The following is a 57,671-nucleotide window of genomic DNA, read 5'->3' on the forward strand; positions in this document are numbered from 1 at the left end:
ACCTGATATTAAAAAATTGTTCCCAAACAAAATATTTAGAGAAAGATTTGTAGAAACCTGAACCATACAACCTATATCTAGACTGTAAACAAGTAATGAGTGATCGAAACTTTTTGGCTGTTTTAGAGATTCGATTTTGTTCCAAGTAGCAATGGCATAATTATAACCTATTCCACTCTGAATTCCGATTTCTGAAATGATATCTAATATGTTAATTGTACGCCCATAATTTACTTCAAGATTATATTTTTTGATAATATATCTGCTATCCAAATCCGGAACGGCCTTTGAGTGCAATTTTAAATTATCTTTATCCAACCCAAAGGCCACTACAAGTTTTTCTTTCGATTTCTTAATTAACTCCGCCCCAATCTGTAAATTGACAAACATACTTCTATCGCTCTGAAATTTGGATTCTATTTCAGCGCCAGAGCTAAATTTATCGACATCTGTACCACCCCCAGAAATCGTCCCTAAAATCTCTAATTCCGAAAAAAAAATCCTATTTAAAATTACTCTCTCATAGCCAAAAGACAAACCAGCTTTTAAATTATTATGCCAAGTCAACCTAGAAGAGAAATCTTTATCGCGAACCATCCATGCTAAATTATATAGTTCCATTTTAGGCATGATATAAAAAGAAGATTTACTCATCATCTCCGTTTCATTATCTTGTCCCATCAATAAATTGATGTTTCCAAAAAAAACAATTAATAGAAATAGCCTGAACATTTACAAATTTAATTGGCGATTAATATACATCAATAAACATACATAAATACTATTAAAAAAGGAATTAAATAAATAAAAATAACAATTAATTTTCATTAAGTTTACAAACAAGGCATCAAAAAGCTTATTTCTAACATTACATAACTATTCAATAAGACACATTCAACCTACTACAGAAAAAGGGGCAAAAATAAAAAGCAAGGTTGTTTCAAACACTTCAATGACATGATAATAAACCACTACCAGATTTTACGATAAAGAACCTAGGGACCTAATTAATGAGCAACGTTATTTTCAAACAATAATTACCTTTCGTTACTGGTTAAAAAAAATCCTAGCTATAATCGCTAGGATCTCTATAATCGACGTCTCTTTGAGTCAATATATATAATCTTATACCAACATGCATTTTCCATGTGATAGATAAAGTACTTAAATTTCGAAATGCAGTTTTTAATTAATATGCCCAGTTTCTTTTGTGGAAAATTAATTCGCGAACTCTTTGGACAGATCATTTTTACCTGATAATCAAGCAAAAACTCAATATCAACAAGTATAAGAAATAGGGTAAAATATCGTTTAGACTTCTTTAAATTTTGCTTTCATATCTTGTTTTTTTGATAATATTCAATTTATGCTATACAATTCTTAGTTTAAATCACTTCATCATTTCTTTTTCGAAAGTAATCATTCATATTAATCGACATCAGTATTTAACCAGTATTTAACATAGCAATTACTATACAGACGCTTTCCTTAAAAGATCTTCTACGATTACGTCAAGTCTCACCTACTATTCCCCTATATTTTTCACAATGTTGGTATACCACTGTAAGGAAGCAGGAGGAAAATTGTCTGCCAAATGCCGGGCAAGACCCGAGTAAGCTCAGAAAAAATAGTAAAGAAAGTAGGAAAATACTTGATTGGAGAGAACAAAATATAGATTAATTTATTTAGGCTAACATTTCCTTTTTGGTTTTTGATTTTCAGAAACACAAAAAAGCCTCAAGAACAAATTCCTGAGGCTTTCTATTTACTGACGTACTATCTAAAATGAATATCTCAAACCAATCATAGCTGACCATGTTGTTGCCGTTGTACTCGCCGGAACAAAAGGAGACGTAACTAATTTTCCATCATATTGTAACATTTGGAAAGTTGGATCAGCTACAGCATTTTTTTCTACCTTACCTAATATTGCTCTTCCGTTAGTCAATATTACATCTTGTACTCCCCACTTAGAGTTGAATAAATTACCAACATTTATAATATCCACTGTGAATTGTAATTTATCTTTCTCTGTTGCGATATTGTTAAACAAATTCTGTGTCCAACGAATATCAAATCTATTCAGCCAAGGCATTAAGAATTGATTACGCGGTAAAATTTGCCCTCTGTATTTCTCTAATCCGTTATCGCTAACAAACTTATCAAAAGCTTCAATTTGTTGCTCTTTAGAGAACAAAACGTCAGATCCCTTCATGATATTGGCAAATTTCATGTCACTAGTATTCTTCGGGAGGAAGATTAGGTCATTTGTAATTCCATCACCATTTAAGTCAAAACTATGATAGTAGGAGAAACGCCCTTGATTAGCACCATTATAATAAATACCTAATGTTGTGTTTTTAATAGTATAACTCACATTAGCAACAATTCGATGAGGAATTGCATAGTCAGAAATACTTAAAAAATCTTGATTAGGACTGTTTATTACAGGAGAGCCTAACCATGCAGAACTTGCATTAGATCCATTATTAGCAGAAACCTCTTTAGCTTCTGAATACGTATAAAAAATAGATCCAGATAAGCCGTTCCATTGTGATAATGAACCTCCAAATGTAGCAGAGAAAGCATGCCCTTTAGTTTTTGTGTTGGTTAAAACGACCGCACTGTTTCCACCGATAGATTGATTATATTGGTAAGATCCGTTATTTGGATAAAAGTCACGATCTACACCTGCATAAGTCATTTTCTCAGTTGTTGCTTTTCTATTCGCCCCGAATTGATATGCCGCATTTACATCTCTAGTATACAAAATATCAGTGGTTAAAGTTATTGGTGTATTAGGGATTCTATAATCTGCACCGATACTTGACCTCCAAATTGTTGGCATTTTAAAATTATCATCGACCAAAGCAAACGAATCAGGAGCTCCGTCCTTTGGATTTGTAATAAATGGCGTTACGTCTTTACCTTCTTTATCTTTATAATAGATTGGATTTTTTACATAATAATAAGGATCCTCCGGATGGAATTGAACTTTTCCAATCCAACCTGCTACATCGTCATAACTTTTGGGTTCTAATACATTTTGTAGAACACCTGCATTTGTTGGCATATTCGTTAACCATACGAATGGTACACGACCTGAGAAAATACCGGTTCCACCTCGTACCACGAAGGACTTATCTCCAAATACATCATAATTAAAACCTACCCTCGGAGACAAAATAACACGTGATTTAGGCCATTTACCCGATGCATAGTTACGTTCATTCCCATCGACTCCTAATAGTTTTAATGCATCAATCGAGCTATTAGGAGTGAGTTTATTCATATAAATCGGCAATTCTGCTCTCAATCCCACCGTCACATTAAATTGATCATTTACAGTAATTTTATCTTGAGCATAAAGAGAAGCTAAACCGTAACTGATTCTCGAATATGTATCCTGACCTTCGTAAGGATAAGTAAGCGAATACATTATTGGAGCGACCTCCTCTGGAGTGCCTGTTTTTAAGAAATCTGCTACGGAAGCATAACGGTAATAACCTGTTCCTGAACGAGTATAAGAGTTACCAAATTTCTGTATATCAAATGCGGCACCACCAGTAAATGTATGTTTTCCAATTGAATAAGTTAAGTTGTTGGTAAATGAAAAATTATCATTTACAACGTCATTCAAATAAGAAAACAACTCTGTTCCGAAACTCATATAGTTGCTTCCTGAACTGCTACCATCCCAAATATCAACAAACGGAAACAATCCTTTACTAGGTGATTTTCGCTTATCCTGTACCCGTGTATAAGTAAATAAAAACTTATTTGAAAGTTGTGAATTGAAGTTAGAATTTAACTCTGCAGCTAACGAACTCACTGTATTTTCAAAAGAATAATTAGCGTTTTCAAATACCATTGAATTTTCACTTACCCTACCTGAAGCGGATCTTGGAGATGGTCCAGAGTTAAAATTCGCTTGTTGCATCGAGGTTCCTTTTAGTAAATTATATCTAAAGGAAGCCTTATGTTTTTCACTAATATTCCAATCAATTCTAGTTAAAAATTTGTTACCATGTTGTTTTGCCTCATCAGCATAGCCTTGATATCTTCCAGGATCATAGCCCCATACGTTTTTTAAATGTTCACTTACAGCAATTAAATCTGATTCTTTCACTCTGGTTATATTCTGAGCAACATTTGCTACACCGTCTTGAGATGCTTTCCATAAGTTCGCACCAGAAGCATTAACACCAGTAGCAGCTTCACGTTCACCACTTACGAAGAAAAATAATTTATTTTTGATGATTGGTCCACCTAAAGTAAAACCATAATTTTGTTTTGTGCCTTCACCGTAATCTATTTTCTTTTTATTGATTCTAAACCCATTGAGGTTCTGATTATTATAATACCCATAAACAGATCCGTGAAATTGGTTAGTACCGGATTTTGTAACCGCGTTTATTCCTGCACCTGTAAATCCCGATTGTGTAATATCGAATGGCGCGATATTAACAGATATTTCTTCGATTGCATCTAATGAAATAGGTTGTGAATTCCCCCCAGGTAAAGGATTCTTTGTATCTGTTCCAAAGCCATTATTAAAATTTGCACCGTCAATCTGTAGATTGTTGTAACGAGAGTCTCTACCCGCAAACGAAGTTCCATTAGCCTGAGGAGTCATACGAGTAAATTCTGTAATACTTCTGCTGATTTGCGGCAACTCTTGAATTTGCTTTAATCCAACATTTGTTGCAACCCCACTTTTTGTAGCATTTAATTTACCACCTTTTGCTGTTACTAAAACTTCATTTAAAGTTGTACCTGAATTTGTAAAAACAGGATTAAGTGAAAAAGCTTCCCCTAACTTTAAATAAATATCTTCATACACAATAGGCTGTTGTCCTACATAGGTTACCTCTACTTTGTAAGGACCGCCAATACGCATCGCTGGCAGATTAAACCGACCTGCAGCATTCGAAGACCCCGAATAAACCGTTCCCGATGGCACGTGCGTTGCCTTGATTGTAGCTCCTGAAGTTAGACTGCCGTTTGCTTCTTTTACAATACCTGTAACGCTACTTGTCGTGACCTGAGCTTGTACAGCACCATAACTGGCCATTACAAGAGCGAAAAAGAGTAAAGATCTTTTCATATAATGTGATTTGTTAAAAAATGTTAAGCAAAATTACTAAGAGATTTCAAATAACAAAGGACTTAATATAAACTTAACATACTATAGCACATCTACTTCCTTCCATCTATTCGAAAATCCTTACTTTCGCACATAATTTTTTAATAAAAAAAACGTTATAACACCTTTTAAACCACCATTTCCAAAGAACCAATTCTATATAAAATAGTTTTCCACACTCTTGCGGGCTTTTCTGATTGTAACAACAAAATAAACTTTTGAATACAACATTTCACAAATGATTATATAGCATAAGTTTTTATAGCTTTCTCAGACTAATAAGCCTGTGAAAGCTATAACTACATCTTTGTTATTTAATAAATTTTGGTTTCTGCTGTGAACGTTTTTATTATTTTCGTTCGTGGGGATCCGTTATTTGGTACTACATCAAATACAAACCTTACTCCTAACTCATTAAGTCCAGGAACAGCTCCAGTATATCTATTTCCTCTCGCCATAATAAATGGTTCATTCGAATTTGGCTTAGATAAAGCTAAAATTTGCTTACCATTATTTTCTGTTACTATATTGCCCCCCGCATAGCAATCTTGATGACCTTGGATCGGCCCCATCCAATTCCCTATACTTATTAAATCAAAAGGATTTTTCCTATATATACCATTATTAAAATCACTCACTGCATATTCATTCATTATCTGCATTTGCAAATTTTCTATTCGGGCACCATCGGCACTATTATTTATGATATCTGGGTTCCATTGGATATTAAAGCTACTTTGATCTATTTTCAAGTAATTTACAGTAACTTCATGATATTCATCTTCATTATATTGGTCATCTTTTATTATAAATGTATGCACTTCTGGGTTATTTCTAATTACAGGAGTTGCTGATAAACTAAAAACACCTAGATTTTTATGATAATTTACTCCAAAAATGCTTGTACTATTTGACTGACCTGGAATAGCAAATTTCATATCGAAAAGAGAACCGCTGGAAGTAATACTACCATTCAATTTTATATCGGTATTAAGATTTAGCTTCACTTTTTGATAAGACGCCCCTGTTGTTCCAATACCTAGGATGCCATTTATTATACCTTTTACAACCCCTTTTCCCCCATCACTTAAGGTTTTTGTTAACTCGCCTGTATTATCAGTTGAAGTTTTGGGAACTAATGCACCTAAAATTGTTGAACTAATCATCCCTCCGACTACAGTAGTAGTAGCTTTTTGCAAAAGCCCAGTCAAATTGAAGCTGGGAGCAGGATTCCCTATTGTTCCTTCAATGTTACCAGTAGACGTTCCATTTATATTGATTTGTGATAAATTTACCCAAGAAGGAACTGAAGCAAGTCCAAATGACGGAAATGAAGTATTTTTTATATTTGGATCATAAGCCATCTCATACTCAAAAATATACCAAGTACCTCCGGAATAAGTCAGCTTTTGGTTCTCAATCATAGAAAACGATTTTTGATTTATCGGATTGATTCTCTCAACAGCATTATAATTTAAAATATTCGAATTATAACTTCCGTACAGCTTTAGTCCATGCTCTACATATGTACTAGCAACTGAACTAGAAGGTAGCCAATGATAAAATCTCAAAACGCCTCGGTATTTATTATACAAGGCAAAATAATAGTTATAATTAACATCATTCAGAAAAACATTAGGATTAAATGTATTATAGGCCAATTCCCATCCATGAATTTTCTTATAATCATCTGCATATTCTGGATTAATAGTTGTCGTACCTGACTTCCAGGGCAATAGTAGTTGATTTGTATTATTTTTTGATGGCAAATAAGTTACATTCTCCCAGTCAAAAGTGTAAGTACTTAATGAAGTTGAAACATCTGCTTTTTTCTGTAAGGAATTTTCATTTGAGTTGAATTCATTAGTTTTTTCCTTCTGACAAGAAATGGTAAGCGCTATTAAACCAAGCGCCAAAAATCGAATACTTTTCATAAAATTAAATTTATATTAATAAAATCAAATATAACACTATATAATTGTTTATTATATATCAAAACAACCCTATAGAGAAAGTTAATAAAAAAATAACATAAAAAGAACAAACATTAACCATTAAATATCCATCCTTTTGTTTTTGTAACAACATTCTTCCTTTGTGTACTTGAACTTTTCGAAAAAAATTCATTAACTTTCTATCAAGCGAGAATTTTATTGATCAACTCGTTTTTTGTAGCAATTGCGCTACTACGCCTTGTATTTATTTAAAAATTAGAAACTATTGTCCGAGCGAACTGGTTTTCTATAAAAATCTGTTTTAAAAAACGGAGAACTTTTTAGAAATTCGCACACCTTTATAATTCAACTTTTTTCATGGAAGTCGGTATTCAAAATTCTTCTTTTCAGGAACCCGCAGACATTAAATTGTCTCCAGCAGGACTTTCCTTCTTAGCTTCAGCAGCTAAATGGGCCAATTTTTTGGCCATTCTCTGTTTTATCCTTATTGGGTTATCGGCCATAACCATGATTAGTTTGATGTTCGGAGCAAGTGCGCTATCATTAGATCAAGGTGAATATATCTCAGCCGGTACGATATCAACGTTCGGCATACTTTACCTGCTGATGATGGCTTTCTCCTGTCTCCCGATCTATTTCCTCTATAATTTTGGATCCAAAGCAAAAAAAGCAGTCGAAAATCGCGATAGCATCCAGCTCGAACTCTGCCTCGAGGCTCTAAAAAAACATTATAAGTTTATCGGGATCATAGCCATCATCACGATCGGATTTAATTTCTTGGGGCTTGTAGTAGGCATTATATTAGGTATCCATGACGCAATCGCTGGCGTATAGATTGGAATTAACAGAACAATATCTTCATAAGCATTTCCAAGGCTAGCAACGGAATAGCTTCGCTATTCCGTTGTCTATCGATCCCCTCCTCTTTCTTCTCCTACTTATACCAATCCTAACAATACGATCAGAGAAACAAATTGTTTCGAAGTTTTTTTTGGTAATATTTTTCATTTAATTTAATTTTTTCCAAACAATATCTTGCTTAAATCGTTATAGCAATAATGAAAGGAAAAATAAGATCAACAGTTCTTATACTTTCAGTTTGAAAACAACCAATTTGTATAATCTAAAACCTAACCTTTATGCAAAAAAATAGCGCATTCATTTACTATTACACCCTGTTTTAGCTAATTAGGGAACTAGCTAAAACAGACAGTCAAGGCTGTACAGAAAACCTGAATAAGAAGAAATAACCAAATTATTTAAACAAACTTAAACCATTTTTATTTTTTTAGGGCAACTCCTGTCTTGGGGGCTCCTTGTCTTTAAAAAGGAAGAATTGCTGAGCGCATTATGCGTAATCTTCCCAGAAGTAAATAAACCAATTAATTCACCTAATTACCTAACATTATGCAAAAACGAAAAGAAAAACTGTTTCTTTTCCTATTGCTCTTTACCCTACCCATGCTGTCTTTTGCTCAAAAGCAGCTTACCGGTATTGTGAAAGATGCATCAAATGGAGAAAAAATCGAAGGCGTTACCATTCTCAAGAACAGGGTTCCGCTAACGAAGACCAACGCGAATGGAGAGTTTCAACTCTCCGGTATTGTGGGCGACAGCCTAATCTTTAAGTTTGTGGGAAAGAAAGATGAAACCCGTGTCATCGGTCCACAGAACATTATTGAAGTATTATTATACGATGATGGAAAGAGTCTTGATGAAGTTACCGTCGTCGCCTTCGGAACGCAGAAAAAAGCAACAGTAGTTGGTGCCATTACCACTGTAAAAGCTTCGGAGTTGAGAATTCCGGCAACCAACCTCACTAGCGCCTTCGCGGGGCGCATACCCGGTGTGATTTCCTTTCAGAACTCAGGCGAACCGGGTGCAGATAATGCCCAGTTCTTCGTCCGAGGGGTAACAACATTCGGCTATCAGGCTTCCCCATTGATCCTAATTGACGGTTTTGAATCGACCGCTGACAATCTCGCCCGGATGCAGCCAGATGATATTGAAAGCTTCTCCATATTAAAAGATGCCTCAGCAACCGTACTCTATGGAGCCCGTGGTGCGAATGGTATTATCATGGTCACGACCAAAGCGGGAAGAGAGGGTCCTGTAGGATTGAATGCCCGTGTAGATGTCAATACCGCATCACCGACTCGAATGATTAAAATGGTTGATGGTATTGACTACATGAAACTCTATAATGAGGCGCGCATGACCAGAGATCCTATTCTTGGTCCTTATTATTCCCAGCAGAAAATACAGTCGACTATAGATAACGAAAATCCCATGATCTTCCCTAATATTGACTGGTACAATACCCTGCTCAAGAACTATACAGTCAATACCAAAGCCAATGTCAATCTCAGCGGTGGTGGACAGGTCGCGACATACTATGTATCAGGTGGTTTTGATAAAGAGTCTGGCTTGCTTAAAGTCGATGATCGAAATAATTTCAATAATAATATCAATATCAATCGTTTTTTTATTCGGTCAAATGTGATCTTTAAACTGACAAAAACGACCACCTTAGACACCCGGATCCAAGGTCGGTTTGAGCGTTATAACGGGCCTTTCCGATCGGCAAGCGATATCTTCCGGATGGTCATGAACAGCAATCCTGTTGATTTTCCGGCAGTGTTTTCCCCTGATGCCAAAAACGAATTTGCGCAACACACTTTATTTGGAAACACCTTTGTAACAGGATCACTCAAAAACAATCCCTATGCCGAGATGGTGCGGGGTTATGAAGACCGTAATGAAAATACTATCACAGCGCAAGCTACCTTGATGCAGGATCTGGCATTTCTGACACCGGGTCTGAAACTCCAAGGCCGGGCTTCGGTGACAACTTGGAGCAAATATGCTGGTACCAGGAGCTATGATCCCTTTTATTACGATCTGGAAAATTACAACCAGATTACAGGCGAATACAGTCTCTATAGTCTCAACCCGACAACAGGTCGAGCAACGCTGGGCGATGTAGAGCCCAAAAGAGATGCCAGCTCCAATTATTATTTCGAGGCTCGTTTTAACTGGAACCGTAGTTTTGGTAATCACAACTTAGGCGCCATGACCGTAGGTATGATCGAGGAAAAATTACTGACATCCGGAAATAGCAACTCCATTTACGAAACCTTACCCGAACGCAATATGGGTAACTCGGGACGTCTAACCTATGATTTCGACAATAAATACTTTGCGGAATTTGCCTATGGTTTAAATGGCTCGGAAAAATTTATGGGACAAAAACGCTTCGGTTTTTTCCCTTCCTTGGGTGGAGGCTGGATGGTCTCGAGCGAACGCTTTTTTGAACCACTCAAATCTGTCGTCAGTACATTAAAACTGCGCGGTACCTGGGGGCGTGTCGGAAACGACGCCATTGCCGAACGGAAAGATCGTTTCTTTTACCTATCGGATATTTCAAGGGGTAATAATGCTATGTATCGTTGGGGAACCGATTTTATGAATGCTTATAATGGATTTAATGTAAACCGCTACGCTAATCCAGATATCACCTGGGAAGAGTCCGAAAAATGGAATGTTGGTGTGGAAGTCAATTTCTTTAATGAGTCGCTCAAATTGCAGGGGGACTTTTTTAAAGATGTGCGGAACAAAATCTACATGCGACGGGAAAACTTCCCTGCATCTGCAGGACTTGAAGCGGCCATCAGTGGTAATGTGGGCAAAGTCAGTTCACAGGGATTTGATGGCTCGCTGACCTATCAAAAATTCTTCGGTACAGATCTCTGGCTCTCGGCCCGGGCCAATTTCACCTATGCTACCAATAAATACCTTGCACTGGACGAGAAAAACTATGCAGATACCTACCTCAAAAAACTCGGCCACAATTTGAGGCAAGAATGGGGATTACTTGCTGAGCGGCTATTTGTCGATCAGTATGAAATTGATAATTCTCCAAGGCAGGATTTTGGCGAATACATGGCCGGCGATATCAAATACAAGGATATCAATGGTGACGGCATTATCAATGATAACGACAGGATCCCAATGGGATACCCTACTGTTCCGGAGATCCAATACGGTTTCGGTATGTCTGCAGGTTATAAAGCTTTTGATTTTTCCTTCTTCTTTCAGGGAAATAAAAATGTCTCTTTCTTTATTAACTCCACCGCTGAATCTAATCCAAACACTGGATCTTATGGAATAGCTCCCTTTGCTTTCCGCAGAAATGCATTGGCTATTATTGCCGAAGACTACTGGAGCGAAACTAATCCCAATACCCATGCCTTCTGGCCGCGTCTGTCTACAGACCCCATCAATAATAATACACAGCAATCTTCCTGGTGGTTGCGCGATGGCTCTTTTATCCGTCTCAAATCACTCGAAATCGGTTACAGTCCGCGAAATTTAGAACGTTTTGGCTTCGGCAAAGGCAGCCGGATCTATATCAGTGGCGAAAATCTGGCTGTATTCAGCCCATTCAAACTCTGGGATCCGGAATCGGGACGAAATGGACTCGGCTATCCGCCAAACCGACGGTTTAATGTTGGTATTCAATTATCATTTTAACGCATAACGGACTTACACATGAAAACAATAAAATACATCGCAATCGCAATAGCTTTCGTTTTGGGTTCCTGCTCCAAGTACCTTGATGTGGTGCCTGACAATACCCTAAAACTGGAAGATATATTCAACATCAAAGTTGAAGCTTACAATGCACTAGCCAAAGTATACAGCTACCTGCCCAATGATGATCAGACGCATGTCACTTCCTGGTCGCTGGGAGACGAATGGCTCGGCCGGCTAGATCTTAACACCAATACAGGCAATCTGCGGGCAATCCGTATTATGCGGGGTTTACAATCGCAGACCTCACCTCAACTCGGACTTTGGTCCGGTACCGAAGGTGGCAAACCGCTCTATCAGGGTATACGTCAATGTGAGGTATTCCTGGCCAATATTGATAAAGTACGTGATATGACCGAAGGGGAAAAAGCAGAGTGGAAGGCGCAAGTCAAATTTCTAAAAGGCTATTTTGCTTTTTTGCTGATTCAGCGTTATGGTCCTATCGTTCTACCTACGGGCCTCGCTTCCCCAACATCCACGCCAGAGGAATTATTTTTGAGCCGATCCAAAGTAGAGGATTGCTTTAATTACGTATTAAACCTGATGAATGAGGCTATTCCGAATCTGACCGAACGGGTAACATCCAACAACCTCGGACAGATTGACCAGGTGGCAGCCAAAGCAATCAAAGCTAGGGTGCTTGTGTTTAGAGCAAGTCCATTTTTCAATGGCAACCGCGAATATTTTGGCGATTTTATGGACAGTGATGGCCAACCTTTCTTTCCGCAGGCCGAGGATAAAGAGAAATGGAAAGCAGCCATTGATGCCCTTAACGAATCGATTACATTGTGCGAAGCAAACGGACTGGGACTCTATCATTTTGCCAAAGAACCTTTTATTTACGACCGTCCTGCATTTACCACCAATCCCGAAAGAATGCAAACATTGTATAACCTGCGTATGCTTATCGTGGATCCTTGGAATAAAGAACTGGTATGGGGAAATTCAAACCTCAATTATTACAACGAAGGCGAACTAGCCCATTCCTCCAATATCCGTTTGCCCGAAGGCTATGGTGACGGGGTTGTCAATACCCCCTCCTATTCCTGGCAATGGATGGGCGCCACTTACCAGATGGCCGAACGCTACTACACCGAAAATGGATTGCCTATTGATGAGGATCTGACCTATGATTTCACCAACAAATATGAAATCATCAAAACACCGGCATCCAGTGAAAGCAGCTATACGCACTGGAACGGTTATATGCAGCCCAATACCGAAACCATCAGATTATACATGAACAGAGAGCCCCGATTCTATGCCAACCTGGGTATTACAGCGGGCTATTGGCGGGCACATACCGTTCGCATCAATACCATGTTTTATGGAAATTCACATGGCGGCTATAACTCCTCGCAGCATACCACAGACTTTTTTGCTACGGGTATAGGTACACAAAAAATGGTGCACCCAGAGTCACAGTCCGGCGCTTGGCAACGTACGATAAAATTCCCTTATCCCATTATCCGAATGGCTGATCTATATCTGATGAAAGCGGAAGCTTTAAACGAATATTCGGGCCCATCACCGGAAGTATATGCCCTCCTGGATCGTATCCGAGAGCGTGCCGGAATCCCCTCCGTGGAAAAAGCCTGGTCTGACGCTTCGCTCGCCAAGACGGTCAACAAGCATCGCTCAAAAGAGGGGCTGCGGGATATTATTCTGCAGGAACGTGGTATTGAGTTTGCATTTGAAGGCATCCATTTCTGGGATATGATGCGTCACAAACGGGCGACATCAGCGTTTTCAATGCCGATATGGGGCTGGAACCATATGGGTACCTCTGGCACTTCATTCTTTGTCCTTGATGTCAAACAGGAAAGACGCTTCACCATCCGGGACTGCCTATGGCCAATTGATCTCAATGAGATGAATACAAATGGCAAACTTATTCAAAACCCAGGCTGGTAACGTCAAATTCTTATTGTAACAATTAATAACGATAAACATGATCAGATTAAATCTCCAATATATCGCATTTAGTTTACTATTGCTTTTCTTTTCCTGTAAAGAGGTTGAGCGATTTTCTCCGGCGGCGGACGATAGTACGCCACCCGGAAAGATAGAACTGCGCAGGTATACACCTTTATACGGTGGAGCCCGCTTTTTTTACAATATACCAAAGGATGAAGACCTTATCAGCATCGATGCCGTCTATACCAATCCCAATGGCAAATCATTCACCTTTTCAGCATCTTATTTTGTGGATTCTTTAGATGTATATGGATTGCCAAGCACCGATGAATACACTATACAACTGTATGCGGTAGACCGCACCGGCAACAGATCAGAGCCACTGGATGTAAAAGTGAAGTCACTGGAACCTGCTTTTACGAGGGTGGCCAGTTCTATACAAGTGAAACCGGGCTTCAGTTCCTTCTTCCTGGACTGGGAAAATGAGCTCAAACAGGACGTCAATGTTTATGTAGACTTTACATTTAACCAAAATGGCACACCTCGCAGCCTGACATCAGTCTTTTCGTCCAATCTGCCAACCGACCGTAGGTTTATAAACGACCTGGTGCTACCACCGACAGAGAAAGTAAGCGTGAAAGTTCGTGTCGAAGACAGCTATGGGAATACCACCGCTATCATAGACAAAGGGAATATTTCCCTACTCGAAGATACGAAAATACCGAAAAAAGATTGGGTATTACCCAAAACGGCTGATCTCATTGGTGGTGTCCCGATGGCTTTTGGCGACGGACTAGAAGGGCGCTCGCGCTATGTCATAGACGATATCATAGACCGTGGTGACAACCTCAACTTTATGCACACCCACGGAAGGGGACGAACCGGAAAAACGGCTGATGGCAATATGCCATGGAACTTTATCATCGACCTGGGTGCTTATTATGAGCTGAGCCGCATTATTACCGTACAACGGCACTCCGGGGGATTGGCCAATATCTCCAGAGGGCAGTACTACCGCAGCGAAAATGTCGGAAGGTTCAAAATGTATATCTGGGATGATGCCAAACAAGACTGGGAACCTGTATCAGAGCACTTTATTCCGGTACCTTTTGGAATCAGTGAACTTGAATTTGTGAAGAAAGGCGAAGCTGGCGATATGGCTTATATGTATCCCGATAATCCGAAGTACACGAAGAAGACAAGATGGTTCAGGTATGAAGCTGTAAAGGGTTTTACATCTGACTATACCTTAGATGATGCGAACTGTCTTTCCGAAATCACCCTTTACGGACGCAAAAGTAACTAAATAGAGACCTCAAAGACATAAAGTATGAAAACAAAAAATAAGTTCAGAAAAATAGCTGGGTTTTTAGTTGTCTTGACGTTAATGGCTTTTAGCTTTTCCTGCAAGAAAATGTACGATAATATAAAACCCTATGCGGAGGAAACTGTGTATCCGCAACGCTATGATACCATTGCTGCCAAGATAGGCTATGAACGGGTCGAAATTGATCTGATAAAGGCAGGACGGATTCCCTCGAGTCAGATCCGGATGGGAAAATCCAAAAAAACGATTGTTGAATATGACAATCAGAAAATCATCATTGATTCATTGGTTTCCTGGTTAAATATCAAAGGACTCAAGCAGTCTAAACTATACCGCTTTAAAGTCTATACAATAGACGAATTTGACAATAAGTCGGTACCACAGCAAATCGCTGTCATTCCATTTACCGAAAGCGATGTAAAAAACCTGGTCATCGCTTCTCCGCGGATTATGACCTCGCCGAATGCAATGGTCATCGACTGGACGAGCTCGCTATCATCGATCCTATTGACTTATAAAAGTCTTTCTTATGAATATAAAGATAAGACCGGAAAAGTAATTACAGGAACCCGAGGGGCCTCACCGCGTATATTTGCGGCAAACCTCAATCCCGGATCAACGGTGGCAATGAAGCTGTCTTATAATGTCATCCCGAAAGTAGGTGGACAGGAAATAGTAGACTCGATCACCTATACGCAGACGCTCGATATCACTTTACCGACCGGAGAGACAACCTTCAATCCAACTGAGCGGGATATCCTCATCGCGAACGGGGTCACAACCTTCAATGCGAATGTCGCTGCGGGAATTAAGAAATTGACCTTTCCGATTCACACGAATAGTTTACAGGATTTATTCTATTTTTCCAATGTAACTGAATTGGATCTGACCGGCGGTGAGCTGTTTAACGTTAAAACCCTTGATTACAATAGAAATGGCGTGGTCAAAACGATAGGTGGTGGCAAGTTTCAGCCTTTTATACGCCATGTATCGGCCATATCAAATGCGAATGCACAAGCGATGTTAGATCTGCTGGATCTGGGGATAATCAAAAAAATTAAATATATCCCCAATTCGCTAGGAATAGACGAGTTACTGAAACGCTATGATGGCAAAAACATTGTCGAATGGGTGACACCTCCGGATGAAAGTTTGATTCCGATGAACTTCTTCCTAGACGGGAAGATTCAGGACAATAACTGGGCAACGGATATTGTCAATCCAGCGACGGACGCCCCGGCGGGAACAGATATTGTGAATCCGATGAAAATAACGTTAAAGGCAGCGAGTGCTTCCTTTGTATTTACACTTCCAAAGGAATATCGATTTAATATCGCAACCTACAAATATCTTAAATTTAAGGTCTATGCACCCGACAAATCTAAATTCACTGGCAGTTACAGCGCATTTCAAAAATTGTGGCCTAGATTTATGAACTATATGTGGGCATTTTCCAGTGAAAGTGCTTTTGGTCAGGAGTACTGGGAGCTGGACAGAAATGCCACCCCGATTCCAGACAGCGATCTGACAAAATGGAAGGATGTGACCATTGATTTGTCTTCGGCAAAAGACAAACACAACAGGGTAATTGTCATTAACATTGGTGGTGAACCTGGCGGAACATTCAGTCCACCAGCAGATATTATTTATTACTTTGCTAATTTCAGGTTTTCAAAATAACGCAAAGAAATGATCCCCTCAAAAAACCGCTAGCGTTGAATAGTCGAAAATAGACCATAAGGGGGATTCGAAAAAATGAAATAAAAAACGGGAGTGTCCAAAAAGATTGGACACTCCCGTTTTTTATTATTCAACATGAAGCATATAAACTATGCCTATATTTTTTTCTACTTTTTGTAATACCGCATTGCATTTGGAATCTGCTTCTCAATATCGGCAATACGTCGCGCATCACTTGGGTGAGTGCTCAAGAACTCTGGTTGTCCTTTTTGGCTACCCGCTGCCATGCGCTTCCAAAATCCAATGGCTTCGTTTGGATCGTAGCCCGCCAATGCCATAATAATTAACCCAGCCTGATCTGCAGAAGATTCATCGCTACGTGAGAATTTTAACTGGGCCAAGCTGCCCCCCAAACCATACAGGTTATTAAAAATCCCAAGGGAGCTACTACCAGTCATTCCTGCTGCTGAGCCCAGAATCTGACCACCCATTTGTAAAGCCATCTGGTTGGATGCCTGCGCTACGGAGTGCTCTTCAATGGCGTGGGCAATTTCGTGCCCCATCACTGTCGCCATACCAGCCTCGGTACGCGTTACCTGAAGTATTCCTGTATACACAGCAACTTTCCCGCCTGGCATACACCAAGCGTTCACATCATCACTCTTCACCAGATTAAATTCCCAATTGAAATTATATTTATTGGCTATACCTTTGCTCTGCAAATATTGATTCACAGCTGTTGCCAATCGGTTACCTACACGTTTTACCATCGCCGCGTCAGCCGTACCGGTAATAACCTTTGTATTATTTTTTGACAAGAAATCTTTGTACGCCAGCGCAGCCTGTTGGTTGACCTGGTCAGCACTGACTAATTTCAAATATTTTTTTCCAGTAACAGCTGAAGTAGCACAACCTGACAACCCCGATGCCAGCGCTACACAGGCCAATACGATAGCCGAATACTTAAACATGCTTTTCATATGTATCTTATTATTCATCTGTGTTTGTTTCAATTGCATTCATGAGCTCGCAGGCCCAGTCTCGTTTTCAATGGTTATATGAAATGTCTAGACTAGATTCGGCAGGGTCTCTGCTTCTCCAGCGCAGCTATCTCATAATATTCTATTAAATACTTTTTTAGGATGCAATTATTGTGCCTATTCTTTTGCCTTTGTTTTTTTCTTGAATAGATAAATCTTGGACTCATGTCCTTTTAGCAGGCGCTCAATATTCTTTTGATGGGTAATTAATAGCAGCGTACAGATGGCAATACCATAAAGCAATACCGAAGGAATGGTAGTTTTAAAAATAAATGCCAAGCTAAATGGAAAAGCAAAACCGGCCGAAATTGAACTTAGGGATACATAATGTGTCGTCAATAGGATAATGACAAATACCGATACACAAACTAAGGCTGCCGGTGTATGTATCGCCAGGATCATCCCACACAATGTCGCCACCCCTTTTCCTCCCCGGAAGCCCGCAAATACAGGAAATAGGTGCCCTATCACGGCAATCACACCCAAAGCCAACTGAAAATTAACGAACTGAACATCACTGGTATTTTGGCCCAACTCAATTAGATAGGCGAGATTTGTTGCTGTCCAACCCTTGAATATATCCACAAACATCACGATAGAGCCGGCACGCGGTCCTAATACACGAAAGGTGTTAGTCGCTCCAGCATTACCACTCCCATACTCACGAACATCTACGCCATAAAATGCCTGACCTAACCAAACTGCTGTAGGTATAGAACCAAACAAATAAGCTAGTAATACTGCAATTACTAAATAAATCGATATCATTAAATTAAATCAGTTCTTATAATAATTTGGCTTTCAGACTAAGATCTAAGCTCTTGACACTGTGTGTCAAAGCGCCCACCGAGATATAGTCTACTCCGGCCTCTGCATAGGCCCGAATGGTTTCAAATGTTATTCCCCCAGAAGCTTCTGTCTTAAATCGATGATCGATAATTTTAACAGCTTTAGCCACATCCGCAGGTGAAAAATTATCCAACATGATTCGGTCCACTTCGCCAAAGTTAAGAACTTCGTCAAGTTCCGCAAAATTTCGGACCTCTATTTCTATTTCAATTGGTTTATTTAATTTCTTTCGATAGTCATTTGCGCGTGTCAACGCCGGTATAATCCCCCCACTATAATCCACATGATTGTCTTTGATCAGAATCATATCGAATAATCCAAACCGATGATTGGTGCCCCCTCCTATTTTGACCGCTTCCTTTTCCAATACGCGAAGTAAAGGTGTTGTCTTACGGGTATCCAATACCTCTGTATCCGTACCTTTCAACAGCTCCACATATTTTCGGGTTGTCGTCGCTATACCACTCATACGTTGCATCACATTCAATACCAAACGCTCTGCCAACAGAATACTCTGGATATTTCCGCGAATGTAAAACGCGATATCACCAACTTTTACCTGGCTTCCATCGGGAATAAATACCTCACAGGCCAAGGTTTCATCGATGTAACTCATGATCGCCTGAGCAACCTCTACGCCTGCCAAAATACCGTTGTCCTTAACAATCAGTTTCGCTTCTCCCTGTGCTCCCACCTCTATCGTGGATAAAGAGGTATGATCACCATCTCCGAGATCTTCCGCGACTGATTGTTTTACAAACTGCGCCAAATAATCCTTGATTTCCTTCTCCATAAATACAATTTATTAGGCTAAGATGTGGAATAATTTTTTAATCGAAAAATAGAATGATAAAAAAATAGCGTCTGACTTAACTTTTATCGATCCGAAGTTCTTCTATTGTCTGACTATTGGATCCCGCACTTATCTTGATAAACACACGGTAATTGGCTTGTTCGGTCGCTAATGAAAAGGTGAAATACTGATAACCATTGTTTGCATTACTGGCCTGGGTCAATTTGATGGTCTTGGGTTTATGTTGGTTAAAAAATGTACCCAGCATAATCTCGGACTGGTATTTGGTATACACTCCATTTTCTCCCAATAGGGACAGGGTTAGATTGGAACCAAAATATTTCGCAATATTCTTTGCATTCCCCTCCTTTAAATAGGTTTTTAGTTCTTCGGAAATACTTCCAAAAGACTCCTCTCCTCCCCATGCAACAGGCTGTGACGAATAGTTTAAATCTTTCAAAAGATGCCCCGAGGCGTTAGTGTGTATAAAAAGACTATAAACAAATATAAAGACGCAATAGCTTAAAAGTTTCATATAGCTCAAAATAAGACAGAACAGTTTCCACAAATAGATATATCAATCATTAGGTAGCATTGCTTATACGTAAACATAAACTATGCCACAAACCTATAAAATTATTGCATATAAACAAGGGAAGTTTTTAAAGACACATTGATAGATTCTAAAATTAAGATTATCTTTGTTATACGATGAATAAGAAAAAAGTTGCACTCATGATCCTAGACGGGCTAGGATACGGAAAACATGATAAATCAAATGCAGTTGAAGCTGCAAATACCCCATTTTTAGATCATTTATTGGAAACATACCCAAATTCAAGTCTGGAAGCTTCCGGTGAAGCCGTTGGCCTTCCTGATGGACAGATGGGTAACTCTGAGGTTGGCCACATGAATCTTGGCGCTGGACGGGTTGTCTATCAAGAATTAGGGCGTATCCACAAAGCGGTAAATGACGGCGTATTCAATACAGATATCGTTATCCAGGACGCATTTAAATATGCGCTTGAAAATAATAAAAAAGTACACTTTATCGGTTTACTCTCTGATGGTGGTGTACATGCACACACCAAGCACCTAAAAGGTCTCTGTGATGCAGCAAAACATGCTGGACTAAATAGTGAGCAGGTTTTTATCCATGCTTTTCTGGATGGTCGTGATACCGACCCTAATTCGGGGATCGGCTATGTCAAAGATTTACAGGAATATCTAAAAACAACTTCAGGAACTTTTGCTTCTGCCATCGGTCGATATTACGCAATGGACCGTGACAACAGATGGGAACGCGTCAAGTTGGCTTATGATCTTTTGGTGAAAGCCGAAGGTGAAAAAACCAATGACCTGGTTGCTGCGATCCAAAGATCATACGATGCAGGGGTGACAGACGAATTTGTTAAACCAATCGCATTGGTCAATGAAGATGGCACCGCTGTAGCAACAATTCAAGAAGGTGATGTGGTCTTCTGTTACAATTTCAGAACAGACCGCGGTCGTGAAATCAGCATTGCACTTACACAGAAAGCCTTCCCTGAGTATGATCTTGTACCGTTAAATCTGTACTATGTCACGCTAACAGCCTATGACGAAACCTTCAAAAATGTACGTGTTGTTTTCCAAAAAGATAACCTGACAAACACCTTGGGTGAGGTTTTGGAAGCCAATCATAAAACACAGACCCGTATTGCCGAAACTGAAAAATATCCACACGTGACATTCTTCTTTTCGGGTGGCCGTGAACAGCAATTCGAAGGTGAGAACCGTCTTTTGGTGCCTTCTCCAAAAGTGGCTACTTACGATCTTCAACCTGAAATGTCTGCAAGTGGAATCACCGAAGCAATCGTCAATGATATGGAAACTCTTCAGCCGGACTTTATCTGCCTCAATTTTGCAAACCCTGATATGGTAGGCCATACTGGTGTATTTGAGGCTGTCGTAAAAGCAGTAGAAACAGTAGATCAATGCACAAAAACAGTGGTGGAAACAGGATTGAAAAATGGTTATTCATTTATCATTTTGGCTGATCACGGTAATTCAGAATTTATGGTCAATGAAGATGGTTCACCAAATACAGCACATACAACAAATTTGGTTCCTTGTATCTTGATTGATGATCACTACAAAAAAATCGCAGATGGTAAATTGGGTGATATCGCTCCAACCGTTCTAAAACTTTTGGGCGTAGATATCCCCGTTGAAATGACAGGAAATGTGTTGGTATCAGAATAAGAATTTATATAAAAAATTAAGCAGCGCACTTCCACTACTGGTGGGAAGTGCGCTGCTTTTTTGGAGCTGTAGCTCCCCCTCAGGCCAACAGAAAGCTAAAAAGACGACGGATATATTTTCGGTAGACTCTTTTTTCAGTGCCGAAGCACAACGCTTGCAGCAACTCAACCCTTCGGTGTTAAAATCCGTCAATAAAGATGGTGAAAAGGAACAACGTGAGCTCAAAATTGAAAACTGGAAAAATGAACTTTCAGCTTTCCAGTCCGCTGATATCAGCAAAAATTTTGATCCCGCACTCTACGATGTCAAAGCCGTAGATTGTGTAACGGAATTTACTGCCAAAAAGGAAGAATTGCAAATACAAAAACTCCGAATCGAGTTTGATCGTAAAAACGAAAAGGTTAAACATATCCAAATCGATAAAAAGATTGCGAACTCCCTCTATGACAGTAATGAAAAACTAGATTATTATAGCGATTCATTGTACAGTATTGTAAAACTACAGGATGTACAAGGACTCGATGCAAACCAATATGAAATTATTGGGAGATTTGTGCAATCAAAAAAATAACTCATGCTGAAAAATGTCTTTATGCGCATTCATAAAGACATTTTTTGTTCCCCAATACAAACAAATAAATGCAACAACATTGCTTTATTTATAATTTTTCTTATATTTGCCTCATTAATTGTCTGCAAAGACATGGTATAGAAAAATAAAGTGCGCGATATTTCATTGAACAAATTAGCAGCGTTAACGCTTTTAATGACCTTTTTAATCGGTCAGTTCATTGTCTATACCCATTCCCATGAGTCGCCGGCATTAAGTATAGTGGACTGCAGCCCCAAAAAACACCATGCAGATCATCCAAAATGTTCTATTTGCGACCAAAGTTCACACCCACAGTTACTCTTTCGTTTTAGCCAAAGTGAAATTTCTCTTCCTGAACGGGAAATAGCATTTGGTTTCTTTGTACCCAGTGACCAGATGATCAGTGCATTGCTATCTGGCAATCGTGGTCCCCCTATTTGTTAAATTTCATCCACTATGCGACAACAAAGCTTTTATGGAAAGCCTTGTTTACTATGATCAGGAAGCAAAGGCCAACGTTTTGGCAATTGTTGCTGGCGTATTCATATTGGATCTTCCTCCTATTTAGCAATCAAGCAATTCAATGATGAATTCCTCCGTATTGGACAGGCTATTTTTTCACGACTGATGAAAATATAGGTTTAATGCGAAGGTTATCATTTGGATAGGCTCCATCGACAGATGGCATAAAAATATTTACAGATGAAACTCAAAATTAAAGGCGGCATATGTATGCTTGTCTGCTATTTCCTTCTATTCTCTGTCAACGCCGCTACTATATCGGGTAAAGTGACAGATGCAAAAACAAATCAACCGATCGCTGGAGCGACCATATCTTTGCTCCAACTCCGTTCGAGTACCTCTTCAGACCAACAGGGGCGTTATACCTTCAAATCACTGCCCTCGAGTGGACGTTATCTTGTCGAAGTACGTTTTATTGGCTACCAATCGCTGATCAAAACGATAGATCTGACATCAGCGGATGTATCGGTCGATTTTGCACTGACTGAAAGTATAATCGAGACAAATGAAGTGGTGGTTACAGGTACGCTCGTGACTGCACAAAGCCGTCGCAACAGTACCTCTGTCTCTGTTATCTCCAAAGACGAATTACAGGGTGGTGCGACAAATCTGATCGACGCGCTAGCCCGTCAGGTACCTGGTTTAAGTCAGATTACAACAGGACAGGGCATTTCCAAACCAGTCATCCGCGGTCTTGGTTATAACCGTGTTGTCACGGTCAATGATGGCGTGAAGCAAATGGGGCAACAATGGGGCGACGAACATGGTATCGAGATCGACCAAAACCAGCCCGACCGGGTAGAGGTACTTCGGGGAGCAGCTTCACTGATGTACGGATCTGATGCCATCGGTGGTGTTATCAATATCCTCGAGCCCAGCGTCCCCACTGCAGGCGAAATAAAAGGCGAGCTGTTATCCAGTTATTCAACCAACAACGGACTGACCAATAATTCACTGATGCTTACAGGCAATGAAAACGGCTTTGTATGGCGCGGACGTGGATCTTATCAAAATGCATATTCCTACAATACACCAGCTGGACGCTATATGAATAGCGGTTTTAATAATACCAGCTTCAGTGGAATGCTGGGTTTAAATAAACAATGGGGGTATTCACACCTTAATTTTTCCTACCTCAAAAATAACATTGGTTTTTACGATGCCGACCCCGGAGATCCGTTATACAATACATCCAAAAGCCGGACATTGGATTTCCCCAAACAGGATATCCGCCATTATAAGCTCGCGCTCAATAATAATTTTGTGATCGGTTCAGGAAATTTAAAACTGGACCTGGGCTACCAGAAAAATCAACGTCGCGAACTTGAGGAAGCAACACCCTCGTTATTTTTTGATTTAAATACCTACTCTCTTGATGCGAAATATTACCTAGCTGAAAGAAACGGTTGGCAGCATGTCGTTGGCATTAGCGCCAGTCAAGAGCATAGTGTAAACAAGGGCGTTGAATTTCTAATCCCTGCTTATGACCAGATCGAATTAGGTGCTTTTGGCTATGCAAAAAAAACCTGGGGTGATAACACCTTCAATATGGGACTACGCTACGATTATGTCAATAGCAAGGGCAAACAGCTTCTCGTTGATGATGAGGAGCAATTCCCGGGTTTTAAAAATAAATTCAGCAATATTAGCGGTGCTTTAGGTTTTACACATAGTTTCAGCGAGGATTTCAACTTCAAAGCAAATGCAGGATCGGCTTTTAGAGCGCCCAATCCAGCAGAATTAGGTTCTAACGGTGTACACGAAGGTACATCACGCTACGAAATCGGCAATGAGAACCTCAAAGCTGAACGTAGTTTCCAAGCGGATGCAACCCTCGAATTTGGACATAGCATCGTCACCGGTAGTATCGGGATCTATGAAAATTATATTCATAATTTTATCTATGCTTCAGCAAAAAAGGACGACACAAAAACCATCATTGATGAGGACAATAATGAACAGACCTACGATGTCTATCGCTATGGTCAGGTGAACGCCAATCTTTATGGTTTTGAGGGAAGTCTAAACTTCCATCCACTGAACTGGGTACACTTGGACAACACCTTTACCTATACTCATGCACAAAACAGGACCTTTGACAGGCCATTGGCATTGATTCCGGCAGGTGTTTTACATAACACACTACGTCTCGAGCCCAAGATAAATGGATTACATGCTTTTTATGTATCGGTAGGTTTAGACAATTATTTTAAACAGAATCGCGTTGACGAAACTTTTGAAACGGCTGCAGATTCGTATTCACTGATCAATGCTGGAATAGGTACTACCCTCTACTTAGGAAAACAACAAGTGAAGCTGTACGCGGCTGCATCTAATCTTACTAACAAGCGCTATTATGATGCTTTGAGCAGACTACGTCCGGGAAGATTATCGCAGGAGAACCCCACTTATGGTGTTTATAATATGGGAAGGAATGTTACTTTTGGAATCTACCTTCCACTCAGCATAAAAAAATAGCCTTCCGGAGCTTTCCCAAAATGTAGCTTTCGGCAAATGGGCTGAGTAATATTTTTAGGCTTCAATCTAAAAAATAATGTCCGAGTTCTTAACGAACTCGGACATTATTTTTATACAATTCCCCTTCTATTTAGGATCATCTGCTGTACCTTCCCGTGCCAAAGGCACATCGTCAGGCATGCTTTCCAATGAGGAATCTAATGCAAATAACGATTCGTCTGAAGCCCGATCTCCACCTGCTATCTTTAATTTATCGATCAGCTCAAGAGCAAGTTTCTCTTCTTCAATCTGTTCTTTGACAAACCATTGTGCAAAGTTCCATGTCGCCCAATCTTTCTGCTCCATAGACAGATTGACGATATTATAAATCGCTTCGGTATTATCTACCTCATGTTTAAATACCCGTTGGAAACACTCGGTTAAGGTCTTCGGATCTGCTGGCGGTGCTGAAATGGCCTGAATCCGGGGACGCCCCCCTCTTTCCAGTATGTACCCCATAATTTTGGTCATATGATTCCGTTCCTCCTGGGCATGTCGATATAGAAAATTGGCGATCCCACCATAACCCTGATCATCGGCCCATACACCCAAAGCCAGATAAATTTGTGCAGCTTCGGCTTCTTTTGTCATTTGACTGATTAAAATATCCTGCATTTCTGCAGACAATCGATTCGTTTCCATATACTAAATTCCTGTTGATTCAATAAAAGAACAGTATTGCGAAGTATTTCGTTTGCAAATTTGTCAAAGACAGACTGGAGAGCGAATCAATCTCATCAGGAAAACCATCGGAAGCCATTGGGATAGCATGAAGAATAAAAAGAGCAGGACGGGTAATTGCACAAAAAAAGGGAAACTCAGTTGAGTTTCCCTTTTTTATCTGTTCTATAGGTAAGCCTATTTCAGGTTATCTCTATATACTTTTGCTTTTTTGACTTCTGTTTGAATATCTTTTTTAGAAGAATCAAAACTCAATACTTTTTCATAATCCTTGATCGCATTATTATAAGCATCTGTAGCCATTGCTTTGTTGTAGTTAGGCGTACCAGCAGTACCGATCAAAATACCCAAATCGCGGTTTGCAACTGCTCTATTTTGATAAAATTTAGAGTCAGTAGGAGTGATTGTGATCGCTTTTGAATAATCTTCAATCGCTACGCGCAACAGCTGTTCTTTGTTTGCCGCAGACACTTTGTTTGCTTGAACTGCAAGTGTATTGTTCGCTTTCGCTTTAAAGTATAATGCATTTGCATTTTTAGGGCTTAATGCGACAACCTTTCCGAAAGTTTCAGCTGACTTTTTATAATCACCATTTTGAAATTGGGAGTAACCCAACATATACAAGACATCCGGATCTTTGCCTTCCTGTGGTAAAGCTTTTGTCAAGTATGATTCTGCATTTTTGAAGTCACCATCCAAAAGAGCTTTTTGGCCCATTCTCACATTGGCATTGCTATGCTCAGCTTGTTTTTGTTGTGCATTGGCACTAAGTGCAACCAAAGCAAAAACTCCTGTGAACAAACCTAATTTAAGTGATTTTAAGTTCATATCTAAATAGTTACGTTTTTTTCAATATACCTTATTAATGATCAATATTGATCGTTTATTATCCCTAGAAAAAATAATCTTATTGCTTCACCCCTCGCAAGAATCTGCCATCGTTTATTCTTTCACATTCCAATATTACAATTATTATGCCTATTTATCCAACAAATGGCAGATAAATTTTATTTAACCTGCCTTTTTTTCATATTCTAGAAAATAGATTAGTAATTTTGCTACCTTTTAGCAATTGGCACTTCCCTTGCAATATAGGGGAAACAATATTTGAAGCTTAAAATTTGAAGGTCTGCCGACAACATGTCAGCGACTGCCAAATACACAAAATAAACACTATGAGCAAATTCGAAACTTTTGATTTCAGTCAGGCTATTCCAATCGTTACGGAAGACACAGAATTCTTCCCCCTATTGACACAGCAGGATGAAGACGATATGGCGAATGCTGAAATTCCAGAAGCACTATCTATTTTGCCTTTACGTAATACCGTATTATTTCCCGGTGTCGTCATTCCGATCACTGTAGGAAGGGATAAATCCATCAAATTGGTTAAAGAAGCCTATAAGGGCAGCAAAACAATTGGTGTGGTCTCCCAAAAGGATATGACAGTAGAGGACCCTGGGTTTGAGGAGTTGAATAAGGTGGGTACTGTTGCCCATATTATCAAAGTGCTCCAGATGCCTGATGGAAACACCACGGTCATCATCCAGGGAAAGCAACGTTTCAACCTGGTGGAGATCTTAGAAACTGAACCTTATCTCAAGGCGCGTGTCGAGAAATTCAACGAGGCAAAACCAAAAATGACTAAACATTTCAAGGCCACAATATCCACCTTGAAGGAAATGGCATTGCAGATTATTCAGCTTTCACCCAATCTACCCAGTGAAGCCGGTATCGCAATCAAAAATATTGAAAGCCCTTCTTTTCTGATCAATTTTATTTCGTCTAACATCAATGTCGAAATGATCAAAAAACAAGAGCTTCTTCAAATTCCAAAGGTCGAAAACCGTGCAAAGCTCTTGTTGGAATTGTTGACGTTGGAAATCCAGATGCTGGAACTGAAACATCAGATCCAGAATAAGGTGCGTGTCGACCTAGACAAGCAACAACGGGATTATTTCTTGAACCAACAATTGAAAACCATCCAGGAAGAGCTTGGCGGAAATACACCTGACCTGGAGCTGGAAGAGCTTAAAAAGCGTGGTAAAACAAAAAAATGGGGCCTTGATGTCGAAAAACATTTTAACAAGGAACTTGAAAAGCTATCACGTATCAATCCAGCTGCGGCAGATTATTCTGTTCAGTTAAACTATCTTGAACTGCTTCTTGATCTTCCATGGAATGAAACGACCAAAGATAATTTTGACTTAAATAAAGCACAAAAAGTCTTGGACAAGGATCACTATGGGTTGGAAAAAGTCAAAAAACGTATCATTGAATACCTTGCAGTATTGAAATTAAAAAATGATATGAAAGCCCCTATCCTTTGTTTGGTCGGCCCTCCAGGAGTTGGTAAAACCTCTTTGGGAAGATCTATAGCCAAAGCATTGGGTCGTAAATATACACGTATGGCCCTGGGTGGTGTGCGCGACGAAGCCGAAATCAGAGGCCACCGTAAGACGTACATCGGTGCAATGCCCGGCCGTATTATCCAATCGTTGAAAAAAGCAGGAGCTGCCAATCCGGTCTTTATCCTAGATGAGATCGATAAAATGAGTGCAGATTTTAAAGGTGATCCTTCTTCTGCCCTGCTAGAGGTATTGGATCCGGAGCAAAACACACATTTCTACGACCATTATGTAGAAATGGAATTTGACCTTTCTAAAGTGATGTTTATTGCAACGGCCAATTCGCTAAGTGCTATCCAGCCAGCTTTATTGGACCGTATGGAAATCATCGAAGTCAATGGATATACCATTGAAGAAAAGATTGAGATAGCAAAAAAACACCTACTTCCCAAACAACGTGAAATGCACGGTATGGCTGCCAAGGATGTTGCTCTAAAAGGTAAGATTATCGAAAAAATCATTGAAGACTATACCCGCGAATCCGGCGTACGTGGACTGGAAAAGAAAATTGGCTCGATCGTACGTGGTATTGCGACACGTATTGTCATGGAGAAAGATTATAACCCAACTATCAACGATCAGGATGTCGTGGATATCCTGGGCGCTCCGATCTTTGATAAAGATATCTACGAAAACAATAATGTTGCTGGTGTAGTAACTGGCTTGGCCTGGACTTCTGTGGGAGGTGATATTTTATTTATCGAATCCTCTTTAAGTCCCGGTAAAGGACGCTTGAGCCTAACAGGTAATCTTGGCGATGTGATGAAAGAATCCGCTTCTATTGCTTTAGCTTACTTAAAAGCTCATGCTGCTGATTTCGGGATCGACTACAGGATATTCGATCATTGGGATATCCATATCCACGTTCCTGCAGGTGCTATTCCTAAGGATGGTCCATCTGCTGGGGTAACGATGCTGACTGCGCTAACATCTCTATTTACCCAACGTAAGGTTAAAGAGAAATTGGCTATGACTGGCGAAATTACGCTTCGTGGAAAAGTATTACCAGTAGGCGGTATCAAAGAAAAAATACTTGCGGCCAAACGTGCGAACATCAAGGATATTATCCTTTGCAAATCCAACGAAAAAGATATCCTTGAAATCAAGGAAGATTATATCAAAGATATGCAGTTCCATTATGTGACCGAAATGGCACAGGTGATCAAACTAGCACTTCTAGAAGAAAAAGTAGATGGTGCTTTGGATCTAACCCAAGGAATTGAAAACACAAAAAAAGAGGCTTAATCCCCTCTCAAGAGTTTAGATAAATTTATTCAGAAAAACGGGGTGTCCAAAAAAATTGGACACCCCGTTTTTCTTTTAAGATCTACATCGTTTAGACAAGCATGAGTGTCCGGTTTTGTAAGATATCAACCAAGTTTCTCATGGAGAATTTCCTCATCCAGGCTATTTTCATATTTGGAAATCACGAGTGTTGCTGCCGAATTGCCAATCAGATTGGTGATAGCCCTTGCTTCACTCATAAACCGATCCACCCCAAACACCAATGCCACGGACTCAACAGGCACATGTCCGACTACAGGCAAGGTTAGCGCCAAGGTCACAAAACCACTTCCCGTTACACCCGCAGCTCCTTTGGAGGTTAGCAACAGGACCAACAGTAAGGTAATTTCCTGCTGCAAGGTCAGGTGCATATTGAGTGCCTGCGAAATGAATACCGCTGCCATAGTCAGGTAAATACTCGTACCATCTAGGTTAAAGGAATATCCAGTCGGGATCACCAAACCTACCACGGACTTCGCACAACCTGCATCCTCCATTTTCTGCATAATGCCAGGCAATGCCGATTCCGAAGAAGAGGTTCCCAATACAATCAAAATCTCATCTTTGATATATTTCAGGAATTTGAAAATATTAACCTTGAGATAGAAGTGTAATACCGCCCCGATGACAATAATGACAAAGATAAAACAGGTTAGATAGAAACTTAACATCAACATACCCAACTTGGTCAGCGCCTGAATACCAAACTTTCCAATGGTAAATCCCATCGCTCCCATGGCTCCCAATGGGGCCAAATACATCACCATCTTAATAATGGAGAAAAGTACCTTTAGAAAAGATTGCAGCACATTGATAACGGGTTCAGCAGCTTTTTGACCGATCTTGGTCATCCCTATCCCAAAAAGCACCGCAAAAACCAGCACTTGCAATATATTATCTGAGGCAACCGAAGCTATAACGTTCTCCGGAATAATATCCATGATAAAGTCCATGAAACTGTGTGGTTTCTGGGACTCGGTAATATAATGTGATACCGAAGATGTATCCAAACTCGCCAGATCGGCATTCATGCCTGTCCCGGGTTGAATCAGGTTGACAAAGATCAAACCGATAATCAATGCAATCGTGGTCATGACTTCGAAATAGATAATCGATGTCAGTCCAATCTTCCCTACTTTCTTTACGTCCTGCATCCCTGCAATACCGATCACGATCGAACTAAAGATCAGAGGTGCTATCACCATCTTGATCAATTTGATAAAGACATCACCCAGCGGCTTTAGTTTAACGGCAAAATCTGGGAAATAGACCCCACAGAAAATACCGATCAATATACCAACGATAACCTGAAAATAGAGACTCTTAAAAATATGCTTCATTGTCTTAACGATTGACGGCAATTCCCTCCGCCTTCAACATGGTCTTGAATTTGGGGTTCCGGATGTATTTATTAAAATCGTGGCTCTGCATGCCTGTAAAATCAGTATACTTCATCATCGGGTAATGCTTTACCAACTCATTACAGACATCAGCTTTATAGCCCAAATCTGTAGCCTTCAATTTATTGGACAGAAAACCAACAAACTTCTTTAACATCACATCGGTATTGTTAATGGTAATATGGATCTTCTTAACTTGCTTGCTCAAGTTACAGAATGACTCTGTTCCCTTAGCGACATCTCTTATCTTAAAGTCCTCCAGCCCTATTGCTGGAGCGAGCATAATACAGGTAATGTCATTGCCGTTTTCAGCAAGCTTTTTTGCCCCATCGACGTCTACGTTGTGGTTCTCCAGCGTACCTTTAGCAAAACTCTCACTAAAGGTTGCACTGCTCAAAGCACTCAACACGACTGATGCACCACGGCTATGTGAGATCAGAATAATCTTCTTATTACTGATGCTATTCAGGAGGTTACGCAGTCCAAACTCACCCGCCATTTGGCTGAATGAGGTTGCGGAAAACCAAACTTTGGCGCCACCAAAGGGATTGGTTGTATGTAAACCATCCCAATAAAACTTAACGACTTCATCATCATTGGGATTGAGCTTCAATAATTTGCGCATATACTCGTAGCTCTCATTGACCTCGTCTGATGGCGCATTGAATCCATGTACAAATATAAATACACGGTCTTTGGCCTTCACTTTGCTGCCCACAGCCAACATTCGGGTCTTCTCAAAAGCTTTCAGCTGGCTTTCAATTCCTTTTTCTGTTGCGATCTTCATCAGGGAATAGGCATTGACATCACCGCTTTTAGGCGGTTCACCATAAGTTTTGCGCCAATTGTCTGGATAGAAGTTTCCATTCTGATCCACGAAGGAATTCACGATATTTGGCTTGTCAAATGAATTGGGGTAAGGATCCTTGGGCACATTATGGGCTATGTCACAGGAAACCATTGAAAAAAGAAGAAAAAGATAGAAAAGTTGTCCTCTCATGGAGCTATTTATTTACGCTGTTAAAAACCTTAATTTCAGTAAGGCTAAAGGTTGATTGAATCATAAAAGTATATATTGGCAAAATACAGCAAATACCTTATGATGCGCTTGCTGTGTCATTATAATCAATTCCGTATTACGAATATATAAAAAAAGAAGCTGTACAAAAAGTAAAAGCGTCCCTTGAGAATTGAATAATAAAAAAGAGACTGGAAAGGAGTATGAGGAAATGCAAAAAATAAAAGAGACCCCCTTGGGTCTCGAATATAAAAAATGACCTCGCAGCATAAAAACAAGATGAAAGAAAAAGGGGCAGTCCTTTTTGAACGCCCCCTTCTCCTGATATTTTTATACTTAGTTGCTGAAGTATGCACGTACATTTTTACCTTCAATCCAGTTCATATAGGCTTTATTAACAACCTTATTACCACCTGGAGTAGGGTAATCGCCGGAGAAATACCAATCACCGCTATGTGCTGGACATGCTTTATGCAAATTATCCAAGGTTTGATACACCACCTCAAGTTCGGCTTTCAAATGGTGAGGTCTAACGATACGGCCAATTTCTTCGGAAATCTCTTCATCTGTAAATGGCGCATAAATGGCTTTTACATAGTTTTCGATTTCATTGACATCCTGCGTCATCGACAACAGACATTTTTGATACACTTCATCAATAATATGTGCCATGCCGCGTTGTTTCAACAGGTTGATCGCCGCTTCGAATGCGACGAATTCACCCATACGTGACATATCGATACCATAACAATCTGGGTAGCGAATTTGTGGTGCGGAGGAAACGATTACAATTTTCTTCGGATTCAAACGATCCAAGATCGTCAAGATACTTTGCTTCAACGTCGTTCCACGTACAATGGAATCATCGATTGCAACGATCGTATCTTCATGATCTTTAACAATGCCGTAAGTGGTATCATACACATGTTGTACCATATCTGTACGATCGGCGTCCTGTGTAATGAAGGTACGCAATTTAGCATCCTTTACATTCAGTTTTTCAAAACGAGGTTTGATGCTCAAGATCTCATCCAATTCCTCGTCAGAAATTTTCTCTGCACGTTTTAATAAGGTCTCTTTTTGAAAATCCCTGACGTAGGTATTGATACCATCCATCAAACCATAGTACGATACTTCGGCCGTATTGGGGATAAAAGAGAATACGGTATTCTTAATATTACTTTTAACAGATTCCAGTACCTGTGGCACTAATAATCTACCCAATTCTTTACGCTCTTTATAGATATCAGCATCTGACCCACGGGAGAAATAGATACGCTCAAAAGAACAAGAACGTTGTTCAACAGGCTGTCTAAACATTTCCTGTGACACAGTACCATCTTTTTTAGCAATCAAGGCATGGCCCGGCTTAATTTCTTTCACGGCACCGATAGGCACATTGAATGCAGTCTGAATGACTGGTCTTTCGGAAGCTACAACTAAAATTTCTTCATCTTGATAGTAGAATGCCGGACGGATACCCGCAGGATCACGCATCACGAAAGCATCGCCATGACCAAAGATACCAGCGATGGTATAACCCCCATCCCAAGTCTTCGCTGAACGCTTTAAGATCTTGGAGACATCGATATTTTTGGCAATCAATGAACTAATCTCGACATTGGAATACCCTTCTTTTTTGAAGTGATCAAAAAGCTCCTGGTTTTCATCATCTAAGAAATGTCCAATTTTTTCCAAAACGGTTACGGTATCCGCTTTTTCTTTTGGATGTTGTCCCAACTCATACAATTGTTGCAAAAGTTCATCCACATTGGTCATGTTGAAGTTACCCGCAACAACAAGATTGCGTGACATCCAGTTGTTTTGTCTTAAAAATGGGTGACAGCTTTCGATACTGTTCTTTCCATGCGTTCCATAGCGCAAATGTCCTAAAAGTACTTCTCCAGTAAAACTGACATTATCTTTTAACCATTGGGTATCCTTTGACTCATCTGGAAATGCCTTCTGAACAGAAGCAAATTTTTTCTGTACATATTCGAATATGTCTGCCACAGCAGTTGAGCCCATAGCTCTGTAACGCGAAATGTAACGATTTCCAGGTTTAACATCAAATTTAATGGTTGCAATTCCAGCCCCGTCTTGTCCACGGTTGTGCTGTTTTTCCATTAATAGGTACAATTTGTTGATGCCATAGAATGGCGTACCATATTTTTCCTGATAATAAGATAAGGGTTTTAACAGGCGAATTAGTGCGATTCCGCACTCGTGTTTAATAGCGTCGCTCATATCTTGATTTGATGACGCAAAAGTAAGAATTATTTAGCACTTACCGATCCCTCCCTACACTTTTTCCGCAATAAAATTACAGTGAATAGACAGTGTCTCTTTGGGATAGGTCTCCAAGCCTTATTGTGCGATAAAAACCGGAACTTTTACAGCATGACGCAACTTGTTTACTGTCTCACCAAACACAAAGTCTTTGACTCCGGTATGACCATGGCTCCCCACGACCAAGAGGTCTGCATGGTATTTTTCGCAGACTTCGGCAATGCTCTTGATCCGATTGTTATAGCCGAGTTCATATTCCGTTTGATGTCCTTTGGACAATAAAAAGTCAGCATACAGCTTTAGGCGTTCCAAATCTTGTCGTGACTCAAAATCATCGGTAGACTCACCTGTATATTTGACGGAGGCGCTTTCGACAATGTGGACAACGACAAAGCTGGTATCGGAATCTGACAGTTGCAAAGCATACTGTATCACTTTCTGATCTGAACTAGAATAATCTAAGGCAATTACCACCTTCTTGAAAGACCCTCGGTCCTCAAAATGTAAAGCTTCAAATGGTGGGTGCACTTCCAACTCGATCGGTTTTGATTTGCGCATAATAGGAATTAACACCGTCATGATCAGCAGAAAGAGCAGACCAGCGGCTCCCAGAATAAGTAACACTGTTACAAAAAGATTGTTTGCTTCGGTAATCCATCCGGTGACCTCGTCATAAACCAACTTAAAATTCAGTACGGCTATCACAGCGGCTATCAACCAGGCAAAAGCTTTGGTCAGGGGTTTTATAGCAAAGATTCCCATCTTTGCCTTGTCGCTGACAAAGTGAATCAGTGGTATGACCGCAAAGGCCAGCTGCATACTCAAGATCACCTGACTAAAGATCAACAACTGCCCTACTCGCCCTTCACCGGAAATCAGGATCACCAGGACGGCGGGTATAATTGCCAAAAGCCGCGTGATAATCCGGCGCAGTGTCGGACTGATCCGCAACCGTAGGTAACCCTCCATCACGATCTGTCCAGCCAGGGTTCCCGTGACCGTAGAACTTTGACCCGCTAGGATTAATGCCACAGCAAATAGCTTCGAGGCCCATTCTGTACCGAGTAAATTGCCCAATAGGTGGTAGGCGTCTTCCAATTCGGCGACATCATGCATACCATTCTTATGAAATACGGATGCGGCAAGGATCAATATTGCTGCATTGACCAGGAATGCCAGATTTAATGCAATGGCACTATCCCAAAAATTATATTTTAATGATTTTCGTATGGAGACTTCATTTCGGTCAATCTTTCGGGTCTGTACCAGGGCGGAATGCAGGTAAAGGTTGTGTGGCATGACAGTAGCACCAATAATACCAATCGCTATATAAAGTGCGGCACTATTGGGGATGCTCGGAATAAAACCTGTGACTACTTCAGAGAAATCAGGCTTGGCCAAAAACATTTCCACCATAAAGCACATGCCGATCATGGATATCAAACCGATAATAAAGAGTTCCATTTTGCGCATGCCTAACTTCTGTAAGTAGAGTAACAGGAAGGTGTCGGCAAAACTGATCAGTACCCCCCAGAGTAGATCAATACCAAACAGCAGGTTAAGACCAATGGCCATACCCAATACTTCGGCCAGATCACAGGCTGCAATAGCAATCTCGGCTAGGACATATAGCACAAAATTCATACGCTTGGGGTAAGTCTCGCGGTTACATTGCGCCAGATCCTTACCTCTCACGATCCCCAAACGTGCACAGAGGTTTTGCAGCAATAGTGCCATAATATTGCTCATCAGCAAGACCCAGATCAAAGCATAGCCAAACTGACTTCCCCCAGCAAGGTCCGTCGCCCAGTTGCCCGGATCCATATACCCCACACTGATCAGATAGGCTGGGCCAAAAAAACTGAGTACCTTTTTGAATTTGGATTTTCCTTGATTGACATCCACACTTTCATGGATATCAGATAATGATTTATGATGGGAGTCGTCGTGATGCATAGCTTACATTAGGACAATATCTTTTATTGCTAGGGCTAAAGATAAAAAGCTTTACATTACTAGACAATTAAACAGCCATATAATTAGAATTTAAATGAAAGTTGCCCGGAATTTTCTTTCGACTGATTACCAAATTTGACAAAATCAACGGGCTCATACTGTCCCATGCCGGGATTAAAGCGACGGATATGCACACCGGCACACATAAAACTCAGATCAACCGAGCACAATATTTTTTTTGCGAAATCGAGCCGTTCCGGCTCCAATCTACGTCCAATAGAAATATGCGGTTCATCACTAATCTCGATCAGATCAAACGAGCTGAGGGTATGTACCACCTTTCGGGTTCGATCCTTTAGGTAACTTCGGGCATGTACTGTGGGGGCAATATAAAAAGCTCCTCCAGCGAAAGAAGAAAAATGGTCAAAATAGACGTACTGACTACGTTCATATAGCATCGTTTGTTGCAAAGCTGCAATAGCCTGTGCCAATGTTTCCTCGTTTCCGGCAAAAGCACAGATGGTCACATGAGCTTTGGAATTGCAGCTGTGGTACCAGCCTTTGTCCTTATCTGGAAACTCTTCGGCCAATGCCGCTCTCAACTGCTGCTTTAAACCATCCACTAATACTAAACCCGCTTCATCAGGTTGAAAAACAAACGAATACTTATTGACACTACCCTCCATAACAAAAAATCACCTTTTGATCAGTAGGTAAGATACCAAATACGATGGAGATAACAAAACGATGTTACTTTTCTGTTCAGGCTACCATCCTATTCCATAGTCCTCCCCATTATTACTACTACCGCCCCAGAGTGTACCATGCTGCTGATCGAAATAGATCGCATTGATCGGACCACTGTTTCGTTCGCCGAGCTGTATGCTATAGCCCATTGTCTTAAGCTTTTCGACAACTTCCTTCGGAGTACGTTTATCCAGTAACAAGCTTCCGGCACGAGGTTTTCGGTCGCCAATTTTGGTACCACCCAAAGATAACCACAGTTGATTACTATTGATATTCGGCGCCTCACTTGCCTGTTGTGGTGTCATGCCGAACTCCACAGTATTCAGAAAGAATTGCAACAGATTCTGGTCCTGTGTGTCACCACCCTGCACCGCAAAAGAAAGATATGGTTTTCCCTCTTTTAGCGCCAGCGCGGGTGTAAGCGTTACACGTGGTCTTTTGCCCGGCGCCACGACATTGAACGGATTGATCAGCGAATCGAGGACAAAACTTTGTAAGCGTTGGCTCATCCCTACCCCAGTATTTCCAGCGATACAGGCAGGTAACCAACCTCCACTTGGTGTGATCGAAACAACCCAACCTTCGGCATCTGCCGCTTCCACACTGGTCGTTCCACGCAATAGCCGATCCATATAGACACTATCTGTTGCCAGAGAGGCCCATAGGGTTGTATCCGGCAGCGATGACAATGATGATGTTGAATTCGCATCGTGCTTGGGAACAAAATCTTTTTTTGACTCCGTATCCGGAGTGAATTCTTTGCTACGTTGTTGAAGTAGCTTGGCAAAAGGATTCTTCTTCCCTTCATAAGGATAAGGATCGCCAGGAAGAACCTGTGGATTGTTCTGCTTTGGATCAATCGTAGCGGCCCGTCCCTTGGCATAAGACTCACTTAATAGACCTTGAATAGGTGCCTTAGGTTTGAAATAGGGATCCCCATAATAAAAATCCCGGTCTGCAAAGGCCAGATTCATGACCTGATATATTGTATGTATATAGGGCGCAGAGTTATAGCCCATAGCTTTTAGATCAAAATTTTTCAGCAGCTGTAAACTCTGCAGCATGGCCGGTCCCTGCGTCCACTCCTGTAATTTATAGACATCTATCCCCTTATAATTGACATGCAAAGGTTCTTCTTCAATGGGTTTCCAGTTGGCAAGGTCTTCTTTGGTAATCAAGCCCCCCTGTTCTTTACTGCCACGGACAAATTCATCCGCGATATCTCCTTTATAAAAGCGGTCGTAGGCAGCCATAATAGCGGCTTTTCTATCCTTCCCGGCGGCAATCGCTTTCTTCTCGGCCTCAACCAGTTTTGAAAGTGTCTGCAGTAGATCTTGCTGTACAAAGATTTCGCCGGCTTCGGGAGCTTCCCTTTCTTTCCCTTGATGAACCAAGAAGACTTTTTTGCTGTATGGCCATTCTTTGATACGCTCTTTACCACGTTCGATACTGTTAGCTGTCTGTGCATCGATGGGATAACCGGCCGCCATTTCTAGCGCTGGTGCAAGCACTTCGGCCAGACTCTTGGTGCCATATTGAGCCAGCATGTAACATAAGCCCCCCGGTGTACCAGGCGTAACTGCGGCAAGAGGGCCGTATTCTGGAGGAAATTCATAACCCTTTGACCGAAAGAAATCAACCGTTGCCCCTGTCGGCGCAACACCGAGGGCATTGATGGCAATCACCTTCTTTAATTTCGGATGATAGATTAGCGCCTGTGTCTCTCCTCCCCAGCTAAGCACATCCCACATGGTACAGGTTGCAGCGAGCATTGCACAAGCGGCATCAACAGCATTGCCCCCTTGATGGAACAACTGGGCTCCAGCGGTTGCAGCCAAAGGCTTTCCTGTAATCGCCATCCAATGTTTACCATGCAATGGCGGCTTCTCGGTACGTTGTACCTGCCCCTGAACTGGCGCAAATGCTGTTATCATCCCAGCAAAAACGATAAATAGCGCATATCTTCTTTTCATCTGTGTTATTCTTTTAGCGTGTTGATTTTCTAAATAGTTATTGAAGACAAGATAGGAATTTTTTAAAAATCATCTGACTACTGGTGTAAACCCTCAGGATAAAACGGTATAAATTTTTAAAAACAAAGAGCCCATATCAACTGCAGTCGATATGGGCTCTCTATATTGCTTTTTTGATGATCAGATTACCAATAGATGGAATACAATGCTGTCACCAATAAGGCAACAATCAATGCTCCTATCAAAAATGCTTTATGTGGTTTAAACATCGTTGTATCTACTTCCAGACCAGCAGGTACTACTCCGCGTTTGTTGTCAATCAAACTGATAATGATCATACCGATGATACAGATTGCAAAGACAAAGCCCATTCGGTCCAAAAACGGAATTTCGTAAATCCCCGTTGTCGGATTTGGAATAGAGAAGCCAGTAGAAGCCAAGAAGGAAAGATCCGCCCAATCTGGTAATTTTTTGAAAATAATGGATAAGATAAATCCACCGATCGTTGCAAATAATGCAGCATTTGATGTTGTCTTTTTCCAGAAAAATCCCAAGATGAACATGGCAAAGATACCCGGTGATACAAATCCGGTATACTCCTGGATGTATTGAAATCCACCTTTTTTGTCGATACCCAAATGTGGCGCGATAATCACAGCCAAAATCATGGCAACAACAACTGTCAATTTACCAATATTGACCAACTTCTTATCAGAAGCTTCGGTATTAAATACCTTTTTATAAATATCCAATGAAAAGATCGTGGCAATACTATTTGCTTTACCCGCCAATGAAGCAACGACCGCAGCTGTCAAAGCCGCAAATGAAAGCCCTTTCAGTCCTGCAGGCAACAAATTCAATAAAACGGGGTAAGCATGATCCGGATTTACCTCACCATGTTGCATCATTTCATTTTGAAATAAGCCATCTTTCCACATAACGTAAGCGGCAATACCCGGCAATACCACGATAATCGGCATCAACAACTTCAAGAATGCGGCAAACAAAATCCCGTTACGTGCAGTCTTCAAATCAGCTCCCAAAGCGCGCTGTGTGATGTACTGATTACAACCCCAATAGTTCAGATTCACAATCCACATACCACCGATCAGAACTGTCAGCCCCGGTAAATCCAGGTAGTTCTCGTTTTTACGGTCTAGGATCATATGGAAATGATCAGAAGCTTTCTCGGTCATCAGGTGATAGCCCTCCAATATGCCCGAACCACCATAATGTTCTGAAACTAGATTCAATGCCAAATAGGTTGTTGCCAAACCACCCAACACCAAAAAGAACACTTGAATAATATCCGTATATCCAATCACCTTCATACCACCCAGTGTGATAATAACGGCAAAAATAGCAATAGCATACATACAGGCATCCAGGCTAATACCAGAGATACTGCTCACCGCAATAGCACCTAAGTAAAGGATAGAAGTCAGGTTGACCACCACATATAATAGTAACCAAAAGACAGCCATAATCATGGCTACAGTACCATTATAACGTTTGTGCAGAAATTGCGGCATCGTAAAGATCTTATTCTTGAGGTATACCGGAATAAAAAACACCGCCACAACAATCAGGGTAATTGCCGCCATCCACTCGTAAGTCGCAATAGCAAGTCCCATCTTGAAGCCCGACCCACTCATGCCGATAAATTGTTCCGCAGAAATATTGGATGCAATAAGGGAGGCTCCAATCGCCCACCAAGTCAGGGATCCTTCGGCAAGGAAATAATCCTTGGAGCCTACAGATTCAGACTTTTTGCGATAATACACCCATAATCCATAACCTGCGACAATGACAAAGTATATCAGGAAAACGATGTAATCTTTTGTACTTAAATAATTATTCATGTATTTGGTAATTGGTTTAATTTGATCGCCTAATATAGAAATATTTTAAATAACTATATATATCTATTGATCAAATTTTCTAAATACTCCTGTCTTCCACTGATCGTTTGTGGCTCACCAAATTCTACAGCTAAATCTCTTAAAGACTCCAAAGTCAGGGTACCTTTCTCAAAAGAGGCACCATTGCCACTATCGAAGGACGCATAACGGTCTGTTCTTATTTTACGGTATTCACCGTCTTCCAAGATACGTTCAGCAGTAAGCAAAGCCCGTGCGAAAAGATCCATTCCGCCGATATGTGCGTAGAATAAATCTTGAGGATCAGTCGAGTTACGACGGATTTTGGCATCAAAATTAACACCACCACCCTGGAAGCCGCCACCTTCTAAAATGATCAGCATGGACTCGGTCAGTTCATTGATATCATTAGGAAATTGGTCGGTATCCCAGCCATTTTGATAATCACCACGATTGGCGTCAATAGACCCCAGTTTTCCAGCATCAATAGCAACCTGTAATTCATGTTGGAAGGTATGCCCAGCTAAAGTTGCATGGTTTACTTCAAGATTGAGTTTGAAATCGTCCAATAGATCATACTGTCTCAAAAAGCCCAATACAGTGGCCGCATCATAGTCATATTGATGTTTGGTCGGTTCACATGGTTTTGGTTCGATAAAGAATGTTCCTTTGAAACCATTTTTACGGGCATAATCCTTAGCCAGATGTAAAAACTGTGCAAGATGTTCCTGCTCCCTTTTCATATTGGTATTCAGCAAGCTCATGTAACCTTCCCGTCCACCCCAGAACACGTAGTTTTCACCACCAAGTGCAATGGTAGCATCCAATGCCGCTTTTACCTGTGCAGCACCATGGGTCAATACCTGAAAATCCGGATTGGTCGCGGCGCCATTCATGTAACGTCTGTGACTAAAGAGATTGGCTGTACCCCAAAGAAGCTTGACACCGCTCGCCTGCTGTTTCTCTTTCGCGTAGTCAACGATTGTTGCCAGTCTTTTTTCGTTTTCCAGCACATTATCCGTATAATCCACCAAGTCTACATCATGAAAACAGTAGTATGGAATATTCATTTTGCTGATAAATTCAAAAGCAGCATCCATCTTATCTTTTGCACGTGTGATCGGGTCATTACTCTCATCCCAGGGGAATCTGTGGGTTGACCCGCCAAATGGATCGGATCCGTCACCATTGAAGGAATGCCAATAGGAACAGGCAAATTTAAAATACTCTTCCATCGTTTTACCTGCAACGACTTGTTTTGGGTTGTAATAACGAAAAGCAAATGGATTTTTACTTTCCTGTCCTTCAAATTCGATCTGTCCGATCCCTTTAAAAAACTCTTTTTGTCCTTTGATAATATTCATTTTATTTTGTTTTGATTTTTGTTTCTAAAATTCCTTTCCATTGTTGATAACTTTCTTCATATTGATCAACATGTTTAGGTGCTACGGAATACACGGGCTTTAAGTTCCTGAAAGCTTCGGTGAGATCAGTATAATAGCTGCTGCCGATGCCTGCTCCCATGGCTGCACCAACACTTCCGTCATGATCATATACTTCTACTGGGACATTCGTAGCGCCCACAAATGCCTCCCGGAATACTGGACTGAGGAATAAATTGGCGTGTCCGGCACGGATCATCTGCGGATATAACCCATTTTCACGCATAATATCCAGTCCATAGCGAAAGGCAAATGCTATTCCCTCCTGAATCGCCCGCAGGATATCTGCGGTTTCATGTCTATTCAGATCAATGGATGTGATCGATGCACCCACCAGTTGATTATTCAACATACGTTCGGCTCCGTTTCCAAATGGGATAACCTGCAATCCCTGGCTTCCAATAGGTGCGGTTGCAGCCATAGTATTGATCTGATCGTAGGATAACTCTTTTCCCAAGAGCTTCCGGCCCCAGCTGTTCATAATCCCGGTACCATTGATACAGAGCAATACACCTGTCCGGACTTCATCTTTGCGGTAGTTGACATGTGCAAATGTATTGACACGTGACTCGCGGTCGGCAATCAGTTGGTCGCTTACCCCATAGATAACACCCGAAGTACCCGCTGTGGCTGCTACTTCACCGGGGTGAAGTACATTCAAGGAAAGCGCATTATTCGGTTGATCTCCGGCCTTGTAATTGATCGTTACTTGGGGTGATAACCCCAACTCTTCTGCCACAGCGCGTTTAACTTGACCGTGCTCAGCAAAAACAGGTAGTATTGCCGGAATCAGATTTGGGTCAAAACCATAATAGTCCATCAGGGTAGCCGACAGCTCATTCTGTTGAAAATCCCAGAATATGCCCTCCGATAAAGCAGATATGGATGTGCTGATGGTGCCTGAAAGTTTCATGGCAATAAAATCACCAGGAAGCATGATCTTGTCAATTTTCTGATAGATTTCGGGCTCATTCGCTTTTACCCAAGCCAGTTTGGAAGCTGTAAAATTACCCGGAGAATTGAGATGGTGTGTTAAGTTAAAATCCTTCCCTATCTCTTCAAAAGCTTTATTTCCCAACGTGACAGCACGACTATCACACCAGATAATCGCATTGCGCAATACCTGCTGATCCTTATCGACAACAACGAGTCCATGCATTTGATAAGCGATACCAATCGCTGTGATTTGTTTGGGATCATACAGCCCGGAAGCATTTGCCTTGGAAAGGGCCTGTTTGAAATAGACCCACCAATCGCAGGGATCCTGCTCTGCCCAACCGGGTTGTGGCGAATAAATGGGTGCTTCAACAGAGGGATACTGCGCGGAGCAGATCTTTCCTTGTGAGGATGCTTCGACAATGGAAACCTTTACTGAAGAAGTACCAATATCTATACCTAAAAAATACATCTGATTTTTTTAAACTGGTTATTAAAACAAATAGCGGAAACAATTTTGCAACCGGTTGCATAAAAGTAGGATATGTTTCTGAATTTTCCAAAATATTCAATAAAATTATTTACTTTGGGGCGTGAATAAAAAAACAACGATTTATGATATTGCCCGGGCACTTGGAATCACGGTTTCAACGGTTTCCCGTGCCTTGAATAATGTACCCACCATTAGTGAAGCTACGCGACAGTTGGTCCTGGCGAAAGCAAAAGAGCTGAATTACAGTGTCAATAAAATCGCGTCTTCACTCTCTTCGGGGCGCTCCAATACGATTGGTGTTATCGTACCTACAATGCAAATCCATTTTTTTGCTGAGGCTGTTCACAGTATTGAAAAAGAATTAAAGAAACACAACTATAGCCTGCTGCTTTATCAATCGAATGAATCTTATTCGGATGAGGTAAATGGTGTCAAAACCTTACTGGAAGCGCAAGTGGATGGTATCATTGCTTCAATCTCTTTAGAAACTCAGCAAATAACGCATTTTCAGGAGGTCATCAAGCAGGGCAAATGTCTAATCATCTTTGACCGTACACACCGGGACATTGCGGCGCCAGTAGTCAAATTGAACGATTTTGAGGCGGGCTATCTGGCGACCAAACACCTGATTGAACAAGGGTATAAAAATATTGGCTTTATCACCACAAACAAAGAAATCGCTATCTTTCAAGATCGTTTCAGTGGTTTTGAAACAGCCTTAAAAGAGGCTAGTCTTCCGCAACTGGATGATCTTATTGTCCGTGGGGAGCTATCTATTGAAGCGGGGATTAAAGGTACGGAACAGATCTTGCAATCCTCCATTCAACCGGATGCTATCATTGGTGGTGACGACTTTACAGCCGTGGGGATTATCCAAGCGCTGAAAGCAGCTGAGATTGCTATTCCAGCGACCGGTGTCATCGGTTTTGCGAACCAGACTTTCTCTTCGTTTATTACGCCGACTTTATCAAGTATCGATCAACAGGCCAACAAAATGGGCGAAGAATGTGCTAAACTCTTTTTGAAGATGGTCAAACAAAAAGATCCTTATGAAGATATCGAGCAAGTTGTTCTCGACCCAATTCTGATAAAAAGAAAATCTACCTGTAGAATAGACAAATAATTGATAACTTTGCCGAAATTTGAAATAAATGCAAGCCAGGCAGAAGTTTAGAATTTTAAGTATTTGCTTATTATTTGTTATCCAGGCACTCTTTCTAGTCGCCATCTTTGTTGAAAACACCAACTCATATATTGTACTGTCATTCATCGGATTACTTTCCCTATTCATCTTATATAGTTATCTCAAATCGCCGATACACCACCACATCCATGAATATGAGTCGATCAAAATTGCGGTTTGGGTGCCAATAGGTGCTATCATCTCCTATTATTTTAATCAGATTTTTGGTCTCGGGCCAGTCATGGGGGCTGCACTGACGGGTACATTGGCGTCGTTCATTCCCAATATCAATAAAGATTCCGGCTACCTTCCCCATCTTCCTGCAGCCATCTATTGTGGTGCTTTTGTAGGTATGTCGAGTTCCCAAGTTGCTCATGGTTTTTCTTTTATATTGACGGCGAGTGTCTTTACCGCAGTCTTTCTGGTCATTTCAAAAAGCTTACTGAATGGTGTCGGTGGCAAATTGGGGACACTGGCTTTCCTCGGTGTTTCGCTTACCTATTTACTACTTTATCTTTTCAAATAACATGGAAACATTCATTCTATATCTTGTTGGAATTATCGGAAGTACAGCGACATATTATGTAAACACAAAATACAAACAGGGCGCAGTACGCTCCTCCGCATTACTGACGTTAATCGTATCCGGCTTCCTATATTTCTTTCCCCATCTACTCTCCACCTATCTCACACAGTATATTCCGGCCGTATTTATCGGTGCATCTTTTATTGGTATGGTATCCAAAACACAGCTGTCCACCTATTTTGGACTTTCGCTAGCGGGTGTTATCTTTACCACCATCCTACTCAACACCAGTAAGTTTTTCAATGGGTATGGTGGCGCATTGGGAACATCGGCCTGTATATCCTTGCTTGTGATATTAAGTATCCCCTATTTCAAATCGCCCAGAAAAATGACAGTTGGCTTACTCCTATTGAGGAAAACGATATTGAAAAAAGGACGTAAAGCATCCCGCAGAGATGTAGATTTGTCTAAATAATATGCGTAGATTTACCGTAACAATGCGAATGGATTTACTGCAATAATACAACTGAATTTATTGCAATAACTAGTATAACCACATGAAGCCACTATTTCTTCTCTTTCTCGTTCAGGTCTTTCTTATTGAAAGTCTATCTGCACAAAAAAACACAATTCAGCTGTTGAACCAAGAACGTAATAGCAGCTATCGGGGACTAAGTGTTGTCGATGACCAAACACTTTGGGTCAGCGGAAGCAATGGCACAGTAGGCTTGAGTACCGATGCTGGAAAAAATTGGCAGTGGGTCAATCCAATCGGTTATGAAAAGATAGACTTTAGGGATATCGAAGCTTTTGATGAAAATCAGGCCCTGATTATTTCAGCAGGTTCTCCAGCCTTAGTATTGCTTACAACTGATGCGGGTAGAAGCTGGAAAGAGGTTTTTAAAGATATACGACCTGAAATATTTTATGATGGCTTTGCTTTTACACCAAAAGGTGTTGGTATCGCTTTTGGCGATGCCATCAACGGGAAGATGCCTTTACTAAAAACAACAGATTTTGGACTGACCTGGAAGGATATATCCTCCAATCTAAGCTATACCATTTTAGAAGGTGAGGCTGGTTTTGCCGCCAGTGGTACATCTATCTTTAGTCTTGCAACCGGAGATTTCTGGATCGCAACTGGCGGAACGGTTTCCAATATTTACACGAGCAGTGATCAGGGGGACACCTGGCAGCGTTACAGTTGCCCCATCACGCAAGGGCAAAATAGCACTGGCCCTTTTTCCATTGCATTTAGTTCACCTAAGTCAGGGATCGTCGTTGGTGGTGATTACAGAAATGACAAAAACAAGGAAAAAGCCTGTTTTTTGAGCAATGATGGTGGCAAAACCTGGCAGGCTTCAAATCAACCAGTATCGGGTTTTAAATCGGCTGTAATCTATCTTTCGAACAAACAACTGATCTGTACCGGAACCTCAGGAACGGATCTGTCAGCGGACAAAGGAAAAACATGGCATACGATCTCCCAGGAAAGCTACAATGCGGTGCAGAAGGCTAAGAAAGGTAAAGCCGTCTTTCTGGCTGGAGATAAAGGAAAAATAGCAAGGCTGGTCCAATAGACCAACCTTGCTATTTTTTGAGCCTTTGAGCCTTTAGGCAGTTTTGAGCCTTCCGGCATTTGGAGGAAGAATCAGCTTATTTGCGCGTCAGGCGCGACTCTTCTAAATCCAATGAATATTCCAGATCTTTGATAACATCACTGTCGTACTCTTTGCTTTCTTTCATCTTCGCTAAACCGTTGCGACGTACAACCAGAATTTCGAGCATAATTTTATTGTACAATCCCCGAACGGCTGATAGCTGTGCTCGGGTATCCTCTTCTTTGGCCCGTTCAGATGCATTTATACTTCGGATAAGCTGTTCTTTTACCCGTGCGATTGTCTCGTACTCCATCATCTCCTTGGCATAATGCTTATCGAGATAGGCTATAGAGTCTCTACCGAGCCTAACACGGATTTCATCAATTTGCTCTTCCATCGGCACCTGCTCATCAACCTCCTCGATCTTGATCAATTTTATCAGCAGGGGAAGTGTAAGTCCCTGAAACACCAGAGTCACCAGAATAACGACAAAAGTGATAAACAAAATAAGATTACGATGCGGGAAAGCTGTTCCGTCATATAACGTCATCGGGATAGCCAGGGCTGAGGCAAGTGAAACGACACCTCGCATACCAGCCCAACCGACGATCAATGGCAATTTCCACCCCGGACCTTTTTCTCTGACGCGAACTCTTTTGAACAATAAGCGTGGAACATAAGCCGAAAGATAAACGGCCACCAATCGCAAAACAATAACAATAACACAGATGGCCAAAGAAAAATCAATAGCCTCTTCCATGGAGTATTCACCCAATCCATTGATGATCACCGGAAGTTCAAGACCGATCAGGATAAAAACAAAACCGTTCAGTAGAAACCCTATTGTTGCCCAAACCTCCTTGGTTTGGATACGAGTATGATAATTGAGATAATCACCTGCCCGGAAAGAAAGAAATAAACCACCACTGACCACTGCCAAGACGCCTGACCATTCAAAATGTTCGGCAACGATATACATTAGGTAAGGGGCGATCAGTGTAATGGGGGTTGATATACTGGAGGACTTAGCGACATAACGCAAGAAGAAATACAAGATATGGCCGATCACAAGTCCAACAACAACACCCATGACTGACAGCACAAGAAATTGAGTTGTTGCTGTACCCATCGCAAATTGCCCCGTTAGGATAGCGATGGAAGCAAACCGAAACACTGTCAAAGAAGCCGCATCATTAACCAAACTCTCCCCCTCCAGGATAGCAATACCGCGTTTGGGTATACTCACGCCTTTTAATACTGAACTTGCGGCTACAGCATCCGGTGGAGAAATAATACCACCCAAAAGAAAACCTAAAGCCAAGGTGAAGCCTGGAATAATACTGACTGAAAAATAAGCAATTGCCAAGGATGTAAAAAAGACAAGACCAAAACCCATGATGAAAATAGATCGGCGCCATTTCAGAAAATTGTTCCAGTTGGTATACCAGGCTGCTTCAAACAGCAAGGGTGGCAAAAACACTAAAAAAACAATATCGGGATCTATGCTAATCACGGGCGCTCCAGGAATAAGAGAAATCCCTAAGCCCCCAATAACCAATAAAATGGGATAGGATATCTTTAACCGTTGACTTAGGACAAATAGCATCGCCATAAAGAAAAACAACACCATTACCAGGAGTACATTATTATGAACATTGTGCCCCAGCTTTCCGCCAATAGCAGATTTGACCTCCTGATAAGGTGCGAGCATAGACAGATTATATTGTTGAATTTTCCAATCGTTGTCTATTTTGCTCAATACACCGGTACCACGAAAGTACTTTGTGTTTATCTTAAAGGTTTCGTCAAACCATGCTGTTGTACTGTCGTTATTAAAATGGACAGATCTGTTTTGGTAGGTATAATTCCAGGCATATTTGGGGTTAAAATACTGCTCAGAGAATTTATCGCTATGGTTTTTATCCCAACGTTCCTCCCGGTCGGCACCCAATATTACCGCATCTGTCGCAAGTGAATTGATAAAGGGGCCAAACTTCACCTCGCCTGAAGATTTGTGCCAGGTATCTAATGTCTTATTGATCGCATCAAGGGGCTCCTGGGCCATCAGGGGAACCGTAAATAAAAATAGACTCAAAAAACAATAAATCGCTATAAAGGTTTTTTTAATCATAAATTATGAAAACGTGTTTTTATTTTCTGGAAATATCTTTCCATGTAGATCATAAAACAAAAAGCTGCGGATGCAGCTTTTTGTTTTTATTTAATTATTTCTTCGATCTCGCGAATGATTTTCTGCGCAATCTGCTCAGCGGCTTCCGGTGTCGGTCCTTCAGAGTAGATCCGAATGATTGGTTCGGTATTGGATTTACGCAAATGCACCCATTCATTTTCAAAGTCTATTTTCAGACCATCGATGGTACTGTGTTCTTCATTTTTATATTTCTCCTCCATTTTCGCCAAAAGATTGTCGATATCCAGTTCTGGAGTCAACGTGATCTTATTCTTAGACATGAAATATTGTGGTAGTGAAGCACGGTATTCAGAAGCTTTCTTGCCCAGCTTAGCCAAATGCGTCAGAAAAATAGCTACACCGACCAAAGCATCACGACCATAGTGTGAGGCTGGATAGATTACCCCACCGTTACCTTCACCACCGATCACTGCATCTACTTCTTTCATTTTAGTAACCACATTGACCTCGCCAACAGCAGCAGCATAATATTCACCACCATGTGCTTTGGTTACATCGCGCAATGCACGTGTAGATGATAAATTGGAAACCGTATTACCTTTTTTATGTTGTAAGAGATAATCTGCAACTGCAACAAGTGTATATTCCTCACCAAATAACTCACCATCTTCCATCATAAAGACCAAACGGTCCACATCTGGATCAACGGCAATTCCCAAATCAGCTTTATTTTCGATTACAGCAGCAGATAAATCTGTCAAATGTTCTTTTAAAGGTTCTGGATTATGTGGAAAATTACCATTAGGCTCACAGTGAATTTTATAAATTGTCTGCACACCAAGCGCATCCAACAAAGCCGGGATAAATGTACCACCCGTGCTATTCACCGCATCCAAAGCAACTTTAAAGTTCGCCGCTTTGATTGCTTCCTTATCTACATATTCCAATGCCAAAACAGCATCAACATGTTTTTGTAGGTAAGAATAATCTTTGTGCACTGATCCTAGTTCTTCCACAGCAGAAAAATCAAAATCCAGGGATTCTCCAAGGGCTAATACTTCCTGACCTTCCGCATCAGATATAAATTCGCCTTTCGCATTTAACAGTTTAAGCGCATTCCATTGTCCTGGGTTATGCGACGCTGTCAGGATAATACCACCAGCTGCTTTTTCCAGGGGAACAGCAATCTCTACTGTTGGTGTTGTCGATAATCCCAAATCAATCACATCAACACCGATACTTTGCAGGGTTCCAATAACCAGGTTGCTGACCATTTCGCCAGAAACACGGGCATCCCTTCCAACCACAATTTTCTTTATTCCGCTTTGCTTTACGATGATAGTTCCGTAAGCAGCTGTAAATTTAACGATATCTATCGGCGTAAGTCCTTCTCCCGCACGACCGCCTATCGTACCTCGTATTCCTGAGATTGATTTAATTAAAGTCATTTCCTTTGAATTGATTAACGTGTAAATTTAGCATTATGGCAATAAAATATCGAATTAAAATTATAATTATTGAATATTTAATGTATCTTTGTTGCAACAAAGTTGTTTTTAAAAGAAACAATCGTTTGCAATGAAATTATTTTTACTTTTGAAAAGCGAGTTTTTAAAAGTTTGGGAATTTCATTGTAATCAACAAGATTTATGATTCAACAATTAGTACACATCGACCAAGAAATTTTTCTTGCCATCAATCAAGGTTTAAGTAACCCTGTATTTGATTGGCTGTTGCCTATATTGCGTAATCCGTACACATGGGCTCCATTGTATCTATTTCTGGTTATTTTTTTCATCAAAACCTATGGAAAAACAGGTATACTGATTGTGGCGATGACATTGGCTACTTTCGGTATTTCCGATGGTATCTCATCTCATTTGATCAAAAAAACTGTCAAAAGAATCAGGCCCTGCAATGATGTGGAATTTAAGGAAAATGTCAATATCCGGGTACGATGTGGCTCCGGATTTAGCTTTACATCCTCTCATGCGGCCAATCACTTTTCCTTGGCTTTCTTTTGGATTGTGCTATTCCGAAGAAGATGGAAATATGTACTTTGGTTGTGTATTGCCTGGGCATTCCTGATTTCAGTCTCCCAAATCTATGTTGGTGTTCATTACCCGTTTGATATACTCTGTGGCTCCGCGTTGGGAATCCTCGTTGGGTTGGCTACAGGCTATCTGTTTAAGCGGTTCGTGCCTAGCTTTTTTTAAACTGAACAAGTATAATGAATTCAATTTTATTGATTTTAATTTTATTCGTACCTGCATTTGCAAGTGGTATCGCTGTCTTTTTTGTACAGAAAAAAGGGACAAATTTTCTAAAATTGATCCTTTCTTTTAGTGGGGCTTACCTATTCTCCATTACTGTACTGCATTTAATTCCACATGTTTATCAGTCGACAAACACCTCACCCGAAATATTGGGTATCTATGTACTTGGAGGCTTTCTGTTCCAGTTATTCCTTGAGCAATTTTCGCAGGGAATTGAACATGGGCATATACATACCGAAAATGAGCATGGTCATCACAGCCATAGTTTTCCGATCGGTATAATGTTTAGTTTATGTCTACATGCCTTCCTGGAGGGAATGCCATTGGCGGCAACACATCAGACCGAACTTGCATTAGGGATTTCGATCCATCATATTCCAGCTGCATTTGCCCTAGGCAGCATCTTGATCAGCACACACCTAAAAAAAAATACGATTATCATCACACTGGCGCTCTTCGCCGCTATGACTCCTTTCGGCTTTCTATTGAGTAAAGCAATTAGTGCCGGTGAGGTGGGTAATATTCAACAATATTTTGATAAAATCATGGCTGTGGTAATTGGTATATTTCTGCATATATCCACGACAATATTGTTCGAGTCCGGATCTATAGACCATCATAAATTCAACAAAAGAAAGATGATTGCAGTAATTGCCGGTGTGGCCATTGCTCTGGCAAGTTTTGCTTTTGGCGGTGAACACGACCATGCACATGGACATGATGAAGGCCATCAAGAGCTGCATGATCATGACCACCATGACCATGCACATTAATTAGCCTCTTAGCTTGTCCAATAAAGTACTGAGCTGGATTGCTTCCTTTTCACTGATTCTATTGGTTAAAATATCCGTCATCAGCATCGGCTCTTCGAGATTTTCAAGGATCTTCAGGCCTTTATCGGTGATAACCAGATCAACGGCGCGTTTATCACCACCCGATTGACAGCGGGAAACAAGTCCTTTCGTCACCATCCGATCTATCATACGGGAAATATCGGGTGTTGTACTTAGCATTCTTGATTTGATCAGGTTATTGGTTGCAGGTTTTGGATATTGGCCTCGGAGGATACGTAAGACATTAAATTGTTTCAAAGTGATCCCTTCTTCGGCTGCTCTTTGTTCAAGTTCATTATTCAGCCAATTGTACGTATATAGAATGTTTACGGTACAACGATGCCATTCATTACTGAATTTACTTACTTTGATTTCGTCCTCGATTTTCATTTTGGTTGATAATTAATCCCTTTTACTCGTAAAGATAGCTGTTTTTTGCGCTAAATACATAACTATGACATTAGAATCATTCTAAATGGTAGAAAATCTGTATATTTGGAGAATACAAAAAATTAGGTAGATGCGTAATAAAACTAGCTTAGACAAGCTAAAAAAAGGGGAAAAAGCGGTGATTATTGATTTTGATTCGCACGATATTCCAGCTAAATTTTTCGAATTAGGTTTTGTGCCTGGTACAGAAGTAGAAGTGAAACATATCGCACCTTTAGATGGTCCTATATGTTTAAATATTATTGCTAATAACGCCTTGATTGCCATTCGCAAATCCGAAGCTAAAGTCATCCTTATTGATCAGAAATAATGAATAACCCGATTATTGCACTTTTGGGTAATCCAAATGTGGGTAAAACATCCCTTTTTAACCGGATTACAAAATTAAATCAGAAAGTAGGAAACTATCCTGGTATCACTGTAGAAAAACGTGAAGGACAAGTTAAAGCCAACAACAAAACCTATCGTATTATTGACCTTCCAGGAACCTATACCTTGTTTCCGAGTTCAATGGACGAAGAAGTCGTCTTCAATACCTTGGTCAACAAAGAAAACAGTTTTAGACCAAACCTTGTTATTGTTGTTGCCGAACCAACAAACCTGAAAAGGTCTGTCATCCTCTATCAACAAGCGCGAGAGCTCGGGCTTCCGGCCATCTTTGTCATCAACATGATTGATGAGGCCAAAGAAAAAGGAATAAGTATAGATATCCCAAAGCTTGAACAGCTACTTAATACAAAAGTTTACGAAACAAATGCACGTACGGGACAGGGTATCGATCAGTTGATCAAGAATTTCGATGCTACCCCGCCGATGTATGTCAGCAAATTTCAGTTGCCCCCAATAGCAAACGAAGCATTGGAAGAAACCAAAAGACTGTTTCCTTTGGACACTGAATACCATACCTGGCAGTATCTGGCTAAAGGGGAGGTCTCTTTTCTATCGAAAGAAAAAAACGATTCTATTCAGCAAATTCGTGACAAGCATCAGTTAAAAGCGGAGAAACTACAGAAAGAAGAGGCCATTCTTCGGAGCAAATCCTTAGATGGCAACTTAGCTGAAATCTATACCAAGGACGATGCTTCCAACAAAAACAAGACAAACGCGATCGACAAAATATTGCTCCATCCAATCTTTGGGTATCTGATCTTCTTTGGTATTCTCTTCCTGATTTTCCAGGCAATCTATACCTGGTCAGGACCGGCTATGGACTTTATTGATGGTCTCTTTGGCGATTTCGCAGCCTACACCCAAACAACCTTGCCAGCAGGACCTCTGACGGATCTGTTGAGCAATGGTATTATCAAAGGTATCGGTGGTATCGTAATATTTATCCCACAGATCGTAATTTTATACATTTTTATTTCCATTATGGAAGAGACTGGCTATATGAGCCGTGTGGTTTTCCTGATGGATCGTTGGCTCAGACCTTTCGGGTTAAACGGAAAATCCGTTATACCTTTAATCTCTGGTGTAGCCTGTGCTGTTCCAGCGGTCATGTCTGCACGTAATATCGAAAATGCAAAGGAACGACTTGTCACCATATTGGTCACGCCGTTCATGACCTGTTCTGCCCGTCTACCCATCTACATCGTATTGATCGGATTAGTTATTCCAGACACCAAATATGCAGGATTTCAATTGCAGGGTATGGTTTTATTTGTCATGTACCTCCTTGGGATATTTGCAGCATTGTTTTCGGCCATACTCTTGACCAAAATCATTAAATCCAAACACAAGTCTTTTTTAATCTTTGAGCTTCCGACCTATAAATCTCCAGACTGGAAAAACGTTGTTTTAAATGTTTGGGAGAAAACATCAAGTTTTGTCTTCGGAGCAGGTAAAATTATCTTGGCAATCTCTGTTATTCTGTGGGCACTAGGTAGTTTTGGCCCGAACGACAAGTTCAGTAAGGCCGAGGAATACGTGACGCAAAACAACCCTAATCTTTCGGGAGACGACCTTGACCATGAGATCTCTTCTTATCGTCTTGAGCATTCCTTTTTGGGCTATCTTGGCATGGCAATTGAACCAGTTGTAGAACCCCTGGGGTATGACTGGAAAATGGGAATCGGTTTGATCTCTTCATTTGCGGCAAGGGAAGTTTTTGTCGGAACAATGGCAACTGTGTACAGCCTTGGAGACGAGGTTGATATCGAAGATGAAGCCAGCAAGACAACGGTATTGAGTAAGATGCGCAGCGAGATCAATCGTAACACAGGCTTACCGGCCTACAATTTTGCTTCGGGTATATCGCTGCTTTTATTTTATGCTTTTGCCATGCAATGTATGAGTACAATAGCCGCGGTAAAAAGGGAAACAGGATCGTGGAAATGGACATTAATTCAAGTTGGTTTTATGACAGGCCTGGCTTATTTCAGTGCCTTGATTGCCTATCAGCTATTAAAATAAATTGACAGATTGTGGATTGGGGAACTTTTCAACTTTCACAAATAAAAAATAAAAGATCATGGATAATTTAACAGTACAATATCTCATCGTTGGAATTTTGGTGTTAGCGGCTGTATGGTATGTCGTTAGAAATGTCCGTAAATCACTGAAAGGTAAATCAGGTTGCTCCAAAGGTTGTGGATGCAGCTGCGGAACAGTGGAAAAACCACAGAAAGCAAATTAATTTATCTTTTATTGTATCATTTACAAACAAAATTTCGTTCTAAGGTGGAGTGGCCAAAAATCACACTAGCTACGAATAAATGAAACGCTACCATTCTCATGGTAGCGTTTTCTATTAAAAACCTGTCTTCCAGTAGTATTAATCAAGATTACTTTCTAGTCCAGCAAAAAGCAAAGCCTAAGCTGCATAAAAATACCTAAGTGTTTATTAACTTTATGCACTTAGGTCAAAATGCGGTAGTACCAAATTAAATAATTTGTAGTACTTTGCAGATAAACCGATTTTCATCTCAATCCCGCGTTGGAAAAGAGATGAGTAGAATATTCAGGATCAAGACTGATCGACACTAAATAAGTAACCGTATTAACCATACAAATGGAGAAACAGAATAACAAGGATTCGAAACAATTAAAAAGGGGACTTCAAAATAGACATATTCAGCTGATCGCTCTTGGTGGCGCCATTGGAACTGGATTGTTTCTTGGAATAGGAAAAGCTGCTACACTAGCGGGACCAGCGGTGATACTTGGTTATGCCTTTGCAGGGATAATTGCTTTCTTCATTATGCGCCAATTGGGAGAAATGGTGGTTGAAGAACCTGTATCTGGTAGCTTTAGTTACTTCGCTAATAAATATTGGGGTTCTTTTGCCGGTTACGCCTCTGGCTGGAACTACTGGGTGCTCTATATTTTAGTAAGCATGGCCGAACTAACAGCCATTGGAGTATATGTCCAATTCTGGTGGCCGGAAATTCCATTATGGGGATCAAGCTTATTTTTCTTCTTCGCTATCAATGCCCTGAACCTTGCTTCTGTAAAAATTTATGGCGAGACCGAATTTTGGTTTTCAATCATTAAGGTTGTCGCTATTATTGCCATGATTGTCTTTGGTGTCTATCTCCTGGTTAGTGGTACAGGAGGTGAACAGGCTAGCCTGAGCAACCTCACTTCGCATGGTGGTTTTTTTCCAAAAGGCTGGTTTAACCAGACTGGAGATGGCAGCTATGAAGGTCTGCTATCCGCCATGGCACTGATCATGTTTTCTTTCGGTGGACTCGAATTGGTGGGTATTACTGCTGCCGAAGCCGAGCATCCGGAAAAAAATATCCCCAAAGCGACCAATCAGGTTATCTACCGGATATTAATCTTTTATGTAGGCGCTTTGATTATCTTGTTTTCGCTTACTCCATGGACAAATATCAACGCGGATACAAGCCCTTTTGTGCTGGTGTTTGACAAACTCAATGGTTTTGAATTTACATTATTCGGAAAAACATTCTATTTCACAAAAATTATCGCAAATGCACTCAATCTGATCGTGCTCACCGCAGCCTTATCAGTTTACAATAGCAGTGTCTACAGTAATAGTAGAATGCTCTTTGGGCTTGCTGAACAGGGTAATGCACCCAAGTTTTTATCTAAGCTAAACAAAAATCATGCACCTATAAATGCTATTTTGGTTTCGGCAGTATTTGCTGCGATCTGTGTTTTTATCAATTATGTCGCACCTAAGAATGCATTGGAGATCCTGATGTCGCTGGTTGTATCTTCGTTGATCATCAACTGGGTAATGATTTCAATCACGCATTTATATTTTAGAAAAAACAAAATCGATGTACATGTAAAAACGAAATTCCCTTCGTTTCTATATCCATTGAGCAATTATATCTGTCTTATCTTTCTGATCGCTGTACTGGGTATCATGTGGGTAACAGGCATGAAATTGCCAGTTGAACTGATCCCTGCCTGGTTATTATTGTTATATATCAGCTATATATTGATTAAAAGAAAAAAGTAAGAATTTGTGAGTCAGTTTTATCGGCTTCATAATTTCGGAGGCTATCAGCCTCCGGTCAAAATAAAGGGCCAGATTCGTTTAGAAATCTGGCCCTTTATTTTATTAAAACAATCCCAACTGCATTCCCGCATCGGGCAAGCGGAAAAGATCCCTTCTCAGGGGCGGAAGCACCCCGTTATCCATATATTTCTTAACAGAAAGCTTAAACAGGTGCTGCAGGCTCTCTGCCATATTGCCATCCCCTTTTATCCGTCGTCCGAAATCAGTGTCATTAATCTTTCCACCATGACAAGCTTCGATCCAATGCAGGACCTTCTCGGCGCGATCGGGATAATTCTGATACAACCAATCTTTAAAGATACCACCGATTTGCCCGTTGAGTCTAACAATGGTATACGAGGCTGTAATTGCTCCCGCATCTGCTCCCGAGCGGATCAAATCTGAAATTTCGTCGCTATTGATTCCCGGAACGATGGGGGCCATCATCAGCATCACAGGTACTCCTATCCCCGTCAATCCCTCGATCAGTTTTAAAC

General features: G+C 40.7%; 42 protein-coding genes (1 of these 42 running past the window's edge). 20 read left to right on the forward strand and 22 right to left on the reverse strand.

What is annotated here, in order from left to right; translation table 11 throughout:
- From AC07UV_RS17430 to AC07UV_RS17440, 3 genes are all read right to left on the reverse strand, one after another.
- Nucleotides 1-681: hypothetical protein (locus AC07UV_RS17430; RefSeq protein ID WP_495184651.1), on the reverse strand; the 681-nt coding region annotated here is incomplete at its 3' end.
- Nucleotides 682-1,780: 1,099 nt separating this feature from the next.
- A complete protein-coding gene (locus tag AC07UV_RS17435; protein WP_495184652.1) occupies nt 1,781-5,107 on the reverse strand; it encodes a TonB-dependent receptor in 3,327 nt (1,108 codons plus the stop codon).
- 353 nt (nt 5,108-5,460) lie between these two features.
- Nucleotides 5,461-7,080 (reverse strand): hypothetical protein, encoded by a 1,620-nt coding sequence (locus tag AC07UV_RS17440; RefSeq protein ID WP_495184653.1) that lies wholly within the window; start codon nt 7,078-7,080, stop codon nt 5,461-5,463.
- A gap of 378 nt (nt 7,081-7,458) precedes the next feature.
- Between AC07UV_RS17440 and AC07UV_RS17445 the strand changes: the two genes are divergently transcribed.
- The 5 genes from AC07UV_RS17445 (at nt 7,459) to AC07UV_RS17465 (ending at nt 16,618) form a co-directional block, all read left to right on the forward strand.
- Nucleotides 7,459-7,935, forward strand: a complete 477-nt coding sequence (locus tag AC07UV_RS17445; protein WP_495184654.1) for a hypothetical protein — start codon at nt 7,459-7,461, stop codon at nt 7,933-7,935.
- Nucleotides 7,936-8,508: 573 nt separating this feature from the next.
- Nucleotides 8,509-11,634 (forward strand): SusC/RagA family TonB-linked outer membrane protein, encoded by a 3,126-nt coding sequence (locus tag AC07UV_RS17450; protein WP_282249762.1) that lies wholly within the window; start codon nt 8,509-8,511, stop codon nt 11,632-11,634.
- A gap of 18 nt (nt 11,635-11,652) precedes the next feature.
- A complete protein-coding gene (locus AC07UV_RS17455) occupies nt 11,653-13,608 on the forward strand; it encodes a RagB/SusD family nutrient uptake outer membrane protein (protein ID WP_495184655.1) in 1,956 nt (651 codons plus the stop codon).
- Between the two features lie 37 nt (nt 13,609-13,645).
- Nucleotides 13,646-14,917 carry a DUF4959 domain-containing protein gene (locus AC07UV_RS17460; protein ID WP_282249764.1) on the forward strand — a complete coding sequence of 424 codons (1,272 nt, stop codon included), beginning with the start codon at nt 13,646-13,648 and terminating at the stop codon, nt 14,915-14,917.
- Nucleotides 14,918-14,941: 24 nt separating this feature from the next.
- Nucleotides 14,942-16,618 carry a DUF4998 domain-containing protein gene (locus AC07UV_RS17465; RefSeq protein WP_495184656.1) on the forward strand — a complete coding sequence of 559 codons (1,677 nt, stop codon included), beginning with the start codon at nt 14,942-14,944 and terminating at the stop codon, nt 16,616-16,618.
- Nucleotides 16,619-16,785: 167 nt separating this feature from the next.
- Here the strand turns inward: AC07UV_RS17465 and AC07UV_RS17470 are convergent, their stop codons facing one another.
- The 4 genes from AC07UV_RS17470 to AC07UV_RS17485 form a co-directional block, all read right to left on the reverse strand.
- Complete coding sequence (locus AC07UV_RS17470; protein WP_223583481.1) at nt 16,786-17,616, reverse strand: M48 family metallopeptidase; 831 nt, start codon at nt 17,614-17,616, stop codon at nt 16,786-16,788.
- Between the two features lie 159 nt (nt 17,617-17,775).
- Nucleotides 17,776-18,426 (reverse strand): glycerol-3-phosphate 1-O-acyltransferase PlsY, encoded by a 651-nt coding sequence (plsY, locus tag AC07UV_RS17475; protein ID WP_282249770.1) that lies wholly within the window; start codon nt 18,424-18,426, stop codon nt 17,776-17,778.
- A 16-nt stretch (nt 18,427-18,442) separates the two neighbouring features.
- The gene (gene nadC, locus AC07UV_RS17480) at nt 18,443-19,300 is read right to left on the reverse strand and encodes a carboxylating nicotinate-nucleotide diphosphorylase (RefSeq protein WP_282249772.1); all 858 of its coding nucleotides are present in this window, start codon (nt 19,298-19,300) and stop codon (nt 18,443-18,445) included.
- A 76-nt stretch (nt 19,301-19,376) separates the two neighbouring features.
- The gene (locus AC07UV_RS17485) at nt 19,377-19,760 is read right to left on the reverse strand and encodes a DUF4783 domain-containing protein (RefSeq protein ID WP_282249773.1); all 384 of its coding nucleotides are present in this window, start codon (nt 19,758-19,760) and stop codon (nt 19,377-19,379) included.
- Between the two features lie 251 nt (nt 19,761-20,011).
- On the opposite strand from AC07UV_RS17485, the gene gpmI reads away from it, so the two are divergent.
- From gpmI to AC07UV_RS17505, 4 genes are all read left to right on the forward strand, one after another.
- Entirely contained in the window at nt 20,012-21,544 is a 1,533-nt protein-coding gene (gpmI, locus tag AC07UV_RS17490) for a 2,3-bisphosphoglycerate-independent phosphoglycerate mutase (protein ID WP_282249774.1), read from the forward strand.
- Nucleotides 21,525-22,115: a hypothetical protein gene (locus AC07UV_RS17495; protein WP_495184657.1), complete on the forward strand. Its 591-nt coding sequence runs from the start codon at nt 21,525-21,527 to the stop codon at nt 22,113-22,115. Before gpmI ends, AC07UV_RS17495 begins: the two co-directional genes overlap by 20 nt.
- 165 nt (nt 22,116-22,280) lie before the next feature.
- A complete protein-coding gene (locus AC07UV_RS17500; protein WP_495184658.1) occupies nt 22,281-22,580 on the forward strand; it encodes a hypothetical protein in 300 nt (99 codons plus the stop codon).
- A 258-nt stretch (nt 22,581-22,838) separates the two neighbouring features.
- A complete protein-coding gene (locus tag AC07UV_RS17505) occupies nt 22,839-25,136 on the forward strand; it encodes a TonB-dependent receptor (RefSeq protein WP_495184659.1) in 2,298 nt (765 codons plus the stop codon).
- A gap of 126 nt (nt 25,137-25,262) precedes the next feature.
- Here AC07UV_RS17505 and AC07UV_RS17510 read toward each other — a convergent pair whose 3' ends face one another.
- Nucleotides 25,263-25,817 (reverse strand): ferritin, encoded by a 555-nt coding sequence (locus tag AC07UV_RS17510; protein WP_282249778.1) that lies wholly within the window; start codon nt 25,815-25,817, stop codon nt 25,263-25,265.
- 216 nt (nt 25,818-26,033) lie between these two features.
- A complete protein-coding gene (locus AC07UV_RS17515; RefSeq protein WP_495184660.1) occupies nt 26,034-26,684 on the reverse strand; it encodes a tetratricopeptide repeat protein in 651 nt (216 codons plus the stop codon).
- 347 nt (nt 26,685-27,031) lie between these two features.
- Here AC07UV_RS17515 and lon point away from each other — a divergent pair, with 347 nt between their 5' ends.
- Nucleotides 27,032-29,509: an endopeptidase La gene (gene lon, locus AC07UV_RS17520; RefSeq protein WP_282249781.1), complete on the forward strand. Its 2,478-nt coding sequence runs from the start codon at nt 27,032-27,034 to the stop codon at nt 29,507-29,509.
- 125 nt (nt 29,510-29,634) lie between these two features.
- On the opposite strand, the gene dctA is transcribed toward lon, so the two are convergent.
- From dctA to AC07UV_RS17565, 9 genes are all read right to left on the reverse strand, one after another.
- A complete protein-coding gene (gene dctA / locus AC07UV_RS17525) occupies nt 29,635-30,888 on the reverse strand; it encodes a C4-dicarboxylate transporter DctA (protein WP_495184661.1) in 1,254 nt (417 codons plus the stop codon).
- Between the two features lie 4 nt (nt 30,889-30,892).
- A complete protein-coding gene (locus AC07UV_RS17530) occupies nt 30,893-31,948 on the reverse strand; it encodes an alpha/beta hydrolase (protein WP_495184662.1) in 1,056 nt (351 codons plus the stop codon).
- 354 nt (nt 31,949-32,302) lie between these two features.
- Nucleotides 32,303-34,213: an amidophosphoribosyltransferase gene (locus AC07UV_RS17535; RefSeq protein WP_223583468.1), complete on the reverse strand. Its 1,911-nt coding sequence runs from the start codon at nt 34,211-34,213 to the stop codon at nt 32,303-32,305.
- 120 nt (nt 34,214-34,333) lie between these two features.
- Nucleotides 34,334-36,211, reverse strand: a complete 1,878-nt coding sequence (locus tag AC07UV_RS17540; protein WP_495184663.1) for an Nramp family divalent metal transporter — start codon at nt 36,209-36,211, stop codon at nt 34,334-34,336.
- Nucleotides 36,212-36,294: 83 nt separating this feature from the next.
- Nucleotides 36,295-36,897 (reverse strand): 2'-5' RNA ligase family protein, encoded by a 603-nt coding sequence (locus AC07UV_RS17545; RefSeq protein WP_495184664.1) that lies wholly within the window; start codon nt 36,895-36,897, stop codon nt 36,295-36,297.
- 81 nt (nt 36,898-36,978) lie between these two features.
- On the reverse strand, nt 36,979-38,931 hold the full coding sequence (locus AC07UV_RS17550; protein ID WP_495184665.1) for a gamma-glutamyltransferase family protein: 1,953 nt from the start codon (nt 38,929-38,931) through the stop codon (nt 36,979-36,981).
- 185 nt (nt 38,932-39,116) lie between these two features.
- The gene (locus AC07UV_RS17555; protein WP_282249788.1) at nt 39,117-40,793 is read right to left on the reverse strand and encodes a sodium/sugar symporter; all 1,677 of its coding nucleotides are present in this window, start codon (nt 40,791-40,793) and stop codon (nt 39,117-39,119) included.
- A gap of 53 nt (nt 40,794-40,846) precedes the next feature.
- On the reverse strand, nt 40,847-42,175 hold the full coding sequence (xylA, locus tag AC07UV_RS17560) for a xylose isomerase (protein ID WP_495184666.1): 1,329 nt from the start codon (nt 42,173-42,175) through the stop codon (nt 40,847-40,849).
- Nucleotide 42,176: 1 nt separating this feature from the next.
- A complete protein-coding gene (locus AC07UV_RS17565; RefSeq protein WP_495184667.1) occupies nt 42,177-43,661 on the reverse strand; it encodes a xylulokinase in 1,485 nt (494 codons plus the stop codon).
- Between the two features lie 121 nt (nt 43,662-43,782).
- Between AC07UV_RS17565 and AC07UV_RS17570 the strand changes: the two genes are divergently transcribed.
- The 4 genes from AC07UV_RS17570 to AC07UV_RS17585 all read left to right on the forward strand — a co-directional run bounded on the left by AC07UV_RS17570 (nt 43,783) and on the right by AC07UV_RS17585 (nt 46,971).
- On the forward strand, nt 43,783-44,805 hold the full coding sequence (locus tag AC07UV_RS17570; protein WP_495184668.1) for a LacI family DNA-binding transcriptional regulator: 1,023 nt from the start codon (nt 43,783-43,785) through the stop codon (nt 44,803-44,805).
- A 28-nt stretch (nt 44,806-44,833) separates the two neighbouring features.
- The gene (locus tag AC07UV_RS17575) at nt 44,834-45,391 is read left to right on the forward strand and encodes a hypothetical protein (RefSeq protein WP_282249793.1); all 558 of its coding nucleotides are present in this window, start codon (nt 44,834-44,836) and stop codon (nt 45,389-45,391) included.
- A 1-nt stretch (nt 45,392) separates the two neighbouring features.
- Nucleotides 45,393-45,866 (forward strand): hypothetical protein, encoded by a 474-nt coding sequence (locus AC07UV_RS17580; RefSeq protein ID WP_282249795.1) that lies wholly within the window; start codon nt 45,393-45,395, stop codon nt 45,864-45,866.
- 82 nt (nt 45,867-45,948) lie between these two features.
- A complete protein-coding gene (locus tag AC07UV_RS17585) occupies nt 45,949-46,971 on the forward strand; it encodes a WD40/YVTN/BNR-like repeat-containing protein (protein WP_495184669.1) in 1,023 nt (340 codons plus the stop codon).
- 76 nt (nt 46,972-47,047) lie between these two features.
- Here the strand turns inward: AC07UV_RS17585 and AC07UV_RS17590 are convergent, their stop codons facing one another.
- Nucleotides 47,048-49,123 carry a Na+/H+ antiporter gene (locus tag AC07UV_RS17590; protein WP_495184670.1) on the reverse strand — a complete coding sequence of 692 codons (2,076 nt, stop codon included), beginning with the start codon at nt 49,121-49,123 and terminating at the stop codon, nt 47,048-47,050.
- An 86-nt stretch (nt 49,124-49,209) separates the two neighbouring features.
- On the reverse strand, nt 49,210-50,592 hold the full coding sequence (gene glmM, locus AC07UV_RS17595) for a phosphoglucosamine mutase (protein WP_282249799.1): 1,383 nt from the start codon (nt 50,590-50,592) through the stop codon (nt 49,210-49,212).
- A gap of 201 nt (nt 50,593-50,793) precedes the next feature.
- Between glmM and AC07UV_RS17600 the strand changes: the two genes are divergently transcribed.
- Nucleotides 50,794-51,360, forward strand: coding sequence for a phosphatase PAP2 family protein (locus tag AC07UV_RS17600; RefSeq protein WP_495184671.1), 567 nt, complete (start codon nt 50,794-50,796; stop codon nt 51,358-51,360).
- A gap of 14 nt (nt 51,361-51,374) precedes the next feature.
- Nucleotides 51,375-52,193: a ZIP family metal transporter gene (locus AC07UV_RS17605; protein WP_223583454.1), complete on the forward strand. Its 819-nt coding sequence runs from the start codon at nt 51,375-51,377 to the stop codon at nt 52,191-52,193.
- Here the strand turns inward: AC07UV_RS17605 and AC07UV_RS17610 are convergent, their stop codons facing one another.
- Nucleotides 52,194-52,643 carry a MarR family winged helix-turn-helix transcriptional regulator gene (locus AC07UV_RS17610; protein WP_282249803.1) on the reverse strand — a complete coding sequence of 150 codons (450 nt, stop codon included), beginning with the start codon at nt 52,641-52,643 and terminating at the stop codon, nt 52,194-52,196.
- 130 nt (nt 52,644-52,773) lie between these two features.
- On the opposite strand from AC07UV_RS17610, the gene AC07UV_RS17615 reads away from it, so the two are divergent.
- From AC07UV_RS17615 to AC07UV_RS17630, 4 genes are all read left to right on the forward strand, one after another.
- Nucleotides 52,774-53,013, forward strand: a complete 240-nt coding sequence (locus AC07UV_RS17615) for a FeoA family protein (protein ID WP_223583452.1) — start codon at nt 52,774-52,776, stop codon at nt 53,011-53,013.
- Nucleotides 53,013-55,115 carry a ferrous iron transport protein B gene (gene feoB / locus AC07UV_RS17620; RefSeq protein ID WP_282249805.1) on the forward strand — a complete coding sequence of 701 codons (2,103 nt, stop codon included), beginning with the start codon at nt 53,013-53,015 and terminating at the stop codon, nt 55,113-55,115. The genes AC07UV_RS17615 and feoB overlap by 1 nt, the downstream gene beginning before the upstream one ends.
- A 58-nt stretch (nt 55,116-55,173) precedes the next feature.
- Nucleotides 55,174-55,338 (forward strand): FeoB-associated Cys-rich membrane protein, encoded by a 165-nt coding sequence (locus AC07UV_RS17625; RefSeq protein ID WP_120259094.1) that lies wholly within the window; start codon nt 55,174-55,176, stop codon nt 55,336-55,338.
- A gap of 375 nt (nt 55,339-55,713) precedes the next feature.
- Nucleotides 55,714-57,135: an amino acid permease gene (locus tag AC07UV_RS17630; RefSeq protein WP_495184672.1), complete on the forward strand. Its 1,422-nt coding sequence runs from the start codon at nt 55,714-55,716 to the stop codon at nt 57,133-57,135.
- 102 nt (nt 57,136-57,237) lie between these two features.
- On the opposite strand, the gene AC07UV_RS17635 is transcribed toward AC07UV_RS17630, so the two are convergent.
- Nucleotides 57,238-57,671: the end of a PA0069 family radical SAM protein gene (locus AC07UV_RS17635; protein ID WP_495184673.1), read on the reverse strand. The gene runs 631 nt beyond the window's last position; the window shows 434 of its 1,065 coding nt (coding positions 632-1,065); its start codon lies beyond the right edge, outside the window; the stop codon is at nt 57,238-57,240.

Source organism: Sphingobacterium sp. GW821-FHT03E03 (genome assembly GCF_059420745.1).

What these genes read in the sequence shown, in the direction of transcription:
- AC07UV_RS17435 (WP_495184652.1), bottom strand. Translation starts at nt 5,107, where the DNA reads ATGAAAAGATCTTTACTCTTTTTCGCTCTTGTAATGGCCAGTTATGGT.
- AC07UV_RS17440 (WP_495184653.1), bottom strand. Translation starts at nt 7,080, where the DNA reads ATGAAAAGTATTCGATTTTTGGCGCTTGGTTTAATAGCGCTTACCATT.
- AC07UV_RS17445 (WP_495184654.1), top strand. Translation starts at nt 7,459, where the DNA reads ATGGAAGTCGGTATTCAAAATTCTTCTTTTCAGGAACCCGCAGACATT.
- AC07UV_RS17450 (WP_282249762.1), top strand. Translation starts at nt 8,509, where the DNA reads ATGCAAAAACGAAAAGAAAAACTGTTTCTTTTCCTATTGCTCTTTACC.
- AC07UV_RS17455 (WP_495184655.1), top strand. Translation starts at nt 11,653, where the DNA reads ATGAAAACAATAAAATACATCGCAATCGCAATAGCTTTCGTTTTGGGT.
- AC07UV_RS17460 (WP_282249764.1), top strand. Translation starts at nt 13,646, where the DNA reads ATGATCAGATTAAATCTCCAATATATCGCATTTAGTTTACTATTGCTT.
- AC07UV_RS17465 (WP_495184656.1), top strand. Translation starts at nt 14,942, where the DNA reads ATGAAAACAAAAAATAAGTTCAGAAAAATAGCTGGGTTTTTAGTTGTC.
- AC07UV_RS17470 (WP_223583481.1), bottom strand. Translation starts at nt 17,616, where the DNA reads ATGAATAATAAGATACATATGAAAAGCATGTTTAAGTATTCGGCTATC.
- plsY (WP_282249770.1), bottom strand. Translation starts at nt 18,426, where the DNA reads ATGATATCGATTTATTTAGTAATTGCAGTATTACTAGCTTATTTGTTT.
- nadC (WP_282249772.1), bottom strand. Translation starts at nt 19,300, where the DNA reads ATGGAGAAGGAAATCAAGGATTATTTGGCGCAGTTTGTAAAACAATCA.
- gpmI (WP_282249774.1), top strand. Translation starts at nt 20,012, where the DNA reads ATGAATAAGAAAAAAGTTGCACTCATGATCCTAGACGGGCTAGGATAC.
- AC07UV_RS17495 (WP_495184657.1), top strand. Translation starts at nt 21,525, where the DNA reads ATGTGTTGGTATCAGAATAAGAATTTATATAAAAAATTAAGCAGCGCA.
- AC07UV_RS17505 (WP_495184659.1), top strand. Translation starts at nt 22,839, where the DNA reads ATGAAACTCAAAATTAAAGGCGGCATATGTATGCTTGTCTGCTATTTC.
- AC07UV_RS17510 (WP_282249778.1), bottom strand. Translation starts at nt 25,817, where the DNA reads ATGGAAACGAATCGATTGTCTGCAGAAATGCAGGATATTTTAATCAGT.
- AC07UV_RS17515 (WP_495184660.1), bottom strand. Translation starts at nt 26,684, where the DNA reads ATGAACTTAAAATCACTTAAATTAGGTTTGTTCACAGGAGTTTTTGCT.
- lon (WP_282249781.1), top strand. Translation starts at nt 27,032, where the DNA reads ATGAGCAAATTCGAAACTTTTGATTTCAGTCAGGCTATTCCAATCGTT.
- dctA (WP_495184661.1), bottom strand. Translation starts at nt 30,888, where the DNA reads ATGAAGCATATTTTTAAGAGTCTCTATTTTCAGGTTATCGTTGGTATA.
- AC07UV_RS17530 (WP_495184662.1), bottom strand. Translation starts at nt 31,948, where the DNA reads ATGAGAGGACAACTTTTCTATCTTTTTCTTCTTTTTTCAATGGTTTCC.
- AC07UV_RS17535 (WP_223583468.1), bottom strand. Translation starts at nt 34,213, where the DNA reads ATGAGCGACGCTATTAAACACGAGTGCGGAATCGCACTAATTCGCCTG.
- AC07UV_RS17540 (WP_495184663.1), bottom strand. Translation starts at nt 36,211, where the DNA reads ATGCATCACGACGACTCCCATCATAAATCATTATCTGATATCCATGAA.
- AC07UV_RS17545 (WP_495184664.1), bottom strand. Translation starts at nt 36,897, where the DNA reads ATGGAGGGTAGTGTCAATAAGTATTCGTTTGTTTTTCAACCTGATGAA.
- AC07UV_RS17550 (WP_495184665.1), bottom strand. Translation starts at nt 38,931, where the DNA reads ATGAAAAGAAGATATGCGCTATTTATCGTTTTTGCTGGGATGATAACA.
- AC07UV_RS17555 (WP_282249788.1), bottom strand. Translation starts at nt 40,793, where the DNA reads ATGAATAATTATTTAAGTACAAAAGATTACATCGTTTTCCTGATATAC.
- xylA (WP_495184666.1), bottom strand. Translation starts at nt 42,175, where the DNA reads ATGAATATTATCAAAGGACAAAAAGAGTTTTTTAAAGGGATCGGACAG.
- AC07UV_RS17565 (WP_495184667.1), bottom strand. Translation starts at nt 43,661, where the DNA reads ATGTATTTTTTAGGTATAGATATTGGTACTTCTTCAGTAAAGGTTTCC.
- AC07UV_RS17575 (WP_282249793.1), top strand. Translation starts at nt 44,834, where the DNA reads ATGCAAGCCAGGCAGAAGTTTAGAATTTTAAGTATTTGCTTATTATTT.
- AC07UV_RS17580 (WP_282249795.1), top strand. Translation starts at nt 45,393, where the DNA reads ATGGAAACATTCATTCTATATCTTGTTGGAATTATCGGAAGTACAGCG.
- AC07UV_RS17585 (WP_495184669.1), top strand. Translation starts at nt 45,949, where the DNA reads ATGAAGCCACTATTTCTTCTCTTTCTCGTTCAGGTCTTTCTTATTGAA.
- AC07UV_RS17590 (WP_495184670.1), bottom strand. Translation starts at nt 49,123, where the DNA reads ATGATTAAAAAAACCTTTATAGCGATTTATTGTTTTTTGAGTCTATTT.
- glmM (WP_282249799.1), bottom strand. Translation starts at nt 50,592, where the DNA reads ATGACTTTAATTAAATCAATCTCAGGAATACGAGGTACGATAGGCGGT.
- AC07UV_RS17600 (WP_495184671.1), top strand. Translation starts at nt 50,794, where the DNA reads ATGATTCAACAATTAGTACACATCGACCAAGAAATTTTTCTTGCCATC.
- AC07UV_RS17605 (WP_223583454.1), top strand. Translation starts at nt 51,375, where the DNA reads ATGAATTCAATTTTATTGATTTTAATTTTATTCGTACCTGCATTTGCA.
- AC07UV_RS17610 (WP_282249803.1), bottom strand. Translation starts at nt 52,643, where the DNA reads ATGAAAATCGAGGACGAAATCAAAGTAAGTAAATTCAGTAATGAATGG.
- AC07UV_RS17615 (WP_223583452.1), top strand. Translation starts at nt 52,774, where the DNA reads ATGCGTAATAAAACTAGCTTAGACAAGCTAAAAAAAGGGGAAAAAGCG.
- feoB (WP_282249805.1), top strand. Translation starts at nt 53,013, where the DNA reads ATGAATAACCCGATTATTGCACTTTTGGGTAATCCAAATGTGGGTAAA.
- AC07UV_RS17625 (WP_120259094.1), top strand. Translation starts at nt 55,174, where the DNA reads ATGGATAATTTAACAGTACAATATCTCATCGTTGGAATTTTGGTGTTA.
- AC07UV_RS17630 (WP_495184672.1), top strand. Translation starts at nt 55,714, where the DNA reads ATGGAGAAACAGAATAACAAGGATTCGAAACAATTAAAAAGGGGACTT.